47 protein-coding genes, 1 pseudogene and 1 riboswitch (1 of these 49 running past the window's edge) are annotated in these 57,671 nt (G+C 40.2%); of the genes and pseudogenes, 20 read left to right on the top strand and 28 right to left on the bottom strand.

The annotated features are described in order from the left end of the window. Together NT175_06720 and NT175_06715 are read right to left on the bottom strand one after the other, a co-directional pair. Positions 1 to 238: the 5' portion of a RelA/SpoT family protein gene (locus tag NT175_06720; protein ID MCX6234406.1), read on the bottom strand. Its footprint begins 1,949 nt before the window's first position; the window shows 238 of its 2,187 coding nt (coding positions 1-238); the start codon lies at positions 236 to 238; the stop codon falls past the left edge of the window. A 66-nt stretch (positions 239 to 304) separates the two neighbouring features. Next, positions 305 to 1,168: a M48 family metallopeptidase gene (locus NT175_06715; protein ID MCX6234405.1), complete on the bottom strand. Its 864-nt coding sequence runs from the start codon at positions 1,166 to 1,168 to the stop codon at positions 305 to 307. A gap of 287 nt (positions 1,169 to 1,455) precedes the next feature. On the opposite strand from NT175_06715, the gene NT175_06710 reads away from it, so the two are divergent. After that, the gene (locus tag NT175_06710) at positions 1,456 to 2,094 is read left to right on the top strand and encodes a CoA pyrophosphatase (GenBank protein ID MCX6234404.1); all 639 of its coding nucleotides are present in this window, start codon (positions 1,456 to 1,458) and stop codon (positions 2,092 to 2,094) included. 9 nt (positions 2,095 to 2,103) lie between these two features. On the opposite strand, the gene NT175_06705 is transcribed toward NT175_06710, so the two are convergent. The 4 genes from NT175_06705 to rimO all read right to left on the bottom strand — a co-directional run bounded on the left by NT175_06705 (position 2,104) and on the right by rimO (position 7,502). Next, the gene (locus NT175_06705) at positions 2,104 to 2,484 is read right to left on the bottom strand and encodes an OsmC family protein (protein MCX6234403.1); all 381 of its coding nucleotides are present in this window, start codon (positions 2,482 to 2,484) and stop codon (positions 2,104 to 2,106) included. A 144-nt stretch (positions 2,485 to 2,628) separates the two neighbouring features. Further along, positions 2,629 to 4,551, bottom strand: a complete 1,923-nt coding sequence (locus NT175_06700) for a TonB-dependent receptor plug domain-containing protein (protein MCX6234402.1) — start codon at positions 4,549 to 4,551, stop codon at positions 2,629 to 2,631. A 45-nt stretch (positions 4,552 to 4,596) separates the two neighbouring features. Continuing rightward, positions 4,597 to 4,801, bottom strand: a riboswitch (cobalamin riboswitch). Between the two features lie 534 nt (positions 4,802 to 5,335). After that, positions 5,336 to 6,112 (bottom strand): toxin-antitoxin system YwqK family antitoxin, encoded by a 777-nt coding sequence (locus tag NT175_06695; GenBank protein MCX6234401.1) that lies wholly within the window; start codon positions 6,110 to 6,112, stop codon positions 5,336 to 5,338. Between the two features lie 79 nt (positions 6,113 to 6,191). Beyond that, complete coding sequence (rimO, locus tag NT175_06690) at positions 6,192 to 7,502, bottom strand: 30S ribosomal protein S12 methylthiotransferase RimO (protein ID MCX6234400.1); 1,311 nt, start codon at positions 7,500 to 7,502, stop codon at positions 6,192 to 6,194. 121 nt (positions 7,503 to 7,623) lie between these two features. Here rimO and NT175_06685 point away from each other — a divergent pair, with 121 nt between their 5' ends. The 6 genes from NT175_06685 to NT175_06660 all read left to right on the top strand — a co-directional run bounded on the left by NT175_06685 (position 7,624) and on the right by NT175_06660 (position 15,581). Continuing rightward, positions 7,624 to 9,249: a PQQ-binding-like beta-propeller repeat protein gene (locus NT175_06685; protein ID MCX6234399.1), complete on the top strand. Its 1,626-nt coding sequence runs from the start codon at positions 7,624 to 7,626 to the stop codon at positions 9,247 to 9,249. A 59-nt stretch (positions 9,250 to 9,308) separates the two neighbouring features. Continuing rightward, positions 9,309 to 11,276 (top strand): glycosyltransferase, encoded by a 1,968-nt coding sequence (locus NT175_06680; GenBank protein MCX6234398.1) that lies wholly within the window; start codon positions 9,309 to 9,311, stop codon positions 11,274 to 11,276. Between the two features lie 15 nt (positions 11,277 to 11,291). After that, positions 11,292 to 12,569, top strand: a complete 1,278-nt coding sequence (locus NT175_06675; GenBank protein MCX6234397.1) for a dihydrolipoamide acetyltransferase family protein — start codon at positions 11,292 to 11,294, stop codon at positions 12,567 to 12,569. A 277-nt stretch (positions 12,570 to 12,846) separates the two neighbouring features. Next, positions 12,847 to 13,671 carry a 3'-5' exonuclease gene (locus tag NT175_06670; protein MCX6234396.1) on the top strand — a complete coding sequence of 275 codons (825 nt, stop codon included), beginning with the start codon at positions 12,847 to 12,849 and terminating at the stop codon, positions 13,669 to 13,671. A 45-nt stretch (positions 13,672 to 13,716) separates the two neighbouring features. Beyond that, complete coding sequence (locus NT175_06665) at positions 13,717 to 14,328, top strand: fumarylacetoacetate hydrolase family protein (GenBank protein MCX6234395.1); 612 nt, start codon at positions 13,717 to 13,719, stop codon at positions 14,326 to 14,328. An 80-nt stretch (positions 14,329 to 14,408) separates the two neighbouring features. Continuing rightward, entirely contained in the window at positions 14,409 to 15,581 is a 1,173-nt protein-coding gene (locus tag NT175_06660; protein ID MCX6234394.1) for a glycosyltransferase family 87 protein, read from the top strand. Between the two features lie 3 nt (positions 15,582 to 15,584). On the opposite strand, the gene NT175_06655 is transcribed toward NT175_06660, so the two are convergent. From NT175_06655 to NT175_06635, 5 genes and pseudogenes are all read right to left on the bottom strand, one after another. After that, positions 15,585 to 15,875, bottom strand: a complete 291-nt coding sequence (locus tag NT175_06655) for a DUF721 domain-containing protein (GenBank protein MCX6234393.1) — start codon at positions 15,873 to 15,875, stop codon at positions 15,585 to 15,587. Positions 15,876 to 15,955: 80 nt separating this feature from the next. Continuing rightward, a complete protein-coding gene (locus tag NT175_06650) occupies positions 15,956 to 17,074 on the bottom strand; it encodes a DNA replication/repair protein RecF (protein MCX6234392.1) in 1,119 nt (372 codons plus the stop codon). Positions 17,075 to 17,252: 178 nt separating this feature from the next. After that, positions 17,253 to 18,326, bottom strand: a complete 1,074-nt coding sequence (porQ, locus tag NT175_06645; protein ID MCX6234391.1) for a type IX secretion system protein PorQ — start codon at positions 18,324 to 18,326, stop codon at positions 17,253 to 17,255. Between the two features lie 71 nt (positions 18,327 to 18,397). After that, positions 18,398 to 20,669: pseudogene (locus NT175_06640) on the bottom strand (aconitate hydratase). Positions 20,670 to 20,808: 139 nt separating this feature from the next. Further along, positions 20,809 to 21,711, bottom strand: coding sequence for a polyphosphate kinase 2 family protein (locus tag NT175_06635; protein MCX6234390.1), 903 nt, complete (start codon positions 21,709 to 21,711; stop codon positions 20,809 to 20,811). Positions 21,712 to 21,785: 74 nt separating this feature from the next. Between NT175_06635 and NT175_06630 the strand changes: the two genes are divergently transcribed. Next, positions 21,786 to 22,343, top strand: a complete 558-nt coding sequence (locus NT175_06630) for a DedA family protein (GenBank protein ID MCX6234389.1) — start codon at positions 21,786 to 21,788, stop codon at positions 22,341 to 22,343. 9 nt (positions 22,344 to 22,352) lie between these two features. Here the strand turns inward: NT175_06630 and NT175_06625 are convergent, their stop codons facing one another. The 6 genes from NT175_06625 to NT175_06600 form a co-directional block, all read right to left on the bottom strand. Continuing rightward, entirely contained in the window at positions 22,353 to 24,743 is a 2,391-nt protein-coding gene (locus NT175_06625; protein ID MCX6234388.1) for a glycoside hydrolase family 127 protein, read from the bottom strand. A 68-nt stretch (positions 24,744 to 24,811) separates the two neighbouring features. Further along, the gene (locus tag NT175_06620; GenBank protein MCX6234387.1) at positions 24,812 to 25,345 is read right to left on the bottom strand and encodes a hypothetical protein; all 534 of its coding nucleotides are present in this window, start codon (positions 25,343 to 25,345) and stop codon (positions 24,812 to 24,814) included. Positions 25,346 to 25,446: 101 nt separating this feature from the next. Beyond that, positions 25,447 to 26,046 (bottom strand): dephospho-CoA kinase, encoded by a 600-nt coding sequence (coaE, locus tag NT175_06615; GenBank protein ID MCX6234386.1) that lies wholly within the window; start codon positions 26,044 to 26,046, stop codon positions 25,447 to 25,449. A gap of 81 nt (positions 26,047 to 26,127) precedes the next feature. Next, positions 26,128 to 26,457 carry a preprotein translocase subunit YajC gene (gene yajC / locus NT175_06610; GenBank protein MCX6234385.1) on the bottom strand — a complete coding sequence of 110 codons (330 nt, stop codon included), beginning with the start codon at positions 26,455 to 26,457 and terminating at the stop codon, positions 26,128 to 26,130. A gap of 37 nt (positions 26,458 to 26,494) precedes the next feature. Then, positions 26,495 to 26,971 carry a DUF1573 domain-containing protein gene (locus NT175_06605; protein ID MCX6234384.1) on the bottom strand — a complete coding sequence of 159 codons (477 nt, stop codon included), beginning with the start codon at positions 26,969 to 26,971 and terminating at the stop codon, positions 26,495 to 26,497. A gap of 37 nt (positions 26,972 to 27,008) precedes the next feature. Further along, positions 27,009 to 27,962 (bottom strand): transcription antitermination protein NusB, encoded by a 954-nt coding sequence (locus NT175_06600; protein MCX6234383.1) that lies wholly within the window; start codon positions 27,960 to 27,962, stop codon positions 27,009 to 27,011. A 172-nt stretch (positions 27,963 to 28,134) separates the two neighbouring features. On the opposite strand from NT175_06600, the gene NT175_06595 reads away from it, so the two are divergent. From NT175_06595 to NT175_06560, 8 genes are all read left to right on the top strand, one after another. Further along, positions 28,135 to 28,530 (top strand): DUF3276 family protein, encoded by a 396-nt coding sequence (locus tag NT175_06595; protein MCX6234382.1) that lies wholly within the window; start codon positions 28,135 to 28,137, stop codon positions 28,528 to 28,530. Positions 28,531 to 28,610: 80 nt separating this feature from the next. Further along, the gene (locus NT175_06590) at positions 28,611 to 29,390 is read left to right on the top strand and encodes an AAA family ATPase (protein MCX6234381.1); all 780 of its coding nucleotides are present in this window, start codon (positions 28,611 to 28,613) and stop codon (positions 29,388 to 29,390) included. A gap of 22 nt (positions 29,391 to 29,412) precedes the next feature. Then, positions 29,413 to 30,300: a ParB/RepB/Spo0J family partition protein gene (locus NT175_06585; GenBank protein MCX6234380.1), complete on the top strand. Its 888-nt coding sequence runs from the start codon at positions 29,413 to 29,415 to the stop codon at positions 30,298 to 30,300. Positions 30,301 to 30,306: 6 nt separating this feature from the next. Further along, entirely contained in the window at positions 30,307 to 30,921 is a 615-nt protein-coding gene (locus NT175_06580; GenBank protein ID MCX6234379.1) for a DUF5683 domain-containing protein, read from the top strand. Between the two features lie 139 nt (positions 30,922 to 31,060). Continuing rightward, on the top strand, positions 31,061 to 32,569 hold the full coding sequence (lepB, locus tag NT175_06575) for a signal peptidase I (protein ID MCX6234378.1): 1,509 nt from the start codon (positions 31,061 to 31,063) through the stop codon (positions 32,567 to 32,569). Positions 32,570 to 32,616: 47 nt separating this feature from the next. Beyond that, positions 32,617 to 33,309 carry a hypothetical protein gene (locus tag NT175_06570; GenBank protein ID MCX6234377.1) on the top strand — a complete coding sequence of 231 codons (693 nt, stop codon included), beginning with the start codon at positions 32,617 to 32,619 and terminating at the stop codon, positions 33,307 to 33,309. Positions 33,310 to 33,513: 204 nt separating this feature from the next. Further along, positions 33,514 to 35,796, top strand: a complete 2,283-nt coding sequence (locus tag NT175_06565; protein ID MCX6234376.1) for a DNA translocase FtsK 4TM domain-containing protein — start codon at positions 33,514 to 33,516, stop codon at positions 35,794 to 35,796. Continuing rightward, positions 35,793 to 36,437, top strand: coding sequence for an outer membrane lipoprotein carrier protein LolA (locus tag NT175_06560; GenBank protein ID MCX6234375.1), 645 nt, complete (start codon positions 35,793 to 35,795; stop codon positions 36,435 to 36,437). The genes NT175_06565 and NT175_06560 overlap by 4 nt, the downstream gene beginning before the upstream one ends. A gap of 12 nt (positions 36,438 to 36,449) precedes the next feature. On the opposite strand, the gene NT175_06555 is transcribed toward NT175_06560, so the two are convergent. The 4 genes from NT175_06555 to NT175_06540 form a co-directional block, all read right to left on the bottom strand. Beyond that, positions 36,450 to 38,555 carry a LysM peptidoglycan-binding domain-containing protein gene (locus NT175_06555; GenBank protein MCX6234374.1) on the bottom strand — a complete coding sequence of 702 codons (2,106 nt, stop codon included), beginning with the start codon at positions 38,553 to 38,555 and terminating at the stop codon, positions 36,450 to 36,452. Between the two features lie 58 nt (positions 38,556 to 38,613). Then, complete coding sequence (guaA, locus tag NT175_06550; protein ID MCX6234373.1) at positions 38,614 to 40,143, bottom strand: glutamine-hydrolyzing GMP synthase; 1,530 nt, start codon at positions 40,141 to 40,143, stop codon at positions 38,614 to 38,616. Positions 40,144 to 40,179: 36 nt separating this feature from the next. Next, a complete protein-coding gene (locus tag NT175_06545) occupies positions 40,180 to 41,046 on the bottom strand; it encodes a metallophosphoesterase (GenBank protein MCX6234372.1) in 867 nt (288 codons plus the stop codon). A gap of 150 nt (positions 41,047 to 41,196) precedes the next feature. Further along, on the bottom strand, positions 41,197 to 42,930 hold the full coding sequence (locus tag NT175_06540) for a M23 family metallopeptidase (protein ID MCX6234371.1): 1,734 nt from the start codon (positions 42,928 to 42,930) through the stop codon (positions 41,197 to 41,199). 108 nt (positions 42,931 to 43,038) lie between these two features. On the opposite strand from NT175_06540, the gene NT175_06535 reads away from it, so the two are divergent. Continuing rightward, the gene (locus NT175_06535; protein ID MCX6234370.1) at positions 43,039 to 43,560 is read left to right on the top strand and encodes a DUF6141 family protein; all 522 of its coding nucleotides are present in this window, start codon (positions 43,039 to 43,041) and stop codon (positions 43,558 to 43,560) included. Positions 43,561 to 43,584: 24 nt separating this feature from the next. Continuing rightward, a complete protein-coding gene (locus tag NT175_06530; protein ID MCX6234369.1) occupies positions 43,585 to 45,021 on the top strand; it encodes an alpha/beta fold hydrolase in 1,437 nt (478 codons plus the stop codon). A 59-nt stretch (positions 45,022 to 45,080) separates the two neighbouring features. Here NT175_06530 and NT175_06525 read toward each other — a convergent pair whose 3' ends face one another. Together NT175_06525 and NT175_06520 are read right to left on the bottom strand one after the other, a co-directional pair. After that, positions 45,081 to 47,126, bottom strand: coding sequence for a dihydrofolate reductase (locus tag NT175_06525; protein ID MCX6234368.1), 2,046 nt, complete (start codon positions 47,124 to 47,126; stop codon positions 45,081 to 45,083). 129 nt (positions 47,127 to 47,255) lie between these two features. Further along, entirely contained in the window at positions 47,256 to 47,996 is a 741-nt protein-coding gene (locus NT175_06520; protein MCX6234367.1) for a 2-phosphosulfolactate phosphatase, read from the bottom strand. 507 nt (positions 47,997 to 48,503) lie between these two features. Between NT175_06520 and NT175_06515 the strand changes: the two genes are divergently transcribed. Further along, positions 48,504 to 48,872, top strand: a complete 369-nt coding sequence (locus NT175_06515) for a transposase (protein ID MCX6234366.1) — start codon at positions 48,504 to 48,506, stop codon at positions 48,870 to 48,872. 38 nt (positions 48,873 to 48,910) lie between these two features. Here the strand turns inward: NT175_06515 and NT175_06510 are convergent, their stop codons facing one another. Beyond that, positions 48,911 to 49,351, bottom strand: coding sequence for a GNAT family N-acetyltransferase (locus NT175_06510; GenBank protein ID MCX6234365.1), 441 nt, complete (start codon positions 49,349 to 49,351; stop codon positions 48,911 to 48,913). 150 nt (positions 49,352 to 49,501) lie between these two features. Here NT175_06510 and NT175_06505 point away from each other — a divergent pair, with 150 nt between their 5' ends. Further along, entirely contained in the window at positions 49,502 to 49,657 is a 156-nt protein-coding gene (locus tag NT175_06505) for a hypothetical protein (GenBank protein MCX6234364.1), read from the top strand. Positions 49,658 to 49,779: 122 nt separating this feature from the next. Here the strand turns inward: NT175_06505 and NT175_06500 are convergent, their stop codons facing one another. The 4 genes from NT175_06500 to NT175_06485 all read right to left on the bottom strand — a co-directional run bounded on the left by NT175_06500 (position 49,780) and on the right by NT175_06485 (position 57,264). Further along, complete coding sequence (locus NT175_06500) at positions 49,780 to 52,038, bottom strand: glycoside hydrolase family 3 C-terminal domain-containing protein (protein MCX6234363.1); 2,259 nt, start codon at positions 52,036 to 52,038, stop codon at positions 49,780 to 49,782. 117 nt (positions 52,039 to 52,155) lie between these two features. Continuing rightward, complete coding sequence (locus NT175_06495; GenBank protein ID MCX6234362.1) at positions 52,156 to 54,579, bottom strand: glycosyl transferase; 2,424 nt, start codon at positions 54,577 to 54,579, stop codon at positions 52,156 to 52,158. A 16-nt stretch (positions 54,580 to 54,595) separates the two neighbouring features. Further along, positions 54,596 to 56,428 (bottom strand): Na+:solute symporter, encoded by a 1,833-nt coding sequence (locus NT175_06490; protein MCX6234361.1) that lies wholly within the window; start codon positions 56,426 to 56,428, stop codon positions 54,596 to 54,598. 101 nt (positions 56,429 to 56,529) lie between these two features. Further along, entirely contained in the window at positions 56,530 to 57,264 is a 735-nt protein-coding gene (locus NT175_06485; protein ID MCX6234360.1) for an NUDIX domain-containing protein, read from the bottom strand. Between the last annotated feature and the right edge of the window lie 407 nt (positions 57,265 to 57,671).

Genomic DNA, 57,671 nt, shown 5'->3' with positions numbered 1-57,671 from the left:
CACTGACGATTGATACGGTGCTTAATCCTATTTCTTCAGTAACAATCAATGCGACATCTAAAACATGTGAAATATAAGGAGCGCCTGACTCTTCCTGCTGGCCAGCATAAATTTTCACTGCCAGTTCGTACGCTTTTTGAATGGTCAGAAGATCGTCGTTACCAAGGAAGTTTTTACAGGAATGTAGAAGATTACCGTAATTTGCCTGAAATGTATTTTCGTCTTTGTCCAGTTGCATCTTTCATAACTGACCTCGGTTCAGTCATATTCAATTTAAAACCATAAATTAAAACTACGATACCAATTAATGTAATTTAACAGTTTTCACAGGTTTTTGTTGTTGTTTGTTATCACCGGGGGATAGCTGACCTGTTTTATAATATTTTTTTGCCTCAGGAAGAAAAGACTGGAGAGCTTTAATTCGGTTATCGTCATTCGGGTGGGTACTTAAGAACTCAGGAGGTTTTTGCCCACCGGCAGATTTCATTCTCTGCCAGAATTCAATAGCTTTAGCAGGGTCAAAGCCTGACATAGCCATAAATACCATTCCCAGCTTATCGGCTTCATATTCATGTTTCCGGGAGTATGCTAAAACACCTAGCTGAGAACCAACACCATATGCTGTAAGAAAGATATCCCTGGTCATTTGTGGTTCTTTCTGCAAAGCATAATCGAGAGTGACACCACCAAGATAAACTGCCAACTGTTCGGTCATACGTTCATTGCCATGTTCAGCGACAGCATGTGCCACTTCGTGCCCCATCACCGTTGCCACACCAAAGTCATCCAGTGTAATCGGCAAAATCCCTGTATAAAAGACTATTTTCCCGCCGGGCATGCACCATGCATTAACTGTTTTATCATCAACGACATTAAATTCCCAGCTATAATCTTTAATCTTATCACTCATATCATTCTGCTGAAGGAACTGAATAACACCTGCTGAGATTTTATTACCTACATTTCTGACTCCGGCAACGCGGTTATCAGAAGCCGGCAAAGGCGGATGTTCTTTAAGGAAGTCCTGGTAGCTTGCAATACTCATGGTGAGGATCATATCATTGGGTAATAAAGTAAGGTGCTTGCGCCCGGTGATCGGCACTTTTGAACAACCGGCAAATACCAGCATGCCTATTGTGAGGAAAAAAATCTGTCTAAGGTATTTCATGCTATAGGATTTTTTATTTGCCTTATAAATCAATTAGAAAGGTTTATTTTATCTCTACAGTCAGGTTATGGAGACCCATTTCTTTCGCCACTGGTCTTAGTTCAGCATAAGCTCTGCTTTTTATACTACATTGCCGTTCTTTCCCCATTGTTGACTAAATTAAAAATCAGAATCTTTCGTTTTCTTAAGACAAAATTACTCAAAATCATGTTATAGTGATAACATAATCCGTTAATCGCATTAAAGGTTTAAATACAGTATTTTTGTAACAAACGGATAATATCATCATGTTTAATATTTTCATTGATCGCCTTGAAGAAAAGTTAAAAGAACCCTTGCCAGGGCTTTTTGCCCATTTGAAGATGGCTTCAGAATCGAGATTAAAATGGATACGGGAAATGACAGATGCGTCACTGGCTATGGAAAGCAGCATTCTTATCCTTCTTTTTCCAGATGACCATCTTATAAAAACCGTCTTCATCCTCAGGCCTGATAACAGTGGAGTGCATAGCAGACAGGTCAGCTTTCCAGGTGGTCGCCATGAAAGCTGTGATATCACACTTTTTGATACCGCCCTGCGGGAAGCTAATGAAGAAATTGGCGTTAACATTAGTGAAATCAGAATACTTGGTCATCTTACAAATCTTTATATTCCTCCAAGCAATTTTAATGTTTTTCCTGTTGTTGGAGCCATTTCGGATAAACCAGCATTTAGGGCAGATGAAAATGAGGTCGACAGGATCATTGAAGTCAATCTGATGGACTTATTGGATGACCGGAACATGATTAGAAAAGAGATTGAAGTCCATAACGTTAAAATCACCGTTCCATGTTTTGAACTTAACGGTGTGACTATATGGGGAGCAACGGCTATGATACTCAGTGAGTTCCTTGAAGTTGTAAAAACAGTGATCAATGATCAATGATCAAAGTCATCATTCTTCAATTTTTATTTCGTATGAAATTTCAGCTGCCTTGCGGAGCATGGCAGAGACTCCACAATACTTTTCCTGTGAAAGGCTGACAGCTTTCATAACTTTATCCAGTGACAGGTTCTTCCCTTTTAATAAATAAATAATATGAATTTTTTTATAGATTTTGGGATAATCATCTGAAAGTTCGGCTGTGACTGACAGGGTGAAAGATTCGGGTTTGGCTTTCATTTTATCAAGAATGGAAACCACATCCATTCCTGTGCATCCTCCAAGCGATGCCAGTGATAGCGGCTTTGGACGTGGTCCCCGACCCTTCCCTCCTGCTTCATCTGACGCATCCATAATTACTTTATGACCATATATATCCGCTTCGAAACTCATATCCCCAGCCCACGAAATTTTTACATTATGTTCCATTGCTCCTTAAATTAATAATTAATAATTGGATCTAATTGTCAGATAATAAACGATAAATAATAGTTTTTGTTTAAAAGGTCATCGTGAACTTAGTTCACAGGTGATTTTTCAGAAAACATTATAAAGCAGTGAGAACTTAAAAGCAATTCCTGGCATGGGGTAATCCTGAATAGCCTGATAATTAGAATTCCAAACATTATCGACGTTAAGCTGAAAGCTAAATTTCTCTTTCAACAGAGAGAAATCCCTTGAAAAAGAAAAATATCCGATGTTATATGGCGGCAGGGATTGGCTGTTGTCGCTGCTGACGAACCTCTGACCAGTGTAGTGATGAGTATAGGAGAATGTTATTTTTTTTATGCATATCGTAAGTCCTGCTAAGCCTATATGTTCAGGCACATAAATGAGTTGTTTCTGATAAGAACCATCAATACTTTCTTCATTTGTTGACCGTGTATAAGTATAGCCTGCTTTCAGTAATATGGTTGCATTGAAGATTTTTTTTTCAAATTCCCCATTGAACTCCAGTCCCCTGGACCAAACTTTCTGGATATTCCGGGGTTGCCATATCATATAGGATTCATCTACCGGTAGCCAGATAATCCAATTACTGATCATGGAATTAAACACATCGAAATAGATAAAGTACCGCGAGGTCATATTTTGACTGACAGGTTTGAAAAGTACAGTAGCCTCTTCATTCCAGCTGACCTCAGGATGCAGGTCAAGATTTCCACCAGGTTGCCAATATCTTTCATTGAAAGTCGGAGCCCTGAAGTTTCGTGAAATGTTGATTTTTCCTGATACCATTTTAAATAAGGGGCCTTCGATGCCGACAGAAGGTGTGAATGGCTCATCATAGCCTTCTGTCCAGCCCTGGTGAATATGAACACTTGACTGCCAGTTTATCAACGGAATTAAATAACTCAATGAAGTATAACAGCCGATCTGATTTTGTTTAACATTTTCATTGTAAGAATCAGCTTTGCATGTCATAAAACGTATATCAACACCTCCATTGATCCGAATCCGCTCAGTCAGCTGCTTTTTGGCTTCCGTTTCCAGTATCCAAGAATTGCTGATAACCTTAGAATCGATTGAATAAAAGTCGTTTATATCAACGTAGTGAAGGTAGTCATTGAACCAGGCAATTTTAGAAGTAATAGAACCTGATGTAAAATCCTTTCGCCATGTAAGGGATGATCGCAGTGAATTATCTTTTTCATCAGCGTTACCGGATTGCAAGGTCATAGCGGAAGGTATTCTTCTATCGGCAGTTTGCCACCAGATATTGGCAGTGAGATAATTTCCCCTTTTAATAGCATGACTTATCTGTTGTAAAAAACCATAAAAGAGATTATCAGAATTCTGTTGCCGCTCCTCAGGATTTCCCGTTATTGAATTATTATGAAATGGAAAATCATTTTTTGCCTGATGATAATATACAGCTGTTGATGATATCCACTTATCATTCGAAAGCAATATTTTGGTAAATCCTGAATAGTCATGGAAACTACCGGCACCAATTCCCATGCTGATTTTTTTATCGTTTCGAAAGGTGTTAGAATTATTGATATGAATACTTCCGCCGATATTGCCACCGCCAAAAACCGAGCTGGCGCCACCGTACTGAACTTGGATATTTTCGAAAAAATAAACAGGAATAAGTCCGATATCTGTCATTCCGTTATTTGGAGGACTTATAGAAAGCCCATTCCAGAATACCCCAGTATGGTTTGATGACGTTCCCCTTAATGAAATTGTTGCCAGGCTACCTAAACCGTACGTTTTGATACAGACAGGTGTTTGGCTCACAAGGAGATCAGAGAGCGTCTTTGAACTGGCTAGTAATAGTGATAACGAATCAAACGAATGCACATTTAATCCGGTAGCGTTATCGGTCAGTTTGGTAGACATTATGGTCACCGTTGAAAGGATAATGGAACTGTCGGCAGAAATCTTTTGAGCAAGACATGGATTGCCAGCAATCAAACAACAGATGCCAATAAAAAAATAATTGAATTTATGCATGTGCAAGGATATTAAGTTGATTAATGCTTTTTACCCGAAAGCTAACTCCGTGGCTTATATACTGGCAGGTCTTCTGACTCTCTCCTTTTTTGAATGCCTTCCCATCCAAACTATTACGGACAGTGGCAGGGGTATTTCAAAAAGCTTTAGAGATTACAGCAGCGGGAACTGTTCAGGACTCTCACCTGATTCCCTCTTGGGTGATTAATTTACGGCTTAAAATAATCACGCCAGTACAATAACAAAAGTAATAATTCTTTTTCATCTCTGCATGCCGATTCCCCGGAATAGTGAACAAGTAATTAACAAATCCGATGAATGTTTCAAAATGAGCCTGAAATGGGCAGTCTAGCCTGCACGGATGGTGAAATCGGAACATAAAAAAAATAAATGAAAAAAAACATCAGATTGCGGTTTAAAAAAAATATTTATATTTACAAACCATAAATGAAGAATTTAAAAACTATTTTCATAAGGAATATGAAATACGCGAAACGTGCTTTTTCGATCATATTATTCATTCTTTCGTTCCTCATTTTAGCATCATGTGCATCATCATCAGGCAAATACACAAAGTATCCTTCCGCATATTCCAAAAATAAAAAGATTTCCCGTTCTCATTCGCTGAACGTGGCAAAGCAATACAAACCTGTCTCGAAAAAGTATATTATCAGTAACAGGAGGCAACCGACTATCCGGTAAGGGGTAATGACATTGAGGTTCTAATGAATGTTGATTTTGTGCACATCTTCTTGAATGAATAGCTTATCACATTTGTTGACAACTATTTAGCTTCAATTCCATTTTTATATTTGACTGCTTTGATAATGTTACCGATCGTATCACATTCATTCCAGATTCCATTTCTCTTTCCATTCAGATATTGTCCATGGTTTTTCATTTTGCCATTTTCAAAATATTCCTTATATTCTCCAACAGGCACGCCAGTGGCATATTGTTCCTCTGTCATAGGCTTACCGCTGGCATAGTAGGTTTTCTGAATCCCGTCGAGGAGGCTATTGGAATAATTGTATTCTGCCAGAAGATGACCATCCTGGTCATACCATTTGGAGAAGCCATCTTTATTCCCATTATCATACTCGGTTTCTTCCATAAGTTTTCCGGGGGAGTTTTCATAGAAAACCTGTTTTAGTCCATTATAAAGCCCATTATAATAATATATCACCGATTGTTTCACTCCCCCTCTGAAATAGCTGACCTGGCGGCCATGCAATTTCCCGTTCCTGTAATTTTCTTCGTTAAGAAAATAGCCTCTCTGGTCAATAGTTATGGATAATCCATCCTTTTCACCATGCTTGTAATTTTCAATTTTGTTCAGTGTTCCATCACTGAACCGTGTAATCCATTGCCCTTCTTTCAATCCATTCAGGTAGATGCCACTATATAACATCTTATTATTTTCTTCGTCCCAATATCCCTGCTTTACATTGTTTTTATCCATTCTGTTAATTGTATCGGAAAAAGCATTTGCAGTGGCCTGAGCCTGAAGACTAATGAAGGCCAACAAAGTAAAACCCAGAAGAAAAATATGTTTTTTCATCTCCGAAAGTTTTAGTTATTTGAAAAGTCGAAATTAATAGAAATTAATAAGCATTCAAAAAAATGGCAGTACTTTATGATTATCTAACCTCACCAAATAAATCAAAACTATCTGCATCAGTTATTCGAACGGGATAGAACTGCCCTGTTGTCAATTTAAACGAGTCAGCTTTGATGAGAACTTCATTATCTATCTCCGGTGAATCATATTCAGTTCTTCCGATGAAATAATCGCCTTCTTTTCTATCGATAACGATTTTAAAAGTTTTTCCAATTTTATTATTGTTTAATTCTAAAGATATGACTTCCTGGATTTGCATGATCTCATCAGCTCTCTTCTTTTTTACTTCAAGCGGAATATCATCAATCAGCTTGAATGCCGGAGTGTTTTCTTCATGCGAATAGGTGAATACGCCAAGACGGTCAAAACGAAAATCCTTGATAAAAGAGCTTAATTCATTAAATTCTTTTTCAGTTTCACCAGGATAGCCTAAAATGAGGGTTGTTCTGATGGCGGCATCGGGCAGTGTTTTCCGTATCAATGTCAGTAGATTCCAAGTTTCCCTGGCCGAAATTGTCCTTTTCATCGAAGTAAGAATGCGATTGCTTATGTGTTGCACAGGCATGTCAATATATTTACAGATCTGGTCATGTTTTTTCATGACATCTAATAGTTCTACAGGAAATCCAGCCGGATATGTATAATGCAGCCTGATCCATTGTATACCTGCAATTTGGGATAGTTTATCCACCAGTTCGGGCAGTGTTCGCTTTTTGAATAAATCAAGACCATAATAGGTAAGATCCTGGGCAATAAGGATCAGCTCTTTTACTCCAGATGAAGCTAACCATTCAGCTTCTCTTAGTATATCATCCAAAGGTTTTGATGCATGTCTCCCACGGATTGATGGTATGGCGCAAAACGAACACTGGCGGTCACAACCTTCAGATACTTTAAGGTAGGCATAGTGTGACGGAGTTGTCAGGACACGTTCTCCGATAAGTTCTTTTTTGTAATCAGCACCAAGTGATGCCAGAATATTTTCAAGCTGGTTAACGCCAAACAGTCCATCAATTTCAGGTAATTCTTTCTGCAACTCACTCTGATATCTTTGGGCGAGGCACCCCATGACAATGACCTTCCTGACGTATCCTTTTTCTTTGGCCTTTAAATATTGCAAAATGATATCGATCGATTCCTCTTTCGCATCATGTATAAACCCGCAGGTATTGATGAGGATAATATCTCCTGTCTCTTCAGAAAATTCATTGAGTACAGGAATCCTCCCGGCTTGAAGCTGTCGCATTAAAATTTCCGAATCCACCTTATTTTTCGGGCATCCCAGGGTAATAATCTTGATTCTGTCCGTCTGTCCTTGTTTAGTTTTCATGATGCTGCAAATTTCCCTATAATATACCAAAAAGCAAAATTCAGCTAATTCACATAAGTTGGGCGGAGATTTTCAACATTAAATTTCCTTATCTTTGAACTCACATTAAAATTTACGATAAATGAAATTTCAACACTTAGTACTTTATTCCATTGGTAGCATTATTATCCCTTTTGCATCCCTGGCCTACACGGGAGAGGTTGTCAGATCCATTAAAACTCCCGGAAATTTCGGAACAGGAGTTACTTATGACGGTAAAAACCTGTGGGTGGCAGATCGCAAGGATGACAAGTTGTATTGTATAGATCCTACTGATGGGAAAATTCTAGCCAGTATACCCACACCTGGTTACTGGCCGACCGGTCTTGCCTGGGATGGACAGGGCTTGTGGAATGCTGATATAAAAGGTGGGATTCCTCTTGCAGAGAATTATAACGGGAAAATCTACCGTCTTAATCCAGGAAATGGTAATATATTAACAACGATACAATCGCCTTCATCAACACCCCGGGGGCTTGCCTGGGATGGAAAATATCTTTGGTGCGTTGATAGTGATGCCGGCGAGATCATTCAATTCAGCCCGGAAGATGGAACAACCATACGATCCTTCAAAGCACCTTCAGGGGATCCACGGGGACTGGCGTTTGACGGGAAATATATCTGGGTATCTGACCGGATGGTAGATGAAATTTATATGGTAGATCCGGAAAAGGGTTGCGTACTTCTCATCACAGAAGCTCCTGGTGAGTTTATTACTGATCTATGCTTCGATGGAACATATCTCTGGGCATTAGATGACCAAAGCAATAATCTTTTCCAATTGATTGTTAACGATGACGAAAAGTTTGTTCGTATGAATGAGCGAAATGCACGGATAATCTACACCCACCTGACTACAAACTTCGGTCCCGGAACTGTATTGACTGAGGATGTTCATCTGGCAATTCCAATAAGCAGGGATAACCAGGAAATAATCGGGGAGCCCACCTGCCTGCCAAAATATTCAGATATCATAACAGATAAATGGGGGCAAAAAACCGCCCATTATCGCTTTGAAAACATTTCACCGGGTGAGAACAGAGAGGTTGTGATGACAACTGAAGCCAGGATATATCAGATACGGTATTTTCTTTTTCCGGATAAAATTGGCACAATTGATGAAATTCCCGCTGACATCAGTGCTCTCTACCTGGAGGACAATGAAAAATACCAGATACATCATCCGGTCATTCAGGACGCTGTAAAAAAGGTAGTTGGTGATGAGAAGAATGCCTATTGGATCGCGCGAAAGATTTTCAATTATTTAATTGAAAACATGTATTACGAGATGGTTGGAGGCTGGAATACTGCCCCGACCGTACTGGCACGTGGGAATGGATCCTGTTCGGAATATTCTTTTGTTTATATATCCATGTGCAGGGCAGCAGGTTTGCCTGCCCGATATGTGGGAGCGGTGGTTGTCAGAGGCGATGCAACAGCAATGGATGATGTCTTTCATCGTTGGGTAGAGGTTTACCTGCCTAATTATGGATGGATTCCCATTGATCCAAGTGGTGGCGACCAGGATACACCAAGAAACCAGGCAATGTATATCGGCAACCTGTCGAACCGCTATCTGGTCACAACACAGAGTGGTGGAGGATCCGAAACCATGGGATGGACATATAACTCGAATGAATCCTTTACAACACAACCCAAAACGAATGTAGTCATCGAAAATTTTGCAGACTGGGAGATAGGGGAATAACCAGGCACTCAGGTTGGAGATGATGATGAACACTTGAGCAACAGAACAATCGAATAAGGATGAAGCTATCGGTCGTTATTGTTAACTACAACGTTAAGCATTTTCTGGAGCAATGTCTTTTGTCTGTGCGTAAGGCTATTCAAGGCATTGAAGCAGAAATATTTGTTGTAGATAACAATTCGGTTGATCATTCTGTGATGATGATAAGGGATAAGTTCCAGGAAGTGATACTTATCGACAATAATGAGAATCTTGGTTTTGCCAGGGCTAACAACCAAGCCATCCGGCTGGCTAAGGGGGAATATGTATTATTATTAAATCCGGATACCATTGTTGAGGACGACACGTTCCATAAAGCCCTTGGATTTATGGATGAGCATCCTGAAGCCGGAGGACTTGGTGTTAAAATGATCGATGGAAAAGGCAAGTTTTTACCTGAGTCGAAACGAGGATTACCAACTCCGGCTGTTGCTTTTTATAAAATTTCCGGGCTTTCAGGGATTTTTCCGCGATCAAAAAAATTCGGACACTATCATTTGGGATACCTTGATAAAGATGAAATACACCAGGTTGATATCCTCTCGGGTGCTTTCATGCTTTTAAGAAAAGAAGCATTGGATAAATCAGGATTACTGGATGAAGCCTTTTTCATGTATGGCGAGGATATTGACCTCTCCTATCGGTTAATTCTTGCGGGCTATAAAAACTATTATTTTCCCAAAACACGTATCATTCATTATAAAGGGGAAAGCACAAAAAAGAGCTCCATCAACTATGTCAGGATGTTTTATAATGCTATGATCATTTTCGCAAAAAAACATTTTTCTGCCAAAAGCGCCAGAGCATTCTCGCTCCTTATAAATCTGGCCGTTTATTTCAGGGCTCTTCTGGCAGTCTTATCGCGATTCATAAAAAGAATATTCCTGCCGGTTTGTGATGCACTTATGGTTTTCGCCGGGATATTCCTGATTACCCAATATTGGGAACAAAAAATCGTATACCTCAATGGCGGTCATTATCCTGTTGAATTTATTGCTATTGCGCTTCCATCATATATTATCATTTGGCTATTCTCCGTTTATTTAAGTGGCGGTTATGACCGCCCTGTCAGACTGCTAAAAATATACCAGGGATTTTTTATTGGAACGGTAGTCATTCTAGTTATATATGCGTTACTGAGTGAAACTTACCGTTTTTCCAGGGCAATTATTGTATTGGGTGCTTTGTGGGGAATCATCAGTATAACAGGGCTTAGGTTCATCCTTCAGTTAATGAAATTAAAGGACTTCCAGTTTGGTCGCGAACAAAGCAGACGTTTCGTCATTATTGGTGAGCCGGAGGAAGCCCTGAGAGTGGCCGACATATTAAGGAAAACTTATGTAAATCCGGGTTTTATTGGACTGGCAAGTGTAACACAGAATACTGATAAACACGAGGGCTTCATCGGGCAATTCAACCAGATTAAAGAAATCATTACGATTTATAAAATCGATGAGGTGATTTTCTGTGCTAAGGATATTTCTGCCGAAAAAATTATCGACACGATGTCGGATCTTAGAAGCTGGCAAGTGGATTGTAAAATTGCACCGCCGGAAAGTCTCTCCATTATTGGAAGCAATTTCATCAGTACTTCCGGAGATCCTTATATCGTGGATATAAATTCTATCGATAAAATCAGCAACAGACGCAATAAGAGATTCTTTGATATTTTCTCATCCATATTGTTTATAATAACATTTCCGTTGTTCATGTTCGTTGTCAGAAATCCACTTGGACTGCTTAGAAACATCCTATTTGTTCTGATTGCAAAACGTTCGTGGACAGGGTACTATTCTGGTGACCATAATGATATCAGCGGCTTACCAAGGATCAGAAAAGGTGTGTTGAATCCGACTGATGCCTTCTACGACCTGAATTTCAGCGATGAAACAATTAACCGGTTGAATTTGTTATATGCCAGGGATTATAAAATTTTAAATGAATTCAATATCATTTATAGGGGATTCCGGCAACTTGGCAGATCATAAAATAACAAGAACAATATGTCACGTTTTGAAGTAGTGATGCCTAAACTGGGTGAAAGCATCATTGAAGCAACAATAACAAAATGGCTTAAAAAACCGGGCGATCCGATTCAAGAAGAAGATAACATTGTTGAGATTGCCACTGATAAAGTAGATTCGGAAATTCCTTCACCTGTAGATGGCACACTCCTCGAAATACTGTATAAGGAAGGTGATATTGTACCTGTCGGTAAAGTCATTGCCATCATTGAATTATCAGAAGGAACTAGCGTTTCCGGACCTGCGGCAATTAGCCAGCCGGATAACGGAATTCCTTCAGGACAAGAAGACCAGTCAGTGAAAACTGACACAAAAACAGCATCGGCAGCCTACACAAGGTTCTATTCACCTCTGGTGAGAAATATCGCAAAGGAGGAAAGTATTCCGTTGGATGAACTTGAAGCTGTGAAAGGAAGTGGTAAAGAGGGCAGGTTGACAAAAAAAGACATTTTAGACTATGTCTCTATCCGGTCTAACCTCAAAGTACCCAGCTCCCAAAGGCCGGTTGAAACTGCTTTGGGGACTGAACCCACGACTATCGCTGTCACTGGAGATCAGATCATCGAGATGGACCGTATGCGCAGGTTGATAGCAGACCACATGGTCCAGTCAAAGCATGTTTCACCTCATGTGACCTCATTTATTGAAGTTGATGTTACGAACATGGTAAAATGGAGGGCTAAAATCAAAGACCAGTTTTACAAAAAAGAGGGCGAGAAGCTTACTTTCACTCCAATTTTCATTGAGGCTGCTGCCAAAGCGTTGAAGGATTTCCCGGATGTGAATGCTTCAGTAGACGGTTATAATATCATTATACGAAAGAACATCCATATTGGAATGGCTACAGCTCTGCCATCAGGCAACCTTATTGTTCCGGTCATTAAAAATGCAGATCAGAAAAATTTGCTTGGATTGGCCAAGTCAGTTAATGACCTTGCAGGCAAAGCACGGAATAATATTCTCAATCCAGACGATATTCAGGGTGGCACGTTTACAATAACTAATTTTGGGACTTTTAACAGCCTTACCGGCACTCCAATAATCAATCAGCCCCAGGTAGCCATCCTTGGGATTGGTGTCGTGAAAAAGAGACCTGTAGTCATTGAGACAGAGGATGGCGATATGATTGCCATCCGGCATATTATGATCCTTTCACTTTCGTATGATCACAGGGCTGTTGATGGTGCGCTCGGCGGCATGTATCTGCGCAAGGTCGCTGATTATCTTGAGAATTTCGATACCAACCGTACCATTTAGTACCGGTTTATATAGAAACAAGCCATCCTGACGGGGAAATTTCACTTTCTCATTACTTGCACTAGTTATAGAAAATCCCGGTTAAGGATGGCTTTTTTATTTCAATTGATATGAATACATCAAGTAAAGATTTGAAAGACCTAATTACGCGTTTTGTTTTGAATTATAAAATGGTCTATATTTGCTGAAATTACAAGCCGGAACTTATTGTTCAGGTAAAGAATTGTGAGTATTGAAGTGATCTTATAGCCACTGATAACATTCCCAGACAACTTGTATGGAACTTCATCTGACCCGCCCCTTTGCTATTTTTGATCTGGAAACGACAGGAACGAATGTTTCCACTGACCGAATTGTTGAGATCAGCATACTTAAATTAATGGTAGATGGATCGGAGAAGATCAAGACACACAGGGTAAATCCCACGATCCCAATCCCGCCTTCATCGACCCAAATACACGGTATAACTGATGATGATGTCAGAGATGAACCACCATTTTCTGAATTAGCCGGGGAGCTGGCAAGCTTTTTAGCAAATTGCGATCTGGGGGGGTACAACCTGATAAAGTTTGACATTCCGTTACTGGCCGAAGAATTTCTCAGGGCAGGTGTAGACTTTGAAATCAGAAACCGGCGCATTGTTGATGTCCAGAACATCTTTCATAAAATGGAGCCCAGAACATTGCGGGCAGCGTATAAATTATACTGCGGCAAGGAGCATGTGCATGCTCATAATGCCGAAGCCGACACACAAGCGGCCTATGAAATACTAAAAGCTCAGCTGGATATCTATAAGGATGTTGGATATGTTGACTTTAAAGGTGTGGTCTCTTACCCGGTTATCAATGATATCGGGGCATTACACGAATTCTCATTCTATAACAGAAATGCTGACCTTGTTGGACATATTATCTTTGATGATCAAGGTATCGAAGTGTTCAACTTTGGTAAATATAAGGGTCGTGCTGTTGAAGATGTTTTCAAAAGGGAGCCCCAGTATTATGACTGGATGATGAAGAGTGAATTTCCTCTGTACACAAAAAAAGTGATCACATCGATCAAGCTTAGAGGATTCAATAAAGGGAATGCGATCAAGGATTAGACGATTAGTCGATTTGGCGATTAAAGATTGGGAGGTTAGAAGACTATGAAAATTATATGTATTGGAAGAAATTATATTGAACATGCGAAGGAGCTTCATCACACGGTCCCTAAAGAACCGGTATTTTTTTTGAAACCGGATACTTCATTATTATTACGCAACCGGCCATTTTATTATCCTGACTTTTCCCATGAAATTCATCACGAAGTTGAAATCGTTTATAAGATATGCAAAGTCGGTAAAAACATACCTGAAACATTTGCTCATACATATTATGAGGAAATCGGCATAGGTATCGATTTTACAGCTCGCGACCTACAAAATATCTGCAAGGAAAAAGGCCTGCCATGGGCTATAGCAAAAGGATTCGACAATGCTGCGCCACTGAGTTTCTTTACCGGCAAACATGAATATGACGATCCCTATGCTATTGATTTTCACTTAGAGATGAATGGCGAAGTCGTTCAGCGAGGGAATACGAAAGAGATGATCTTCAATATTGACACGTTGATCGCTTATCTTTCGAAATTCATGACTTTGAAGACCGGTGATCTCATTTACACCGGAACACCTGCAGGCGTGGGCCCTGTTAAAATTGGCGACAAGCTCGAAGCATATATCCAGAACAGGAAAATGCTCTCCTGCCTTATAAAATAGAAACCATTAAGTCTAAAAATTTTTGTGAATATCACTTTAAATACCTGACAGGTGAAATGCATTCTTTGAAGAATCCCGTAATGAACCTGAAACTAAAATCACTCCTGTTAAATTATAAGTTTATCTTTTTCATTTATATCCTGTTTGCTGCTATTGCCAGCATTCAATCACTGATTCTGGGCAATAAAATTTTCAACAACGGACAGGAGTATACTTTTTACAATAATTATATTATTTTCCAGCAATCTTTTTTTCACCTGGTCGAACATAAAGACCTTTATTGTATCTATTTTTCAGAACATTGGGATTTATTTAAATACAGTCCCACATTTCCTTTATTATTCGGAATTTTTGCAATATTCCCAGTTTGGATTGGTTTACCGCTTTGGAATCTGCTCAATGCAGCAATCCTGTTTGCTGCTATTGCCTCATTGCCACAAATTAAATCCAACAAAATCGGGTACATCCTCTGGTTTATCCTGATAGAATTATTTACCAACATGCAAAATCAGCAGAGTAACGGGCTGATTGCCGGACTGATTATTCTTGCATTTAGTCTACTTGAGAAAGATAAAAAACTCCTTGGAACATTCCTTATTGCGCTCTCCCTCTTTATAAAACCTTTTGGATTACTAGCATTTGTTTTATTGTTATTTTATCCGAAAAAGTTAAAACTTGCCGGATATTCGATTCTCTGGATCGTGATTTTATTTTTCCTTCCATTGCTCGTTGTCGATCTGGCACAACTTAAAATACTTTACAGCAGTTGGTTGACTTTATTATCATCTGACCATTCGGGATCAACCGGCTTGTCGGTTTTTGGATGGATACAAACATGGTTTGGAATTCATCCTTCCAAGCTATTCGTCTTACTGATTAGTGTTGTACTTTTCATTATTCCACTTTTTCGAGTAAAGCAATACCGGAATGTCCAATACAGATTATTTATTTTAGCTTCAATATTGTTATGGATTGTTATTTTTAATCACAAAGCGGAATCACCCACTTTTATCATTGCCATAAGTGGTGTGGCCATCTGGTGCTTTTCGCAGGCCATGAAAGTTGAAAATCTTATTTTGCTGATAGCAGCTTTCATTTTCACTTCTCTTTCCCCAACAGATTTGTTTCCACGAATAATCCGGAATGAATTTATCGAGCCGTATGTAATAAAGGCAGTACCTTGTATACTGATATGGCTCAAGGTAATTTATGATACGACATTCACAAAATTCAGGATAGATACAGAGTTGTAGTTATTATCTGAAAATAATATCTTCGACCACCTTTTCTCCCACTGCATTATTCAGCATATCTACAATTTTCTGCCTTGAGAAAAGAAGTTCATTTTTCAAGGCAGGAGAATCGAGTTTTATGTAGAGGATTTTATTCCTGATGTAAAGACTTTGAGTATGGCGACCAATGACTCTACCTGTCACATCTTCCCATGACTGTATAACGCGTGCCTCAGAAAGTTTTCCTGATAGGTCATAAGCTTTTATTAAATCCAGTATGGCCTCCTTCAGTGTATATTGGTTTGAACCTTTCATCTTTTATTTCTTACATTCACTGTGATTTCACTCTACAAAGTTACTTGCCCTGTCATTCTTTATTCTTCATTTTTCTTGCTTCATTCTTCCTGCTTTATAAGTGTCACCTGACCATCCAGTACCTGAAATATCCTGTAAGAGATATCCAATCCCTGAAAAATTTTACTGATGCGGTCACTGTCGGTATCGGTAAGAAAAACCTGTCCAAAGCTATTATTTCCCACCAACCTGACAATCTGTTTTACCCTGCTTTCATCCAGCTTATCAAAAATATCATCAAATAAAAGAATGGGCTTAAATCCTTTAACATCCTTTGTATAATCGAATTGCGCAAGTTTAAGGGCGATGACAAACGATTTCTGCTGCCCCTGCGAGCCGTATTTTTTTATCGGAAAATCATCCAGTATAAATATCATATCATCTTTATGAATTCCAGCACTTGTAAAGCACAACGCCATGTCCCTTTCAATTGATTGTTCGAGGAGTATTTTATAATCCTGTTTATCAAGTTGGGATTCATACAATATATTTACCTTCTCCTTTCCATTCGTGATGAATTCGAAATATTCCTGAAAAATGGCAATAAATTCAGTGACAAACTTTTTCCGCTTTTGAAAGATCTTGTCACCAAGTGTGATCATCTGTTCATCCCAGATTTCCAGTGAGGCCTTATCAAAAGTCCTGCTATCATAAAACAGCTTAAGAAGGGTATTCCGTTGAAGCAGTGCTTTATTGTAATTAATCAGATCATCAAGATAGATTTTATCAAACTGAGAAATGACACTGTCGATGTATTTTCTTCTGATCTCGCTGCCATCATTGATCAGATCACGGTCATACGGCGACACCATGACCAGTGGAAACAAACCAATATGATCAGCAAGACGTGTGTAAGGCTTTTTGTTGATTTTAAATACTTTCTTTTGTGCGCGCTGCTGGATACAGCTGATAGTTTCAGTGCGGTCATCATTTTTAATATAGTCGCCATGGACAGCAAAAAATGGTTCATCATGCCGGATATTCTGCGTGTCGATAAGGTTAAAGTAACTCTTACAGAAAGAAAGGTAATGAATGGCATCCAGGAGATTGGTCTTGCCTGTGCCATTATCTCCCACAAAACAGTTTATCTTCTCACAGAAATCCAATTCAAGCTGCCGGTAATTCTTGAAATTATTCAGTGACAGATGATGCAAATACATAAGCCCAATGGTCAGTTAATTAAACATTTAAATTCAGAAATCCTCCGGGTCCAGTTGTACAAGACTTTGTGAATCTTTGTGTTAAATATTTCAATAACACAAAGGTACATAAAGAAATTACTAAAAGGCATTAAGAAAATGGACAATGTCAGAAATAGCTAAAAGTGAAAAATTCAATTTATTGGTTGGATACAGGTTGTTTCTTTTTTAGTGAAGCGGATGGATTAAATGTAAACGTGAAGTAATTAGGAGATCCGGCAAGACTATAGACCGACCGGGCAAAGGAGAATTCATATTTATTGATTTTCAGTCCGATACCCCAGGAGAAACCGACCATGCCAACTTTGTCATTGACTTTAAGTTCCTGGCGCCGTTGATAATTATATCCGATTCTAAAGCTTAAGCTTTTTATGGGGGTGATCTCCCCTCCTATTACGATATGTCGCATCAGGTTATCGCCAAATCTGGCAATGCCGCTTTTTGATTGAGGCTCGCCGGTGAAGGGATCAATATTATCAGGGTTATTCGGATCATCATACGACAGATCCCACTTTTCAATGTGATTGTAATTTACAAAATACCTGAAGGGCAAATATTTCAGTCGTTTTGATATCCCGGCATCAATCTGGAAAGGCAAAGGCTCAGTATGACCAGAATAATAGGCTGTTAGTTGTGTGCCTATATTTCTGAACATCAAAGAAGCTGTGAAATCCGACTTCGCATTATAATAAGCGCCGGCAACATCAACAGCAATTCCGAGGGATGTATAAGCTTCCAGTGATGAGTAAATTGTCTTGAAGTTGGCTCCAATCGAAAAGGAGGAGTCTAGTTGCCTGCCCCAACCAATGTTAAGCGCATACTCCGACACACTGAAATTTCCGGATGTCTGACCCGTAGGATCCGCATACAAAAATTTGCCGTAATCGATGAACTGCATCGTGGCAGCGAAGCTTCCTATCTTATCAAAAGTTCGCGAATACATTGCAAAACCATAATTGATATCAGAGGGATAATCAACAAAACTCAGTGAAAAGCTGTTATGCATCTTTGGCGTGATAAGTGACGGATTGGCAAGAGTAAGTGTCATGTCATTATCTTTCGAAACCAGGTAGTTATCGCCGATTCCTGCTATCCTTGCTGAATTTGTTAGATTGAGAAAATCATACGTGTGCGAACCGCCGATCTGGGCAGAACAAATACCGGAAATTAAAAACAAAACCAGGATTAAGTAAACTCTCTTCAATATATCCACTCTGTACGATTTAAACTAAGTCGTGCAAATTTATCCAAATAAGTCATAATAACGAGGTTTTAGAAGGAATATTATTTATTCCCTTTAATCTCTTTTCGAAGGAGGTTCAATGCACTGCCAGCCTTAAACCATTCGATCTGCGTGTCATTATATGAATGGTTAACAGGAAACCGCTCTTCTGTTCCATCGGAATGGTGTAACACGACAATCAGCGATTTCGCTGCTGCAAATTCCTTCAATCCGATAATATCGAGCCGGTCATCTTCCCGTATCCTTTCATAATCATTCCTTTCAGAAAAAGTCAATGCAATCACACCCTGTTTCTTAAGATTTGTTTCATGGATGCGCGCAAATGACCGCACCAGAACAACATTGACACCAAGATGCCGTGGTTCCATGGCTGCATGTTCGCGTGATGAACCTTCTCCATAATTGTCATCGCCGACGACAACTGAGCTAATTCCATGATTTTTATAATACCGGGCCACAGAACTTACTTTTTCATATACACCAGACAGTTGATTTTTTATAAGGTTGCTTTCATTATTAAATATATTAACAGCTCCCATGAGCAGGTTATCGGATATTTTATCAAGATGGCCTCTAAAGCGCAGCCACGGCCCTGCCATTGAAATATGATCAGTGGTGCATTTACCTTTGACCTTGATGAGCAGCGGCAAGTCAATAAAGTCGTTACCACTCCAGGGATCGAATGGCTTAAGTATTTGCAGCCGATCAGAATCCGGATGAATGATAACTTCATTTACGGCATTATCAGATTCTGGCGAGATATATCCATTATCATTTACTTCGAATCCTTCAGGAGGTAGTTCCAACCCTTCCGGTGGGGTGAATCTGAACGACTCACCTCTATCATGACAAGAACATCCGTAAGCGGATTAAAAGTCAGATCACCTGCCAAGGTCATTGCTGTGACGATTTCGGGTGAGGCCACAAAACTATGGGTGTTGGGATTGCCGTCGTTCCGTTTGGCGAAATTCCGGTTATAAGACGTCAATATCGAATTCTTCCTGTCGGGATCGTCGGTAGGTCTTTTCCACTGGCCAATACAAGGTCCACAGGCATTCGACATCACAATGCCACCAATGTCTTCAAAGGCTTTTAGCAGTCCATCACGTCAGCAGTGTACCGGATTTGTTCCGATCCGGGTGTGATGATAAATTCTGTTTTTACTTTAAGTCCCTTATCACTTGCCTGCCGTGCAATTGAAGCAGCGCGGGTCAGATCTTCATAGGATGAGTTTGTGCAGGAACCTATAAGTCCAACTTCAATTTTCAGTGGATATTTCTTTTCTTTAACAATGTTGACAAATTCAGAAATGGGATAAGCCGCATCAGGAGTATAAGGACCATTGACATGGGGTTCGAGCTTCGACAGGTTGATCTCAATGATCTGGTCGAAATATTTGTCGGGATGCAAATAAACATCATCATCCGCTCTGAGATAGGTTTTAATTTTATCAGCCATTCTGGCAATGTCGGAGCGGCCTGTGCTGACAAGATAATCAGCCATTTTATTGTCATAACCAAAAATGGACGTAGTTGCGCCAATCTCTGCACCCATGTTGCATATGGTACCTTTACCGGTAGCTGAGATGGAGTCAGCTCCATCGCCAAAATATTCAAGGATATAACCGGTTCCACCTTTAACCGTAATAATACCTGCGACCTTTAATATGACATCTTTGGGCGCTGTCCATCCGGAGAGTGTTCCTGTTAGTTTGACGCCGATAAGCTCAGGCATTCGCAATTCCCATGGCATACCGGCCATAACATCGACAGCGTCAGCGCCACCGACGCCAATTGCTATCATGCCCAGACCGCCGGCATTCACCGTATGGGAATCCGTACCTGTCATCATTCCACCCGGGAAAGCATAATTCTCGAGGATGACCTGATGGATGATGCCGGCACCGGGTTTCCAGAAACCGATGCCATATTTTACTGAAACAGATTCCAGAAAATCATACACCTCTTTATTCTGTTCAAGTGCAAAACCGAGATCAGCCTTTGCACCCACATACGCCTGTATGAGGTGGTCGCAATGGACTGTTGTTGGTACTGCGGTTTTTTCCCTTCCAGCATTCATGAACTGAAGTAATGCCATCTGGGCTGTGGCATCCTGCATGGCTACCAGGTCAGGAGCAAAATTAACATAATCCGTCCCCTTCTGATAAGAAATGGTGGCATTACCATCCCATAAATGACTATACAGCACTTTTTCACTTAATGTCAAAGGTCGGCCCAGAATTTTACGGGCACTTTCAATTCTTCCGGTCATGAACCCGTACACTTTCTTAACAAGATCTATATCAAACAGTATATTGAATTTTAATTTTCTATTGAATAAAGCATAAAAATATCAATTGTTTAGACGCTATGCAAAAATAGGCCGGGAAATAAAGTTGAACGAGGCGAAACCGAGTGAAATCCCGAATGTCGGGAGATGAAAAATAAAATGATTATTGACCATTAAGAAGTTTTTGCCGTTCATCTTCCAGAGCTTTTAACTTTTCTTTGGATGGAACGGGATAGCTTAAATCAAGTGACTTGATCGTCGACACAATTATATCCGACACAAGTGTCCGTGATGCCCATTTAAAATCAGCAGGAATAACGTACCATGGAGCCCATTTTGTTGAGGTGTTACTGATGGCTTCTTCATACGCTTTCATATAATCATCCCAGAAGGCACGTTCTGTGATGTCGGCCGCTGAAAATTTCCACAGTTTGTTGGGGTCTTCAAGTCTTTGCAGAAAGCGTTGTTTCTGTTCCTTTTTTGAAACATGGAGAAAAAATTTAAGGACTATTGTTCCATTGCGGACAAGATGCCGTTCAAATGCATTGATGTCTTCATAGCGACGTTTCCAGAAAGATTCATCATAGCTTTTCTGCGGAAGTTGCTCCTTGCTGAGGATTTCGGGATGCACTTTCACAACCAGCACATCTTCGTAGTATGATCGGTTAAATATACCAATGCGGCCTCGTTCAGGCAGGGTTTTCATGCATCTCCACAGGAATGTGTGATCCAGTTCCTCTGCCGACGGCTGTTTGAAACTGTAAACCTGGCATCCCTGCGGATTGATGCCTTTCATCACGTGTTTAATAATGCCGTCTTTGCCTGCAGCGTCCATAGCCTGCAAAATGATAAGTAACCCGTAATTGTCACTTGCATAAAGCAATTCCTGCATACTGGCTAATTCCTCAATGTTCCTTTCAAGAATCTCCTTAGCCCTGTCCTTCAATTCGGATTTTTTAAATTCTTTGAGTTCATCTGTAAATCCGAGACCAGTATCAAAGTTTTTTAGGTTGATTTTTATACCATCGCTTATCTTTAAGGCACTGATAATTTTTGAAGATGTCATTCTGATAAATTTTAATTAATTTTATTTCCGGAAATGTTTAATAAAGTAAAAGTAATAAAATATCTCTAAGAGTTATGCAAGCATTTGCCCTGTATCTTAGCGTCATGATCGGCGTGCTCCTGGAGGGTGATACCGTTATAATCGCTTCTTCTTTTGCTGCACACCAGGATTACATGAATATTTTTCTCGTTGCCACCCTTGCAATTCTCATAACCCTCACTTCCGACTGGTTTTATTTTTTCCTCGGCAGGTACAAAGGCCGCACCGTGATTGAAAAACGTCCGTCACTGATGAAACATGCCGGAAAAGTTAAAGACTATATTGAAAAGCATCCCAGATTGCTCCTTGTCAGTTACCGCTTCCTCTATGGCTTCAGAATCCTGACGCCACTTATGATCGGTATGAGCAAGATCAGCACAATCCGGTTTTTGATTATAAGTTTCTTCATGACCATCATCTGGGCTTCACTTTTAATCCTTGCCGGTTACTTTTTTGGCCATGTACTGAAAGGACAGATAAAAGAATTTGAACGATATGAACTATTTGTCATTTTAGGGATACTCATGATCGGTATTTCACTTTCCGTCTTAACATGGGTCCGGGAACGAAATGCTGTCAAACAGGGATTCTAAACATTAAATTTACTCAACGGTCCACTCAAATATCCCTGCTGAATACTCTTTTGGGAACTGCACTTCCAGCCGTAATGCGCTCGTCTTTATTTTTTTAAAATTGACAACATTAAACCGGTCTTTATTAACTGAATATGGATTCAAATTTTCCACCGGAAGCCAGTCCTCGCCGGCTTTATACGACAACTTCCAGGAGGCAGGCACCCTGCATTCTCCATCGGTTTCATCGTCAAACCAGTAGACCTTTGAAGATGAAATCTTCTGTTCTTTATCGAAATCATATTGTACCCATTCAGTGGAGTTTTTTTCGGGCCACCAATGGTAGTAAATTATGGAATGATCATTTGAGTTAGCTGGTTCATACTGATCGTTTAAAGCCCTCAGATTTTTTACTACAGAAGATGCAGAGATTTTGCTCATTGATGCAATTGAAGGTAAAGGTGCAGGTAAGGTCATATCCTGGCTTTGAGGTATCCAAACCTCCATTTCACCAGGTCCGCGGTTTGCCCAGGTATAATATGGAATGGCCAGCAGACTTTGCGAAGCCATGCCTATTTGATCTCCGGGCAGTTTTGCCGTACTTTCAACAAACCCTTTAATGACAATAATGCCGCCTAACATTTCCGGATTATATTCAGATCGCAGAATGGCGTTCTCCCGGATAAATATGTTCATCACTCTTTGTCCGGGCTGATCAATGCCTTCGGCGCAGTATACAAGCGGACCACGTTCGATAGCGACATGGCCAATATCAGCAGTGACATTTTCACTTGCTTCAATCATACGAATGGGCATGGGCAATTTGAGTACGATGATATCACCTTTATTCCACAAACGGTGCAGACTGGCATAACCATTTTTCATTATAATATTTACCTCTTTGCCGTTTAAAGTCATTTTAATAAGCTGGTCATATTTATCAGTGAACCTGTATAGGTTGCCTGGAATGGGTTGTTCCCTGGCCCATCCGGGGATGCGAATCAGCATTTCAAATGACTGAGGCTTTTTGGGTTCAACGGTGATTTTAATTGTACCATCCCATGGATAAGTGGTTTCCTGTGAAATAGCCACCGTATCGTTTTCAGGGCATATTTCAGCCGAGTTCCGGATAAACAGATTAATATAAATGCTGCTGTCGGTGTATGCATAAATATAACCTGGCACAGATGGGAGAAACCTGGATATATTCACCGGGCAGCAGGCACAGCCGAACCATGGACTGCGTTCATGCTGCCCCATGGAAGCCAGGGGATTGGGATAAAAAAACCGGTCGCCGGAGAGTGACACTCCGGAGATGATCCCGTTGTACAAAACCCTCTCGAGCACATCATAGTATTTGGAATCACCTTTTAAAAGAAACATTCTCTGATTCCATAAGGCATTGGCAATGGCAGCGCAGGTTTCGCAATAGGCAGTCATATTGGGAAGGTCATAAGGATCGCCGAATCCTTCATTGCCGCCGACAGCGCCGAGTCCTCCGGTGATATAGGTTTTTTTAAATACGACATCATCCCAAAGCTTGTCAAGAGCCGTAACATATGATTGATCATCTGTGAGGGCCGCCACATCAGCCATTGCAGCATACATGTACTGTGCCCTGACGGCATGGCCGACAGCCACATCCTGATCCACCACACGTTTATGCATCTGAGCATATTCATCACCACCAGGGCCTCGCCTGTCGAGAAAGAATTTCGCAAGGCTAAGATATTTAGTCTCACCAGTCAATCGGTAAAGCTTGACTAAACCTATTTCTATTTCCTGATGTCCCGGAACCTTTTCAAGTCTTCCCCATCCAAAGGTCTTGTCGATCAGGTCAGCATTTTTCAAGGCGACATCCAGCAATGTTCGTTTTCCGGTGGCCTGATAAAAAGCGACGGCGGCTTCATACAGATGACCGGCATTATAAAGCTCATGACTGAACTGTTCCTCGTTCACCCATCGCTCATTGCCTGCCATTTCATGTGTGTGGATAGAATCAATTGTTCGGTTGGTATAGAGGTAGCCATCCTTCTCCTGGGCGGCAGCAATGTAAGAGATTAATGTATCAAGATAGGCCTCAAGAACAGGATCAGGGAATTCCTGCAGGGAGTAAGATGCTCCTTCGATATTTTTATATACATCCGAATCATCGAAGGGATAAAGTGAACAAAAACTGCCCTGTTCAATACCACCTGCGATCATAAAATTTTTTATGCGCCCTGTCTCTTCAGCCTTTTCGAAAGCAACCGGAATGGTGATCTCTTTATTTATCTTCATCCGTGGAGCCCAAAAACGGTCATTGACTTTGACTTTTGTAAAGGGAACCGGCTTGATTTGGTAATCCTTCTGTGCAAACATAATCCTTTGTCCAGCCAGAAACGATAACAGGACAATACATATGACCATTATATTTCTCATCTTTGATAATAGTTAAATCCTTTCGCCATTGAAAGTTCCAAAAGGCACAGTACTCTTGGATGCTATATTTATTTGCCCTTATCGCCAATAAAATAATCATCTTTTTCGGCGAAAAGGACATTAAAGGAAGTTAAACTGCCATAAATTCTCGTGATGTATTGCTGAATTTCGATTTTATCCACTTCGGGCAGGTTACTGCTGTTGACTTTTTGTTCCATGACCCTGAGGCGGTCGCGGATCATTACAATTTTATGAAACAGTATATCGATGGGCATGTCTTTTCCCTGCAGGTCTTTATCGCCAGGTTCCAGGATCAACCTTCCTCCTATCCATTTTTTTGCCATCGTAACCGTTTCCTGCAGATCGGAGAATCTCCGTATGATATTAAGAAAGCGTTTTTCCATCTTTTCATAGCTAAGCAAATCTGTCTCCTGGCTCACGAAATCCGTCACCTTCAATCCCTGAAAACTTTTCAATATTTGCTTGGTGCCATGGTCAATAAATGTAATTTCATAAGCATCAGAATAGACCTGAATAACCACACCGGCTCCAAATTCCGGATGCACTATCCGCGTGCCGATACCCAATGTTAAATTTTCCATGTTTCTAAAATTTTACTTTCAGACCGACAATTTTTTTATCTTACAAAAAGGTCATTACCTTATTGATCATTGCTCACTGATCATTGATCATTGTTCATTGATCATTGTTCACTTCCTGCCAATTTCATCAACATCTGGTGAATTTTGAGCACTTGAGGGATAAGCATATGTCTTTCATCATTAATGATGACGAAGTCAGCCCGTTGAACTTTTTCACGACCGCTCAACTGATTTTGCATCCTGTTGAGTATTTCCTTCCTGGTCATGCCATCTCGCTGCATCACACGCAATAGACGCAGTTCATCAGGAGCATCAACAGAGATGATTTTGTCAAACTCCTTATAAAAACCACTCTCGAACAGGATAGCTGCTTCGCAAATCGCGTAAGGCTCCTTTATTCGGGAATTAAGCCAATGGGTGAGATCACTTTTAACAAGAGGATGCAAAATGTCATTCAAAACTACAAGAGCCTGTGGATTTGTGAAAACGATACCGGCAAGTTTTCCAGGAATGATATTATTATTCTTATCATTAAAATCGCCATCAATTTGATCTGTCACCAGTTTTCTGACAGCATCCTGTAAAAGGAACTTTCTTGCCTCAATATCAGCGTGATAAATACTGACACCCATTATACGGAATATCCTGGTGACAAGGGTCTTTCCACTTCCTATGCTACCTGTTAATCCGACCTTAATCATGGCCTGGTGTTTTATCGTGGAAGACGAAATAGAGAGTTTCCGGATCTTTTACTAAGAAGAAGAAGATCAAATCCAGAAATACTATTTATTTTCTTCGGCCTGTCCAGGTTCACCGGAGGCTATAGCTGTCTTCTCAACTTTCAGGCGAGTGCCTTCAACTTCGATGATAAAAGTCGTATCACGCACTTCAACAATTTTCCCATGGAGACCACCAATAGTGATGACCTTATCGAATTTTTTTAACGCTTCCCTAAACTTTTTCTGGTCCTTGGTTTTCTTCATCTGTGGACGAATGAAGAAAAAATAAAAAACGACGATGATCAAAGCGAGGAAAATCAAAGAACTGTATCCACTCCCTTTCTGACCTGCAGCAGGTTGAGTCATTAGGATGATGTACATCAAATTATTCATGTTCAGTTAATTTAACAAAATTAATACTATAAAAGGATTATTTCGATTCTGGTGTCACGACTTGAGCTTTTATTCGTAAAGTCCTGTGATTAGGTTGTGTATTAGCCACCACAGTAATGGTTTTATTCTGGAATCCACCCCTTCCCTCACTATTGAAAGTTGCTTCAACATATCCTTCTTCTCCGGGCCTGATTGGATCTTTGGGAAATTTCGAAACAGTGCATCCACATGATGTACTGACTGATGATATCAATAAATCAACCTTACCAACATTTGTGAATTTGAATGCATAGGTCACGATTTCACCTTCAATGATCTTCCCAAAATCATGCTCTTCCATATTAAACTGAAATTCCGGTAACATTGTTTTATCTATTTTCCCTTCAGCAGTATTAGGATTCTGAACAATATGTGTAGAAATATTACTATTTTCATCCGGCGATTTACATCCGGATAAATCAAGACCTATCAGCGCTGCGGACAAAAGTATATAAATAATCAGATTCTGTCGCATACGGGAAAATATCTACTCACAAAAATAGGAATTATTATCATTCCACCAAGCCTCTGCCCGACTTGTGTATCATATTCTTTTCACGGAGTTCTGCGATCAGCTTATCGAGTATACCATTTATAAAAACTTTGCTCTTAGGAGTACTATATTCCTTGGAAATTTCGATGTATTCATTAAATGAGACCTTGATGGGTATCGAAGGAAAATCAATAATCTCCGAGATAGCCATTTTAAGTAATATCATATCCAGAAGGGCTATCCTTTCCGATTCCCAGTTCAATGCTTTTTCGGCAATCATTTTTTCATATTCATTCCCCTTTAAGATAGTCTTCAAAAAAAGTTGCCGTGCAAAATCCAACGCCTCATCTTCATTATCCTCATCGCGAGAGGAAGGTAAAAAGCTATGTTCATTCCATGTTTCATCAACATCTTTGATGCATTTTATGACATGGATATTGATCACAGGATAATCACTGGCCCAGTAAATACTTTTCTCTTCGTAATATCCTTCAAGGCTTTCGTAAGGGATAATATATTTCCTGAACAGCTCAAGCAGGATATCCTTGTCTTCCTGATAACTGTGCTGTTCACTCTCCATATATTCTTTGTATTCCTGGCTTTGGCGAATGCTTTGAAAAACTCTTCTTACCATTTCCTCCTCGTCCTTCCAGGAAATTTTTAACTGGTCAGTCTTTTTGTTATAATCGCGGTTGATGATGAACTGACTGATGACCTTGTTATCAATAAATTTTGTGTTAGGATTAATATCCTCATCCGCAGGCAGCATCTTAAGTTTGCCCTGTTCAATCATTTTCCGCGCAAAATCAAAGATCTCAATAATAAAAGAAAGCTGATAAATAAACAATTCCTGGAGTTTATTAATGCTCCGCATCAATTCCTTTTCACCGAGTGCCAGGTCATTATTCTCCAACTGAATATAGGCATAAATGGCCTGCAATACTTTAATACGGAGTTGCCGACGGCTAAGCATATCTACCTAATGAACAATGGTTAAATGGACAGGCTGCAAATTTAACATTTTTTTTAAAATGTATTACTTTCTTCTGTCGAGCCTTTGCCCAATAAATTAAATGAGAAGTGTTGCAATTAATTAAAACATTATTATGTATTTTTGTGTTGAAATAACCAAAAAGGAAAAGATCATGGAAGAGTTAGAAAACAAGGATAGACAGGACGAAATTTTTTCGAAGGCTGTCAGAGCGGGAAAGCGGACGTATTTTTTTGATGTCAAAGCAACGCGTTCAAATGAATACTATATCACGATCACTGAGAGTAAGAGAAAATTTAACAATGATCAGGGAAAGTTCTTTTACGAAAAGCATAAACTTTTTCTCTATAAAGAGGACTTTGAAAAATTCCAGAATGGATTGAAAGATGTAATTGAATTTATTGAAACCGGTAAAATCCCCGAAATACCTGTTGATGAGCTGGTGGAAACTAATGAAAGCGCCCTTCCGGAAGAATCTATTGAAGATCTGAGCAAAAAACATACTCAGGTTGAATTCGAAGATCTTGATTCGGATGTTCAGGATAAGTAATGGTTAGTAAAATATTACAAAAAGCTGTCCCCAAGGACAGCTTTTTTCGTTATTTTTGCAACCTCTTTGAATAAACATTTATGGGAAAGGTTATTGCCATTGCCAATCAGAAAGGTGGTGTTGGAAAAACGACAACGGCTATAAATATTTGTGCCAGCCTGGCTGTTCTTGAATACAAAACACTCCTCATTGATGCAGATCCTCAGTCCAATGCAACCTCCGGTGTCGGTTTTAATCCTAAAAACATTAAAACCAGCATATATGAATGTATTATTGATGACGTTGATCCTGCAAACATTATTCTGAATACGTCTACTCCTAACATGGATATTCTTCCTGCCCACATTGATCTTGTCGGAGCTGAAATAGAAATGATCAACCTGCCAAACCGCGAGAAAATGATGCGCCGCGTGATCAGCAAGATACGGAATAATTATAATTTTATATTTATCGATTGTTCTCCATCACTGGGATTGATCACAGTGAATGCCCTGACGGCATCCGACTCGGTGATTATACCTATTCAGTGTGAATATTTTGCTTTGGAAGGATTGGGGAAGTTGCTTAACACTATTAAAATAGTTCAGACACGGCTAAATCCTGAACTGGATATTGAAGGGATACTTTTAACGATGTACGACAGCCGATTACGTTTAGCCAACCAAGTGGTGGAAGAGGTTAAAACGCATTTCCAGCAAATGGTTTTTGAAACGATCATCAACAGGAATACCCGTTTGGGTGAAGCACCAAGTTTTGGTGAGACCATTATCATGCATGATGCAAGCAGCACAGGCGCAATAAATTACCTCAATCTGGCCCGTGAGATCCTTCAGAAAAACAACATGACCAGAGTAAATTGATTCTGACTTTAATCCATATGGAATGAAAGGTAAAAAGAAAGCACTAGGCAGAGGTTTGAGTGCCTTATTGGAAAGCCCTGACACCGATATCACATTTAAAGACATGTCGGGGAATTATGTGGTCGGTGCCATTGCTACCATTTCCATCAGCAGCATCGAATCTAATCCCTTTCAGCCGCGCAGCCAGTTTGAAGAGGAAGCCCTTGATGAACTGATGAATTCCATTAAACAGCAAGGTCTCATACAACCTGTTACAGTACGAAAACTTGGGTATGACAAATACCAGCTCATATCCGGGGAAAGAAGACTTAAAGCAGCAAAGATGGCCGGAATGACAGAGATACCCACATATATCCGTGTGGCCAATGATCATCAGATGCTTGAAATGATCCTTGTTGAAAACTTACAGCGTGAAGACCTCAATCCGATTGAAATTGCTATCGGTTTCCAGCGCCTGATAGAAGAATGCAACATCACCCAGGAACAGCTCAGCGAAAAAGTTGGGAAAAACCGATCAACGATTGCCAATTATATCAGGCTTTTACGTTTACCTCCGGATATTCAGGTGGCTATCAGAGATAATCATATCACCATGGGGCATGCCAGAGCTTTGATCAATCTTGAGGATCCCGAAAGTCAGTCATACCTTGTACGAATCATTATTGATAAAGACCTCTCAGTTAGGGAAGTTGAAAAAATAGTCCGGGACTTGCACATCCAACCCATGCAGAAGATCAGAAAATCATCGGCGCCATTGCCACTCAAATATCAAAAGATCAGAGAGGAATTATCTGAAAAGCTATCAGCTGTTGTTGAAATAAAAAGGAATAATAAAGGCAAGGGATCTATCGTTATTCCCTTCAGCAATGATGAAGATCTGCACAGAATCACATCCATCTTTGAAAAATAGAAGACTGTGACATACTGCCCCTATACTATCCTATCGGGAACTTATCATTCCGTTACCGTGCATTCGCTTGTGACCATAATGCTGTTTTGCTTTGTATTTCAGGTTTCATTTGCACAAAATGACACTATCCACCCTCCTGATACACTGGAGCAAAAATCGCATTCGCCCCGCAAAGCCACCATATTTTCATCTGTTTTACCTGGATTGGGACAGGCCTATAATAAAAAGTATTGGAAAATACCTATCATTTATGCTGGTTTTGGGGCATTTGCCTATTTTATCAGTCAGAATTCGTTCGAATATAAAAAATTCAAGGAAGCATATATCTGGAAGGTTAGTAATGACACAACTCCTATTGATAATGATTATATTTATAAATATCTGACGTCAGAACAATTAAAGGCCGGAAAGGATTATTATCTTCGGAATCTCGAGTTATCATGGATATTCTGCGGGATTTGGTATATACTAAATATACTGGATGCAGCCGTAGATGCACAGCTTATGGATTTCGATATCAGTGAAGATATCTCCCTGCATGTGGAACCGGGATTGAAAAATAATTTCTTCCCAGGTTATCAACCTGTTGCCGGTATGACGCTGACTTTGAATTTCAGGTGATCCCGAAAATCACATTCCGGATATGCTCATAAAAATATTGTAAATTGTCTGTCAATGAAAACTTTAACATAATTTAACAGAAAGAATAAAATAATTTCATTTATTAGGCTTTACTTTATAAATCAAATATTACCTTTTTATGGACCTGACCCTGTTACTCATTGTGATTTTTCTATTCTTCCCAATTTTTGCCTGGAATATCTTTGAACGAGCTGGTTTTCATGGATGGAGCTCGGTTATTCCATTTTATAATTATTATATATGGCTCCGGATAATTAAAAAACCATGGTGGTGGTATATCTTTCTTCTCATTCCATTTATCAATGCCTTCATGGTCATGCTGATGATTGTTGAACTGGCAAAATGTTACAAGAAGTTCGATATAGGTCATCAGGCTCTTGCAGTCCTTTTTCCTTTTCTGTATCTGCCCTATTTGGGCGTCTCAAGCAAAGAACAGTTTCTGGATCCTGATAAGCGACCGAAGATAAAGAAGACTGCCACGAGAGAGTGGGTAGATGCAATCATCTTTGCTGTTGTCGCCGCTACGATAATCAGGACATTCCTTATTGAAGCCTATACTATCCCAACCTCTTCGATGGAAAAAACTCTTCTTGTCGGAGATTTTCTATTTGTGAGCAAGATCAATTACGGTCCAAAAATTCCCAACACACCCCTATCCTTCCCTTTTGTCCATAATACCATGCCTCTTTCCAAAACCAGCAAATCATACCTGGAATGGATTAAATTTAAGTATTACCGCTTTCCCGGACTTGAAAAAATACACAACAATGATGTTGTGGTGTTTAATTATCCTAATGGTGATACAGTGGCATTAAAAGTCCAGAATCCCGATTACTATGCCCTTGTCCGTCAATTTGGAAGAGACAGGATATGGAGCGATTCGTATAACTTTGGAAACGTCATTTATCGACCTGTTGACAAGCGGGAAAACTATATCAAACGCTGTATCGGGATTCCGGGTGACACCTTGGAAATAAAAGACCAGGTTATCTTCATTAACGGTAAGGAGCTTGTAACGCCTGGTAAAAAGGAGTACAAATATATTGTTGAAACAAACGGTACTCCTGTTAATCCGAGAAATCTTGCCAAACTCGATGTTACCGAAGAAATTAAGCCGCTGAGCAAGAATCAGTTCCTAATAACTTTGACTGACATGGCAGTGGAAGAAATAAAAACCTACCCGAACGTAATCAATTTCAAAAAAGTCAACTATCCTAAAGGTGATTGGGCTCCACATATTTTCCCCTATGATTCAAACTTCAAGTGGAATGAGGATAATTTTGGCCCACTCCTTATACCGAAAGCAGGGATGACTGTTCCCCTTACCATTACAAATCTTCCTTTGTATGAGCGCATCATCCGTGTCTTCGAAGATAATCAGATGGAAATAAGAAATGACAAAATATTTATCAATGGGAAACAGAGTGATAGATACACCTTTAAAATGAATTATTACTGGATGATGGGTGATAATCGGCATAACTCTGCTGACTCAAGGTTCTGGGGATATGTCCCCGAAGATCATGTTGTCGGGAAAGCTGTTTTTGTCTGGTTATCACTCGCTAAGAACAAATCTTTATTCTCCGGAAAGGTAAGATGGAATAAATTATTGCGCAGTATACAATAATTTTGAACAATGATCAACGATCAATGATCAATTATTATTTATTAATTATGAAGACATTACGATTTCTTTTAGTTACAGTTTTACTGGTTGTTTGTGCATGGTCTTTATCGAATGGACAGGTATCAAAAAAACCATTCAGTGGTGTTATTAAGTACGGGATTTCGTATCCTGACAGTGCAAAATTTGATGCATCTATCCGTGCTGCCCTGCCAAAAGAGATGACCACTTACATCATGGGTAGCATGAAAAAATCAGAGATTTCCGGAGGCATGGCAAACCAGACTGAAATGACGGATGCCCAAGCCGGAACGCGCTCAACGCTTCTTGATGTGATGGGGCAGAAATTTATAATTATTTCTTCGAAAGAGGAGATAGAGAAAAAGAATGCCGAGGAGCCTGCCCCGGTAGTCAATTATCTGGATCAAACCAAAGAAATAGCGGGTTATATTTGCAAACAGGCTGAAATAATCACCAAAAATAAAAATGGAAAAGAAAATAAAGTGATCGTATTCTATACGGATAAACTTCCCGGTAAGGAATTGAATTTTGACGGTGATTACAGAACATTAGATGGTTTCCCTCTCGCATTTACTGTAAATGAAGACAGGATTTCAATGGTTTTTACAGCAACTTCTGTTACCAAATGCAAACTAAAGAAGAAGGAATTTGTAGTCCCTGAGGGTTATAAACAGGTTACTGAAGAAGAGCTGAAAAATATGTTTGGTGGTGGGGATATGTGATACAAGGTGCCGTCAATCGTCAGTCATTTTTTATTAATTTTGCAGTCTCAGGATTCACTATAAGAGAATTTTTTTGGAATGCCCCCAAATCAGAATACTTTAAAAAAGAATATATTACAGAAAGAAAAAAATAATAACAGCAAAAAGCGATCTTCAAAACAATCAGAAAGCGGAAAATCCGGGCGGAGTGATAGGATAAAAAAAATGATCGGTGCTTTCTGCTTTCTTTTAGCTTTTTTCCTGTTTTTTGGTTTTACATCTTATTTACTAGGATGGTTCAGTAATAATCCAGATGACACCTTTTCAGATATCTCTCTTGGTCGTATTTTATTTGATGACTCCATAGAGGTTCAAAACTGGACTGGAAGACTGGGAGCTGCTCTGTCGCATCTTTTCATAAAAGGTTGGTTTGGCATCTCCTCTTATCTGTTCATTCTTATCTTGATTTTTTTAGGTATTAAACTTTTATTAAAACCTAACCTGAGGGCCGGCACACCAATCGCATATTCTATTTTTGGCATGTTATGGATATCGATTACCCTTGGTTTTATTTTTCAGAAATCGGATTCCTTACTGATACTGGGAGGTACTTTTGGATATCAAGCCAACGGATGGTTTCGGGGCATTTTGGGGAATATAGGAACAGGATTCCTTCAGGCGTTTGTTTTTATTTGTTTTCTGATTGTTGCCTTTAATTTTCCTTTCCATTTGAGGAAGAAAAAATCACTATCAGAAAACAATGAGGAGTCTCCCGAAGAAAACAGACCTATAAATATTCCGTTTGATAGCGCTGAAGCACGGGTAACTGGTGTCCAGGATCTTAGCGCCGGATCAAGTGTTCCGGTAATAACAGACCATAATGACTCACCGGGCGGCATTGATCTTGAACTGGAGAGTTCTGAGATCGAGAAGAACTTCACAGACTCTGATTTCCCAAAAGAAGGCGAATATGGATCATTGGATTCGGAATATGATCCACTTTTAGATCTTCGTGATTATAAATATCCTCCGTTGGATTTATTGAATGACTATGGTGAGAGCAATATAGGTGTCCGTAAAGAGGAACTCGAAGCCAATAAAAACCGTATCGTTGAGACGCTGAATAATTATGACATAAGTATTGACAAGATCAAGGCCACGATAGGCCCTGCTGTGACACTCTATGAGATTATTCCTCCTCCCGGTGTACGCATTTCCAAGATAAAAAATCTTGAAGATGACATTGCTCTCAGCCTGGCTGCTCTTGGTATCAGGATAATAGCGCCTTTGCCGGGAAAAGGAACTATTGGCATTGAAGTACCCAATCAGAATCCGGAGGTTGTATCCATCAAATCGATTCTGTCATCCGAACGTTTCCAGACTTCAAAATATGCCCTGCCATTTGGGCTTGGGAAGACGATATCGAATGAAAGTTATATTGCCGATCTGACCAAGATGCCGCATATCCTGATGGCTGGTGCCACTGGCCAGGGTAAATCCGTCGGATTAAATACGATCATCACATCACTTCTTTATAAAAAGCATCCTTCGCAGTTAAAATTTATCCTCGTCGATCCTAAAAAGGTTGAGCTTTCGCTTTTTGCTAAAATTGAGCGGCATTTTCTCGCCAAACTGCCTGACCTTGAAGATGCGATCATTACCGACATCAGGCAGGTCGTCAGAACATTGCATAGTCTGAGCATCGAGATGGACAGTCGTTATGATCTCCTTCGGGATGCAGGGGTCAGGAACATACAAGAGTATAATGCAAAATTCCTGACCAGAAAGCTCAATCCAAATGAGGGGCATAGATTCCTCCCATATATTGTCGTTGTCGTCGATGAATTTGCCGACCTTATCATCACGGCCGGCAAAGAAATAGAGACACCCCTCACGCGCCTGGCGCAATTATCAAGGGCTATTGGCATTCATCTCATCATTGCCACACAGCGTCCATCGGTAAATATCATCACCGGATTAATAAAAGCGAATTTTCCAACGCGCATTGCATTCCGTGTTATCTCAAAAATCGATTCCCGCACCATTCTCGATTCAAATGGGGCCGAACAACTTATCGGCCGTGGCGACATGTTGATAGGTACAGGCAGTGACCTGGTGCGTCTCCAATGTGCCTATGTTGATATTGAAGAAGTGGAAAGGGTATCAGAATATATCGGATCACAAAGAGGTTACCCGACCGCTTTTGACCTGCCCGAATATTTCGATGAAAAAGATGAACCCAATAAGGATTTCGATCCCACTGAACGCGATGAACTCTTCGAAGATGGCGCCAGGCTGGTCGTTCAATATCAGCATGGTTCCACTTCCCTGCTTCAGAGAAAACTTAAACTCGGTTATAACCGTGCCGGACGTATCATAGACCAGCTTGAAGCTGCCGGCATCGTTGGACCTTTTGAAGGCAGCAAAGCGCGCGAAGTTAAAGTTAAAACCGAAATGGAATTGGAACACTATTTGAGAGATTTCGGCCAAACTAAGGATTCCAAATGAAAACACAACCAATTATAGCGTCATTCCTCATTTTTTTCTGTTTTAATACTCTCCTTAAAGCTCAGGATAAAACAGCATCCGACATCCTCGACCAAATCCAGACCAAAACACAATCGTACACCTCGATGAAATTTGAGTTTACTTACACCATGGAAAATAAATCCCAGGGTATATACGAAAGCATGGATGGCGTGCTATCTATCAAAGGTAATAGCTACAGGTTGACTATTGCCGGACAGGAGGTGATTTGCGATGGCGAAACTGTATGGACATACATCAAAGACGCCAACGAAGTGCAGATCAATTACGTCGAAGAAGGTAATGACGCCATCACGCCTTCCAAGTTGTTTACATCCTATAATAAAAATTATAAATCGAAGTATATCAAAGAAATAAATGAGAATGGCAAGGCTGTTCAGATAATTGACCTCACACCTATTGAAGGTAAGTCTTTCTCCAAAATCGAACTCAAAGTTGAAAAAGGGATAAATGAAATCCTGAGTTTTACAGTTTTTGACAAGAATGGCAGTACCTATTCATATAAAGTCATTCGATTCCTGCACGATGTACCAATGGAGGCTGATAAATTCATCTTTAAACAAGAGAATTATCCTGGAGCTGAAATCATTGATATGAGATAATAAAAAGTATCCTCAGTTTACTTTTATGCGCTGATAATTCTCGTACTTATAAATATTTACACCATTATTTTCAAAGCCGCCTGAATCCTGTCGAATAAAATGATAATTGCAGTTTAATCCGCTTAATTTCAGATACTGAAGACATTTTTCGAAGTCTTTACCATATGTTTTGATGGCTGTCAAAAAAAAGTAAGTGATGTCAAAACCTTCGAATGCAAATTTATCTTCAGAAGGTTCTCCTTTGAATTTCTCACGGTATTTTTTAATAAAAAGTTCGACTTTTTGATTGCTGTATTCCACAAATCCTGAAGAAAAGAGATGGAGGTCCAACTTGAGCAGGTAGGGAATTTCCAGGTCGAAATTTTCCCATTCTGATATACCAAACAAAGTGATATCGTAATACTCCCGCAGGGAAATAAGGCTGGAGATCAGCTTTATTACGAACAATCTGTCATCAGATAAACTGATAACAATATTTTTCCTGGTCGGAGCGATATTATTACGAAGACTGTTTATACTATCAAATCCATAATTTAAATCCTTCAGATAATTCCTCACTCTTAAAGTGTCACCGAAATATTTCACTGTAAGCTGGCTGTTTAACTGTGACTTCAGGTAATCGAGATCTTGCTGATGAGAATAAGTATTTTGCCGGGCAATAATGAAGGTCGCACCAGGATATTCTGATATCAGATAATCAGACAGTAATTTCAACTGTCCCTGCCAGGATGGCTGGACTTTGAAGACCTGTGGATTATCCTTCAATATTTCATCGCTTGATGAAAATGGATTTACTATTTTAATGTGATTGACCTTGGCGAATTGAGAAACTATACTGAAACTCTTTCTGAACAAAGGTCCGATGATAATATCCATTTTTTTTAGTTGCGGTTCAGAAAGGACTTCCCTGGTCTTAGATGTATTTTCGTCGACGTCGTAGACAAAAATTTTGCTTTTAAATCCCATTTCCGCAAGTGAATCGATGGCTATCAAAGCGCCTTCATAAAACTGGATATACCTGAAAGATGGATAATCGGAAGGGTAATCCGCAACAGTAGTGTCATTGTTTAAAATGCTGTCATATTCTTCAAGATAGAATGGAATCATGAGAGCAATATTGTATGTTTCGCCTTTGTACATGATGGGTTGACAAGAGGATTCCACGGCTGTTGCGGACGGTTTTTCCACGGGTGGTGGTTTATAGGTCACACGATAGAGAGTTCCTGCCTGCGCTTGCGGATTATCATTTAAATCTTTTACCGGGATTTTCACTTCCTCCCTATTTTCAATGAGCTCTTCCAGGTTAGGATTCAACAAGTACAGGTCATCGGGACGGACTCCATATTTATCGGCAATGCTCACCGGCGTGTCATTCTTTTTTGTTTTATGATATATATAATAGACCAATGTGTCTTTTCCACTTTCAGTAAACTGAACATTTGATGAGCGATTATCGGGTATCCTGATGATCTGGCCGATTTTGGGACCATTGGCTAATGTGGGATTTATTTTTATCAGCTCATCAATAGAGATGTGGAACACTTTTGATAAGCCATAAAGGGTTTCCTTGGGCTTAATGGTATATTGAATATACCCTTTCAAGGAATCCTGACCAGGTGTCTGCCATGGTGTCTGATGTTCTGTAGTCATTTCTTTTAAGCCGACATCCTGACCTGAAGGTATTTTAATAACCTGTCCTGACAGCAGGCCTTTTTCCATGATCACCGGATTACAGTTACGTATTTCTTCGATACTGACACCATATTCTCTGGACAGGCTGAATAATGTTTCCTTTTCTTTAACGGTGTGGTAAATAAAATTTTGAGATTCACCGGGTTGTGTTTTAGCAGAAATGCTGCCGGATGGGCTCTTTCCGACAGGAATTTTGATAATCTGGTTTGGTTTGACCTCATCGCCCAGCTGAATATTCTCTGCCTTAATGACATCAACGCTGACTGTATATGCTTTAGAAATTGCAGATAATGTTTGCCCTGGTTTTACAAAATGAATATAGTAAGACTTGCCGTTATAGACCTCGATGATGTCAGATCGCGTTATGCCGGGGATGTCCTGGCTGTTAGCAACAGGCATAAAGAAAAGCAAAAGGGATATGATCAAAAACAAACCTTTATTCACAGGCAGAAGAATATATTTAAAAGTTAAACATGATGATGTTTTATTCCCACTCAATGGTTGCCGGGGGCTTTGAACTTATGTCATAAACCACGCGGTTAACGCCTTTAACATTGTTAATGATCTTATTGGAAATGCGGGCCAGAAAATCATAAGGCAACTGCGACCAGTCGGCAGTCATACCATCTGTAGATCCCACAGATCTAAGAACCACTACGTTTTCGTAAGTCCGTTCATCTCCCATAACACCGACAGAACTTACAGGCAACAATAATACAAAGGCCTGCCAGACTTTATCATAGAGTCCTTCTTCCTTTAAACCTGAGATAAATATATCGTCAGCTTCCTGCAGGATTCTGACCTTGGATGTTGTTATTTCACCGACTATTCTGATTCCAAGGCCAGGTCCCGGAAAAGGATGCCTTGAAATCAGATCATTACTGATACCTAGGTTGCGCCCTACCTTGCGGACCTCATCCTTAAAAAGACTTTTTAATGGTTCGATAACCTTCAGCTTCATTATGTCGGGTAATCCACCCACATTGTGATGCGATTTAATGGTCGCCGATGGTCCTTTAACTGACATAGATTCAATGACATCAGGGTAAATAGTACCCTGGGCAAGCCAGAATACATTTTTTATTTTATGAGCTTGCTCATCGAAAATTTCAATGAAAATCTTTCCGATAATTTTCCGTTTTGCTTCAGGTTCCGCAACATGCCTGAGAGCATCGAGAAAACGTTTACCGGCCTTAATACCTTTTACATTAAGTCCCATATGTTTATAAGAAACGAGCACATTTTCAAATTCATTTTTACGAAGTAAACCATTATCAATAAAAATGCAATGAAGTGCCCGTCCTATTGCTTTATGGAGTAATACTCCCGCTACAGTGGAATCGACCCCTCCTGACAAGCCGAGCACGACCTGGTCGTTCCCAAGTTTCTCTTTCAGTTCCTTCACCGTCGTCTCGATGAATGAATCGGGTGTCCAAGACTGGGAACAACCGCATATATTCACTACAAAATTTCTAAGTAAAACTGTGCCTTCTGTTGAATGGTAAACCTCCGGATGAAACTGAATGCCATAAGTAGGTTCGTTCTTTATTTTAAATCCGGCAATAGTGACGTCTTTGGTGCTGGAAATGATCTTAAAACCAGCGGGTACAGAGAGGATAGTATCACCATGTGACATCCATACCTGACTTCCCCGATGCATACCTTTCATCAGGTTGTCAAGGGCGTCGATAAAAGACAGGTTGGCACGGCCATATTCCCTGATCTGGGATGGCAAAACTTCTCCCCCATTATCTAATGCAAGATACTGTGCTCCATAGCAGATCCCCAGGATAGGAATCCTTTTTCTGAATTGGGACAAAACAGGCACAGGAGAATTGGTGTCTCTGACTGAAAACGGGCTGCCGGAAAGGATGATTCCTTTAAGGGTATTATTTGGCTGAATTGAAGCGTTAAAGGGATGTATTTCACAATAGACATTTAATTCCCGAATGCGCCTGGCAATTAATTGGGTATACTGTGAGCCGAAATCCAGGATAAGAATCATCTCTTCCATGCGACAAATATAAATAAAAATGGATTGAGAGGGAAATCATATATCCAGTACAATTCTTTCAGATGAAGAGGGATCATTGAAATCAAATTTTATCAGCGAAAGGTGAGGCGTATCAATAGCCGCATTAAATGCGAATGTCTGTCCTATACGTTCCCGCCACTGTCCGGTAAGTCTTGATGACTCATGAATATGCCCATGCATGGTGACGAGTGGCTGGTATTTTTCAATAAAGCGTTTAATGGCAATACTTCCCACATGGACATCGAGAGGGACATGCTCGAACATCACACCATCGAGGGCAGCACGGTCTAAAAGTGTACGATACGGTGGAGAATGAAACAGAAAAACTGTTCGGGATGTATCCTTTTCTTTTACCAGCAGTTCTAAGTCTTTGGCAATAGTTCCATGCTCAATATCCTCAGGTGGGTCAACAGTGCGGAAACCCTCATTTGGCGAAATACATCCCGGGTCGACATAACGCGACACATCATACTTCTCCCAGTCCTTTATTTGAAAAGGTGATGGCGGAATATAGGCATATCCTGAAACAATAAAATCCTTATAAGGTATCGACTTCTGATGAATATACTGCCAATGACCATGATGAGCGCCATCAATAAAATATTGTTCTTCCGACCGTGCATCATCGTTTCCCATGATGAGAAATACTTCAGGATAATTGTTTCTCATCTTTTCTTTTAATTTCAAAAACCTTTTACTGAGATAATCCTCCACAAAATTTTCGATCATCTCGTCTCCCCATTGAACCGGCCGTAACCTGTGAGGCAGCAAATCTCCTCCCAGGAACAGAACTTGAGGCGGATCATTGAGCATCTCAGCAAATAATCTTTCATAGCGGCCGATCTTCCCATGCAGGTCGGTGACAAAAAATGCCTTTATCATAGAGAATATTATTGAATAATTATTTTTACCGGTCTGGCTGAATTATATGATGAACCGATCATGACCGCGTAACTTGTTTTGTTCCGGATGTCCTCATCTGTAATAAGATGCAGGTCGATGATCCCCTCCTTAACGGAAGATAATTGACAATTAATAATTTAAAAGAGCTTGGTAAATATTTCTATTATTCATATTATCCGTAACAATGAGTTTAAATTTATTTTGACCTTTTTTCAATCGATCATCAAACTCATATTTCAGAAAATTATTTTTGGCATCATAATCCATTAGTATCCACTCACCATTCAATGTTCCCTTATAGGATTTAATTCCTGAGCTTTCATCAGATATCTGAAACATAAATGAATCAAGATCATTCAGATTCATATTATCGGTCATATTAATGGCTTTAATGACGGGTGGGACAGTATCAACGGCCACTGCATAATCGCCAAAACTCCTGACCTTTGCTTTGATAAAGTCATCGTCATAATTTCCTCCTGCATAAACAGGCAGCCCATTTTCAAGCTTAACCAGAAAGGCTTTTTCGAGATATTTTGCCGGAACCGAATCCGGTTTTATCCACAAATCAAAATAATCATGAACTGGGGTATAGATATCATTTACATGATGTATCCCCGAATGACCGTTGATTTTTTTAGCTGAGTAACTGTATGTGAAATTAATGTCATTATACAGACAATTTTCATTAAGATGCAGGCAAATGCCGGCTGCTGTAAAATCATTCGGACGGTCAAAGTGAAATATTACAGATGAATCGCTCACAGGGGCGGATAATTTTATATCAAAGGGTCCGGGTTTATGGCTACGGATATAGAACTTCAGAGTGGCTGAATTGCCTTTTACATCTTTTACGACATATTCGATCTTATGTAATTTCTCATCCTGAAAAGTCAAAATTCCATTGTTATTAACTGATTTATAGAGGCTAAGCCTATTGTTTGGAAGGATGTCAGTCCGGATAAAACGTCTTTTCGATTTCATGAACTCCGCATAATCAATCAGCGCATTGATATAACGGGTTTCATCAAATGAGAATTTCCCTGTTACAATGGAAAACTCAGACCTGCCATCCTGGAAAAGTTCAATAGAATAGATGCCGTTTGGATTATCATCATCGCTTTGCTGATCAAAAGTCTGTATGCCAAAAGCGACTGACCCTGTCACAATAAGCGTATCATGGTGCGACAGATGGTAGGTGTTTCCCCTGCTTTCAACTGCAATGATAACCGTATCGGTTGAACCGTTTATCCGGGTGCTGGCATCGAGTGCGTAGATTTTTACAGCCTGGATTTTAGGTTTGACGGCATCTTTAACATTGATTCCGAAAAGCAATGGGTTTATCGTTTGCTGGGTCAGCCCATCCCTGAATTCAAAATGAAGGTGAGGACCGCCTGAGCTGCCTGAACTGCCTGATAAAGCGATAATCTCTCCTTTTTTTACGGGCAATTCATCTTTGTCCAGGGTGATATCAATGGTAAAGGATTCCTTTTTGTACTGTTGCCGGCGGGCATACTCACTGATAGTTGGACTGAATGATTTAAGGTGGCCGTAAACGGAAACATATCCATTAGGGTGGGTGATGTAGAGAGCTTTGCCATAACCAAAGGGAGAGATATTTATGCGGGAAATATAGCCATCAGCTACAGCAGATATTTTCTTACCTTCGGCACCACCTGTCTTTATGTCGATACCGGAATGAAAGTGATCAGCACGCAACTCGCCGAAGGTGCCTGACAGGAATATCCTGTAATCGACAGGCGGGATAAAATCATTGACGGGATAAGTACTTTGCGAAGATAATACACCCGAATAAGCCAGAAATAGCATGAAAAGGAGATATCTTTGCAGAATCGGATACATTTCGTGTTGAGTTTCACGCAGAGCTAACGTCGGTTTAGCAAATATATGTATTTTCAGTTCCATTTTTTGCCGGAATTTTCCTAATTTGGCATCATAAAAAATTATTATATGAGCAGGTTATATTTCAAAGAGGTTCAGAAGTTCACACAGATATGGCTTTGGGTGCTTCTGTCAGCAATGGTAGGATTATTCCTTTTCTTTATAATTAAGCAGATCGTCTTCGATCAGCCCGTGGGTGATCATCCGACAACAGATTTAGGATTACTGCTGACAAGTTTAATTCCACTTGCAACTATTGGTTTATTTTTCTCACTCCGGCTTATAACCGAGGTGAGAAAAGAGGGTATTTTTTACCGCTTTGCACCATTTCAACGAAAATTAAAGTTAATACCATGGGCCGATATTGAAAAGTGTTATGTTAGAAAATATAAGCCAATCAGCGAATATGGCGGCTGGGGCATGCGCATGGGATCATTAAAACATGGTAAAGCGTTCAATGTTAGGGGCAATATGGGATTGCAAATAGAATTCAAGAATGGCAAACGTTTTCTCATTGGCACTCAGAATCCTCAGGAACTGGAAGGAGCGCTGAATAAGATAAAAAATGAAACGGAACGATATCAGTTTTAATAACTTCAAACAATACAATAAAGGATGAAAAATGTCAAATCTGCGTTATTTATTATTGGTTCATTAATCCTTTCTATATTATCTGCTTCTGAAGCATTTTCACAGCAAAAAAATCCTGGAATTTTGCAATTATCCGGTAAATGGTCGGGAAAGGTACAAACGCTCGAGGTCGTCTTTTGTATTACCCCGCAGGAGGATAGTGTCGTGGTTACCCTTGACAGTCCTGATCAAGGAGTAATGGGTATTCCGGTAAATGGTTATACTTTTCAGAACGACAGTGTGATCTTTGACGTGGAATCAATAGGCGGAAAATTCACTGGTAAATTTAATCCGGCTGGTCCGGTTATCGAAGGAATGTGGTATCAGGGAGGTATTGGATACCCGCTGAATCTCACACCCAATGATCAATATACAGGCCTGTTGCGTCCGCAGGAGCCCAAACCTCCATACCCCTATATTGTAGAAGATGTCACATTTCCAAATAAATCTGCTGGCATAACTTTGGCAGGAACGCTCACTCTCCCTGATGGAGGAGACCCTTTCGCGGCAGCCATTATGGTGACAGGCAGCGGGGCACAAAACAGGGATGAAGAGCTCCTGGGTCATAAACCATTTCTGGTCATAGCCGATTATCTGACACTGCAAGGTACTGCAGTTCTGCGTTACGATGACAGGGGCTTTGGGAAATCCACAGGCGACATGCTGAATTCGACAACAGGGGATTTTGCCACCGATGCCTATGCAGCTTTTGAGTTTCTGAAACAGGATACGCGTATTAATCCGGCTAAAATCGGGATCATCGGGCATAGTGAAGGTGCGATGATTGCTTCGATGGTTGCTGCTGAACACCCCGATATTGCATTTATCGTGATGATGGCCGGCTCAGGCCTGTCAGGTGAAGAAATTCTATTTGTCCAGTCGGGAGTCTTACTTAGGGCATCCGGAGAGAGTGAAAAAAATATAAAGAAAGTTGAGGATTTCAACAGGAAAGTCTATAAAATAGCCATCAGCGATGCCGACAGGGAACAAGCTAAGAAGAAACTTAGAAAAGCTTTTGCCGGCTTTACCAAAGACATGACTGAAATGGAGAAAAACCGCATGGGATTCAGTGACTATGTGATTGAAGCAACGATACGTGATCTGCTTAATCCCTGGATGCGATACTTCCTCAGGCTGGATATTAAACCCTATCTCAGCAGGGTAAAGTGTCCCGTATTAATTCTGAATGGGGATAAGGATCTCCAGGTGCCGCCAAAAGAGAATATCCCTCCTATTGAAGATGCATTACGGAAAGGCGGAAATACTGATTATAAAGTAGTTATCCTGCCAGAGTTAAACCATCTCTTCCAGTCATGCGAATCAGGTTCCCCTGCAGAATATGCCCGTATACAGGAAACATTTTCACCGAAAGCTCTTGAAGTTATTAGCGAATGGGTAAATCATAAAGTATCCCAGGACTAAAGTCCTGGGCCAATTAAATTGCGAGTTTGAATCCCACTATGCCCTAATAATACGATGCGCTAGTTATAAACCGGCAAAAAGGAATAATTGTCGGAATAATACAGCATCTGCTGTGAGTAGTCCTCAGGATATTCGATCTGGATATCAATGATTTCATCCCCTTTCATTACAGGTTTGAGAACCGGATTGACAAAACCGCCATAGGGAGCCAGGTTCAGCTTATCATAGCGCTCTTTAACCTCTTTATGAAGAATGGGATCGACCTGTACACCATAGTTTTCGACAAGCGCCTTACCGGCTTCATAGTCTCCTTCCGATTTAATGCGCTGCACTTCTTTGAGGAGCTCACCAAAAAGGTTTCTGAGCTTGTCATAGTCATTGATCTTATAGTAGCTTTTTTCATCTTTTGTGACTTTTTCTATCACCTTTTCGTTAGCTCCCTTTTCATAACACCACCTGGCTATAAGCTGACGTGAGCGCATGTGTGCCTGCTCAATGGTTTTACCGAATTCAATCCTGACAAGCTGAGTCATGAGGCCATTCCGCATAAATGCATCATATTCAGCCTTGGCCGCTTCCTGAGAAGGTAAAATACCGAGTTCGACAAGCTTAGGATCTATGAGGTAATACAGGGCAAACAATTCAGCACGGGCTTCTTCAAGAGGCGAATGATAATTTTTCAATGCTTCGGTGCCCGTTCCCGGCAGGAGTTGTCCGGAAGCATGCCCCAGGCATTCATGCAAGTCGGTGTTGATATTTCCTGCCAGCGGACCATATTTCTTTTCACGGTCAATTTCCTCCTGCGAAAAGCCAAATTCTTCAAGGAAACCGCTTATCAAAGAGACCTGATCATAAGCATAGGTGATATTTTCCATTGTCACTGATTTTGAGCCATGCTTTTTCCTGATCCAGTCGGCATTAGGCAGGTTGATGCCAATCGGGGTAGATGGATAACAGTCGCCGCCAAGCTGAGCCACAGTAATGACCTTAGCAGATACACCCTTGACTTCTTTCTTTTTAAACCGTGGGTCGACAGGCGAATTGTCTTCGAACCACTGGGCATTGGCACTGATGATTTCAGTCCGTTTGGTGGCTTCCTTATCTTTGAAATCCACGACAGACTCCCATGTGGCTTTCATTCCCATAGGATCGCCATAGTTTTCAACAAATCCATTCACATAATCCACCTGTGAATTAAGGTCCTGTACCCATGAAATATTATATTCATCCCACGTTTTAAGGTCCCCGGTGGTATAGTACTCGATGAGCTTTTGCAGAGCCTCACGCTGATTTTCGTTTTCTGTCACCGTCAAAGCTTCCTGCAACCAGAATACGATTTTTTCGATGGCAGCACCGTACAATCCTGCAGTACAATAGGTTTCCTCGATGACCTTATCGTCCCTTTTAATGACTTTTGAATTCAGCCCGTAGGATATGGGTGTTGTATCATTGGGTTTCTTCAAGGATTCATAATATGCCACGACTTCTTTCTCGGTGACGCCTTCATAGAAGTTACATGCTGAATTGACAACAAGGTCCTTAGAGGCATCCTGGCTGACACGCTTCGGAGCAACTGTTGGATCAAAGATGAGTGTGGTCATCCTCTGTATGAAGACCTCTTTCTTTTCACCTTCCAGTAATGGAAATAAGGCTCCTTCAGAGTTTGTGACAAGTGATGCAAAATACTCTTTGGATATCTCCGGGAAGAATTTATCGGTGGAATAGTGGTGATGAATGCCATTGGAGAACCACACCCGTTTGGCGTAGATCATAAGATTTTTGAAATCAGCGCTTTCCCTGGCACCCGTATAATGCCGTATGATTTCTTCCAGTGTGGTACGGATGGCGATGTTATATTTATAGTTCTGATCATAGATGATATCCCTGCCGGCCAATGCTGCCTGGCTCAGATAATAGATAAGTTTTTTCTGGTCCAGTGTCAGGCTGTCAAAGCCCGGCACGCGATAGCGCATGACTCGCAAATCGGCAAATTTCTCGAGGAAAAACTTGAAATCCTCAGAAGGTGGAGGCTGCTGTGTTTTTTGTTTACAAGAAAAAACTGAAACAATCATAAATGCTGCGATTAGGATTTTAATGGTTTTCATGTGTCAATAGTTTGATTTTAAATGGCTACATGGAATATCCGAAAAGGACAAGGTAGCTTTATTGATTCAAAGTTTTTTTAAATGCAAATATAGCATTTAGAATGGCATCGAAGAAGAACAGCAACATTTCTATAAAGTACCGGCTTCGACTAATTTGATGCCTTCCATAACCGGAATAACTTGTGTGATATCCATCGAAAATGAGTACTCCAGGACGTCATCGAGTCCCAGCCGTTTTAACCTGTGGCGGTGTGCCGCTTTTTCAATATACCCTAAAATATTACCTTTTGCTACATTCCATAAATCCATAGCCGCATGAGCCGAATCACAGTGAGTGAGGAATCTGTCGGTTTTCAGCAGGGCATCGGTGAGAGCGCCGGCGAAAAGAGTATCTTCAAGATTGAAGAGGTTTTTCCACCCTGCACAGAGGATTACCACATTCTTATTCTGGAGCGTAAGCCAATCGGCGAGAGCCTTGCGGTTGATAAAGGCTCCTATCACGATTTTACCCGACATTTTCACACTGTCAATAGCCTGGGTGCCATTTGTTGTGCTGTAAACGATAGTTTTCCCTTTGACATCAGGAGTCATAAAATGAAAGGCCGAGTTGCCCATGTCGGCGAAATCCAGCTTACAGCCTTCCCGTTCAGCAGCCACCAGATACCCTTTCTTCTTATATTCCCTGGCTTCCTCAATGGTGGCAATAGGAATCATTTCACTGACACCATTAGCGAAAGCTGTGCAAATCGACGTGGAAGCTCGCAGGATGTCGACCAAAACAATAATAAAGTCCTCTCTGGTAATAATATGTGGAAATAATAATGGCGAGAAGCAAACTTCGATGGTTCTGGGTGAAGAAGATCCAGGCATATTGAACTAATTAACGAAAGACACCTGTGCTGTAAGTTTGCTTTGCGAACTAAACTTTATAACATGTGTAAAGATACAGAAATAAAAATCATCATACAGGTGAATCTTTGAGTTAACTTTCAACGCCCATGTGCTTGCGCTTTTGCAAACGTATCGACTTGCTGAGATGTTCGCAAAACGTCAAAATTTAATTTACTTGCATTATTCTCCATCAGTATCTTGTGGGAATTGCGCAAGCACGATTTTGCACTAAATCCCATCCCGGGCAAGACCCGGGAACGGGATAGCCTTTTCCGATAAATGTAGTATAAATGATTTTTACCACAAAATTTTTATACTACGGAAAAAGCTACGTCTAAATTAAGAAAAAAATCGTTCACTATTGTTGAACAGGCATGCCATGAAATACATGGCTTCGGAAAATTATTCCGGGAACTTCAGGTCAAGATCGTCTTATCGGGGCAATCGAAAAGTACGCTGAATATCTATGCTTGTAAACTGGCTCAGGTGAGTTTACACTTCGGCAAGCTACCCCAGCATATCAGCGAGAAAGAGATGAATCACTACCTGGATTACCGCGACAACCTGCAGAAACAAATGAAGCTATCGGGAATCGAGTTCCTGATGCGATTTTGTCAGCACATACTGGCCAAAGGTTTTGTCAGGATCCGGTATTACGGATTACTGTCAGCCACAAAACGCAAACAACTGCGGTTATTGCAAAAGGAGTTTGGCATCCACACTCCGGAAAAAAGAGAAAAGAAAAATAGAAAAACTTATATGAAGCGCGGACAGGACAGGATTCCCCCCCCCCTGCTGCGGGGCAAGCTGTGCAACACAGCTTCATCGGCTAATCTAAAGGTAAGGCGGGATTAGGCTACGCCACACGACACCTTACTTATTGGATGCAGGGTTTATTTTTTCATTCTCACACCAGTTGGATTGAACCCTTCTTTTAAATAAAAATTCAATGTCCTCTTCCACTTTGATTCCTCGGGTGGGGATAGTTCTAATCTAGACCATTCTTTTATTTCTTTTAATTGATTAGCATACAACATTAATTTTTCACCAATTCCTTTAGACCTAAAATGTGGTTTTACATATAATTCATTTATAACTCCATATTTTCCACTTGCATAAATTGCATATGACTCTATTAAACTAATAAATCCTATTATTTCATTATTATATATTGCGACCTTAATTATTCCTTTGTTAATAAAATCCGTAATTAATCGTAGCAACTCATTATCAGTTATTTTATCATGTTCAATCTCATCATAAAACTCAGTCAAAACATCCTTAAATTTATGAATATCATCCTGATTTTTTAAATCTTTTAGAATTATTTCCATATCATTACTTTTTATAAAATCTAACTAATTTTCCCTAATGATTATTACATTTGTTCTTCTACTGTCTTTGAAATTAAAAGTTCTTCAACTTCATATTAAAAGTCAAATTTTTATGGTACCGTATTCCCTGTATTGCTCTTTCCTCTGATTATGTTTTTCTATTTCCTGCAAAACAGCCTCCTTGTCATCCCCATCCTGCTCAGCCAAAGCCCGGGTGTATTCTTCCAGTTTATGATCAATATAGGCCAGGTGCCTTTCAATTTTAGCCTGGCTGAAATTATTCTTCTTGCTGTTCTGTGCCCGTAACTTAGTGCTGTCGCCGGCGATAAGCTTGCCACCAATCAGGTGGATATATAATTTGAAAAGTAAAAGAATTACAGTATGCGATTGCTTAAATACTCAATGCCTTATGCAATCCCTCGAGGTGATCACAACATGATATTGCTTGGTTCTCTGAAAGTAACCGTTTCAGTCAAAGTGATGATTTGTTCCAGATCACCGATCCTGATTACAAAATCCCCTTTTTCGGCGATCAATCGGTTTTCCTTATTGTAGAATGCGAGATCTTCGGCTCTAATGGTAAATTCAATAGTCCTTGATTGAGCCGGATCCAGGTCAATTTTCATGAACCGCCTTAATCTCTTGTTGTCAGGGTTTATTGAAGCGTACAGATCTGAAGTGAACAGCATCACCACTTCTTTCCCTGCACGGTTACCGGTGTTCTCAATGGTAACAGCAACATTCACAGAACCTTTCGATGTCAATTCAGAACTGCTTACTTTCAGGTTGCTATACTTAAAAACTGTATAGCTCAAGCCATGACCGAATCCATACTGGATAGCGACGTCTGATTCATTATCATATAAGCCTTCCAGTCTTTCCTGTTTTTCTGATGGTTTGTAATCATAATTGATCAGAGAGTTTGGAAACATGGGATAAGTATAAGGAAGCTTCCCGCTGGGGTTGACATCACCGAATAATATTTCTGCCAGGGCAGTCCCACCATAATTACCAGGAAGGTACGTTTGCACAACGGCAGCCATTGTGTGCTCGAATTTGCTGATGATGCGTGGACGGCCTTCGTTTAACACCAGTATTACGGGTTTCCCTGTATTGGCAAGTGCTATGGCCAGTTGGGTCTGGTTCTCGGAAATGTAAAGATCATACAGATCGCCGGGCTTTTCGCAATAGCTATTTTCACCAAGAAAGAGAATGATGCAATCTACCCCTTTTGCAACCCGGACTGCATCAGAGATGTCCAGATCTTTTTCTTGGTAGTATGGCCCCTGCATATCATACGAAACACCTTCCACGAATGTGACCTTATCTTTACCTATCTTGTTTTCAATTGCTTCAAGAAAGGTAAAGTACTCTTGTGCAAATTCATCTGTTTTTTCACCCTGCCATGAATAGGACCATCCACCATTCATTGGCCTCATCCAATTGGCATTTGGCCCGGACACCAATACCTTGATATTCTTTTTTAAGGGGAGTGTCTGGTCATCATTTTTCAACAATGTGATGGACTCCAATGCCGCATCCAACGCCAGATTCTCATGCTGTTCACTCCCAAAATCCGGATAATTTTCGTAGTCAGTAGTGGGAGATTCAAATAATCCGAGTTCCATTTTTAATTTCAAAATTCGTGTAACTGCTTCATCGATCCGGCTCATGGGTACCTCACCTTCATTGACCAACTCAACAAGGTAATCGCAGAAATCGAAATCATAAGGGACCATTGACATGTCAATGCCAGCGTTGATGGCCAACTTAACGGCTTCTTTTGGAGAGGAGGCGAATTTATCGCGGTCATAAAGGTTGTCAATATCTGCCCAGTCAGTGACGACCAACCCTTCAAACCCCATTTCGTTCCGGAGTAATGTTGTCAGAATGTCGTAACTGGCATGGACCGGAATGCCATTCAAAATACCTGAATTGACCATAATGGATTTTGCCCCTGCATTTATCGGGAACTGGAAAGCTGGTACATGTTTCTCGTTAAGTTCGCGTGGATGGATATGAAGTGGATTGCGGTCCTTTCCTGAATTTGAATTATAACCCAGGTAATGCTTCAGGCAGGCAGCACCGTGTTTTTGATCGATGGTTACCACATCTTTTCCTTGAATGCCTTCAACAGCTGCAGAACCCAATATGCCATTCAGATACACATCCTCACCAAAGGTCTCCCACATGCGCGAATCCCTGGGATCGCGGCCCATATCCTGCACCGGGGAAAAGTTCCATGGTATGTTGGAAGCGCGCATTTCATAAGCACACATTTCGTTAAGTTGCCTGACGAGTTCCGGATTAAAGGTAGCACCCAGGCCGATCTGTTGGGGAAACAAGGTGCCCCCGGCAGTATAAGTAGTGCCATGGATAGCGTCAATACCATATAATATCGGGATGCCAGTTTCATGAATGGCTACCTCCTGGATCTGGTTGATAATTTCATGCCACCATTCCAACGACCTTGCCCGGTTGTTCACCGTATTCAGGATAGAACCAATCTTGTATTTGCCTAAAGCTTTCTGAAGCTTTTCAGAATCCAGTTCAACCGGTTCAGGCTGTGCATCCAGGGAATTACCTTTAACAAGTACTGACAAAGTAACCTGTGTCATCTGACCCACCTTTTCCTGTAGGGTCATGCCTGCTAATATTTCGTTGACTTTTTTGTCAATGTCTCCCATCGGTTTTAGATTATTTTTCTGCTCACAGCTCTGCATAATAAATACATTGATAACAAGGATCAAGATGAAGGAACACTTTTTTAACATATGCCTGGACATTTTTGAATTTGGAATTGATTATTGCATTAAAACAGTCACTTCATAAGTGAAATCTTTTTTAGGAGAGGGCAGCAGATTACCTTCCAACTCTTCATTATTAATAAATACCTTGCACCGGTTCCCACCATTATTGATCAACTTAATTTTATATGTGGCACCCCTGAACTTTCTGGTGATTTCACATTCTTCAATGTATCCGGGTAATTTTGGGTCAATGATCAGGCCTTGGTAATCGGGCCGGATGCCTAATATGTATTGGCTAATGGCGTATAAATTCCAGGCAGCGGTTCCTGTTAGCCAGGAATTTTTTGTTTCGCCCGGTTTGGCTGAATCCTTGCCCGCGATCATTTGTCCATATACGTAAGGTTCAGTTTTGTGCAATTCGCTGATCTCTTCCAAATATGCGGGTGCAATTCGCTTATAATAATCGAATGCCTTGTCATTATTGTTTAGCATTGTTTCAGCAATGATGATCCATGGATTATTATGACAGAAAATACCGGCATTCTCTTTATAACCTGGAGGATAACTGGATATCTCTCCAAGGTTTAAGTAATACTTAGTGTAGGCGGGATTTAATAGTACAATTCCATAAGGTGTGGCCAACCTTTTTTCAACCTGGTCCATCGCCTTTTGCGCTCTGCCATCCTGAAGGCCAATTCCGGCCATAACACAGAAGCCCTGGGGCTCAATGAAGATCTGTCCTTCTTCGTTCTCTTTACTGCCAACCTTTTTGCCAAAATAATCATATGCCCTAATAAACCAATCACCGTCCCATCCGTATTCATCAATGGTAATTTTCATGGCATCAATATGTCCGCGAGCCTCTTCAGCCTGATCCTTATATCCCGTGAGTTCACAAATGCGGACAAATTCATGACCATAGAGGACAAACATACCGGCTATCATCATCGATTCGGCTTGTCCACCAGTTTTGTTCTCTGTTGTCTGGAATGGCTCACCGGGTTCTACAGAAAAACAATTAAGATTCAGGCAATCATTCCAGTCGGCCCGGCCAATGAGAGGAAGCCCATGTGGTCCGAGATTATTGACGACATGATAAAAGGAGCGTTTGATGTGTTCAAAAATAGAATACTCAACATGATCGTCATCAAACGGTACCTTAACTTCGAGTAATGACCAGTCGCCTGTCTCTTTGATGTAGGCCGAAACTGCCAGGATCAACCACAAGGGATCATCGTTAAAATTACTACCTATTTCAAGGTTTCCTTTTTTGGTCAGGGGTTGGTATTGATGATAGGCACTGCCGTCTTTCATCTGCGACCTCGCAAGGTCGATGATACGTTGTTTTGCAAGCTCAGGTACTATGTGAACTATGCCGATTATATCCTGGTTCGAATCTCGAAAACCCATTCCCCGGCCAATCCCCGATTCAAAATAAGAAGCACTGCGCGAGAAATAAAAAGTGACCATACATTGATATTGGTTCCAGATATTCACCATGCGGTTCAATTTTTCATCCTGACTTGCAAGCTGTAAGTTTCCCAGCAGTTTATTCCAGAATTGCTTTAATTCAGCAAGTGACCGGTCAACTTGTTCAGCAGTTTCAAATCGCCCAATCATTTCTCTTGCCTTTGTTTTGTTGATCTCGTTTGGTGTTGTGAACTTTTCATTCTTTTCATTTTCAACATAACCGAGAATAAACACAAGATCACGTGCCTCTCCAGGACCTAAAATAATTTTCAAAAAATGTGAGGCTATAGGTGACCAGCCAAGGGCTATTGAGTTACCGGAAGATCCCGTTAAAACTTTTTCAGGCTGATCAAATCCATTATATAGTCCAAGGAAGGTATCCCGGTCGGTGTCGAATCCTGCAATCGGATGATTTACCGAATAAAATGAAAAATGATCACGGCGTTCGCGATATTCGGTTTTGTGGAAAATTTCGGAACCTGCTACTTCTACTTCACCTATTGAAAAGTTGCGTTGGAAATTGGTCATATCATCATGGGCATTCCAGAATGCCCATTCAACAAACGAGTGTATTTTGATCTCTTTAATTTGATCACTAAGGTTTTTAAGCGTAAGTTTTTGTATCTCTCCATCAAATCCCAGCGGTACAAAGAAGAGGACTTCGGCACTAAGGTTATTCAATCTTCCTGTTATCCTTGAATAACCTAGTCCATGACGGCATTCATAGTGATCTAATTCATTTTTTACAGGCTTCCATCCCGGCGACCAAATGTGGCCGTCATCTTGAATATAGAAATATTTTCCTCCGTCATCTACAGGCACATTATTATATCTGTAACGGGTAATTCTTCTTAACCTGGCATCTTTATAGAAACTGTACCCTCCGCACGTATTAGACAGGATGCTGAAAAAATTCTCATTTCCAAGGTAGTTTATCCATGGATATGGGGTCGCGGGATTGGTAATAACATACTCTTTGTTTATATCGTCGAAATATCCGTATTTCATTCTTACTAGTTTTCAATTAATCATTTGGTAATTTATCCCACCAATTGTATTTTAGTATTATTGATGTTGTAATGACAATAAATAAAGCAATCCCCATATCTTTCCAATGACATAATACAAGAAAGATAGGTACAGCTATCATGGCTGTCTGCCAGATAATACCGATAAAAATATTAAACATATCGGTTTTAAAGTTCGTGTTTGGTTGAAACGAAGGATCTCTGTTTATTACCCTTTCTTTCACCGGTTTCCAGAATCCCCATGGGCGAACCGATTTGTAAAAAGAATCTAAAACTGCTTCATCGGTGGCAGGCCTTAAAAAAGTTCCGGCATAGCACCCTGTTAATGAAAAAAGCAACAGTATCGGAAAATAATACAATTCAAGAGTTGTTTTAAATATTAGCGGGAAGATCAATGCCGGGATCAATCCTGCCACCATGCCCCAAAAATAGCCGTGACCGTTGAATCGCCACCAGTACCACTTTAATACATTGGAGGCCACATAACTTCCCCATAAAGCTGATACAATCCATTGCAGCAAGCTATTTACATTTTTGGCATAAATGCCAAGAATGATACTCATCACCATGATCAGAACACCCGATATATAATTTGTGTTCCGAACCTGTTTATTGGTGGCGTCTTTTCTTACTTTCAGGAATATGTCATTTACGATGTAGGCTTGTGCCGCATTAAGAGTTCCGGCAAAAGTCGACATAAATGCAGCAAGCATACCGGCAAATAAGAGCCCCATCAGGCCCACAGGAGCAAATTCACTAATGGCCGATGGTAAAATCTGTTCAAAGTCAATACGTCCTGCTACAATCAGATTGAGTTTGTCATAATACAATAAGGCAAGTACTACAAAACCGGTTATCATAAAATACCTGATAGGATTGAGTATCACTGATACAAACCCACTCATTTTAGCGCCTTCCTTAGGTGACTTTGTGGACAGGATCTTCTGCATATCATAGTTTGGAGCCGGTCCGGCAGCACTAACCAGGAATCCTTTAAACAGCATCATCATCATGAAAATGGAAAATAGCGAGAATCCGTCATCCTGTATCTTTTGATTTACTTCTGGAATGATATTACTCCAATCGAGGTGGAGATTCCATCCAAACCAGATTGAATACCAGTTTTCCGGTACAAGCAAGGTATGATCGGCCAGTGCATTCATTGCAATAATCCCAATAACGAGGGAGGCCAAGGTCATAATGATGTATTGCAGTAAATCTGTCCAGACGATGCTCATCATACCACCCAATACAGCATATAATGTGGCAAACAGGGTAAATACAAATCCATAGACATGGGGAATATATTCCGGGGAGATAATTCCAGGATTCAGGCCAAAAACATTGCAAACAAAATCCCAGGGTATAAATATCATGATGAACTTACCCAGGCCAATAAATCCATAGGCAAGAAAACCCAGGCAACTGATCAGTGCATAAACTACAACGATATTATGTGAAAACTGAGCTCCTCTACCAGTTCCAAAACGGGTTTGAATCCACTCTGCGCCAGTTGTCACATTTGACCTCCTGAGCCAAATTGAAAGGTAAACCATCAGGAAGATCTGATTAAAAATTGGCCAGAGCCATGGGATCCAGATGCTTTTGAGGCCATAAACAAAGCCAAGTGTGACCAGCCACATGGTGCCTGAAATATCGAACATGCCGGAGGCATTAGATAATCCAAGCATATACCAGGGTAGTCGGTTGCCACCCAGCAGGTAAGACTTTTTACTTTTTTGGGCTTTTTTCTTAAGGATAAACCCGATTGCAATAGTTGCCAGCAGATAAATCCCTATGATAATGAGATCAAGTAAGTGTAAGACCATAGGTATAACATCATTTCAAAATTAATACTCCTTGCCAAGAATCATGGGAGTGTTAAACCCATGTAAACGAAATAATTACACTTAACTTTTATCCGAATATGTCAAATGGTAAAGCCTAGCTTCTCCTTTTTTGTTCTTTCGTAGACGTCCCTGCTGAATATAAATACCTGGGCAGACTTATGAGTCCCACCCTTCTGTTTTTCATCCAGGGGGATCACATATTTCATTTGAGTAACCTTTTTTCTGAAATTGCGACGGTCAAATTTGGTCCCCAACACAACCTCATAAAGTGTTTGCATTTGTGTTAATGTAAATTTCTCCGGCAACAGTTCGAAACCTATCGGTTCCCTGCTTAGTTTGATGCGAAGACAACTTAAAGCTTTTTGAATGATCTTCTCATGATCAAATCCCAACTCAGGCAGTTCGTCTACAGGAAACCATTGGGTTTCCTGATGCTGCGTGTCAGGATTCACCTTTGAGCTATCAACCAGAGAGTAATAGCCAATTGAAATCACATGATCCGAGACCATGGGATAAGCTTTTTTCGTCCATAACTGGTCTCGTTCTTTGAGCATCCGATCGGTTTCTCCAAATGCATAAAATTGTTCCAGGTATATGTTATTAAGTCCGGTTTTATCTTTAAGCACTCTGATGGCAGCCTCATCGATATTCTCTTTTTCAAGCATATGGTGTCCCTGGACTGTATAATCAGTAAATAGGATTTGGCCAGTTTCCGGATCTTTCAATTCACGCTTTGTTAATAATACATTCAGTCTCTTGTAATCGAACCCAAATACCACGCAATCCACCGATAAGTTAGGAATAATAGCTCTCATTTTGAGATGTGTTTAAACTACACAAATGCAAATATAAAATAACTCTGTGGGAAAATACCACTATCAATGAGAATAATTTTATAAATAAATCTTGAAAAGTACTGTAAAACAGTTATTTAAAGATATATAATATAGAATGAGTATAAATAGTAATAAAAAATTGAAAAGGTTAAACGAATTTTATAAAATTGTTATACATTTGTATGTGTAAAAAATACATAGAATTTAAATGACTGATAATCAAAAATATAACAGATTATTCAATATTATGGGTACTTCTAAATACTAAAATGTTAATAACTATTTGAATATCAATATTTTGATATATTAATAATGCGTATTTTTGTATAAAACATAGAAAAATGCGTAAAAATAAATCCTACGGACTATTTGATGAGCAATTTCGC

This window comes from Bacteroidota bacterium (assembly GCA_026391695.1).
In the GTDB taxonomy this organism is placed as follows: domain Bacteria; phylum Bacteroidota; class Bacteroidia; order Bacteroidales; family JAGONC01; genus JAPLDP01.
The sequence above is the reverse complement of the archived record's forward strand: the minus strand, read 5'-3'. Positions and strand labels throughout refer to the sequence as shown.

Excerpts from the sequence above, each read along its gene's own strand:
- NT175_06545 (MCX6234372.1), bottom strand. The coding sequence starts at position 41,046 with ATGATAAAGGCATTTTTTGTCACCGACCTGCATGGGAAGATCGGCCGC.
- NT175_06520 (MCX6234367.1), bottom strand. The coding sequence starts at position 47,996 with ATGCCTGGATCTTCTTCACCCAGAACCATCGAAGTTTGCTTCTCGCCA.
- NT175_06680 (MCX6234398.1), top strand. The coding sequence starts at position 9,309 with ATGAAGCTATCGGTCGTTATTGTTAACTACAACGTTAAGCATTTTCTG.
- NT175_06670 (MCX6234396.1), top strand. The coding sequence starts at position 12,847 with ATGGAACTTCATCTGACCCGCCCCTTTGCTATTTTTGATCTGGAAACG.
- coaE (MCX6234386.1), bottom strand. The coding sequence starts at position 26,046 with ATGATTAAGGTCGGATTAACAGGTAGCATAGGAAGTGGAAAGACCCTT.
- NT175_06500 (MCX6234363.1), bottom strand. The coding sequence starts at position 52,038 with ATGGGAGACATTGACAAAAAAGTCAACGAAATATTAGCAGGCATGACC.
- NT175_06620 (MCX6234387.1), bottom strand. The coding sequence starts at position 25,345 with ATGGAAAATTTAACATTGGGTATCGGCACGCGGATAGTGCATCCGGAA.
- NT175_06535 (MCX6234370.1), top strand. The coding sequence starts at position 43,039 with ATGAGCAGGTTATATTTCAAAGAGGTTCAGAAGTTCACACAGATATGG.
- NT175_06710 (MCX6234404.1), top strand. The coding sequence starts at position 1,456 with ATGTTTAATATTTTCATTGATCGCCTTGAAGAAAAGTTAAAAGAACCC.
- NT175_06510 (MCX6234365.1), bottom strand. The coding sequence starts at position 49,351 with ATGGAAATAATTCTAAAAGATTTAAAAAATCAGGATGATATTCATAAA.
- lepB (MCX6234378.1), top strand. The coding sequence starts at position 31,061 with ATGGACCTGACCCTGTTACTCATTGTGATTTTTCTATTCTTCCCAATT.
- NT175_06505 (MCX6234364.1), top strand. The coding sequence starts at position 49,502 with ATGTTTTTCTATTTCCTGCAAAACAGCCTCCTTGTCATCCCCATCCTG.
- NT175_06695 (MCX6234401.1), bottom strand. The coding sequence starts at position 6,112 with ATGAAAAAACATATTTTTCTTCTGGGTTTTACTTTGTTGGCCTTCATT.
- guaA (MCX6234373.1), bottom strand. The coding sequence starts at position 40,143 with ATGGAAGAGATGATTCTTATCCTGGATTTCGGCTCACAGTATACCCAA.
- NT175_06570 (MCX6234377.1), top strand. The coding sequence starts at position 32,617 with ATGAAGACATTACGATTTCTTTTAGTTACAGTTTTACTGGTTGTTTGT.
- NT175_06565 (MCX6234376.1), top strand. The coding sequence starts at position 33,514 with ATGATCGGTGCTTTCTGCTTTCTTTTAGCTTTTTTCCTGTTTTTTGGT.
- NT175_06675 (MCX6234397.1), top strand. The coding sequence starts at position 11,292 with ATGTCACGTTTTGAAGTAGTGATGCCTAAACTGGGTGAAAGCATCATT.
- NT175_06540 (MCX6234371.1), bottom strand. The coding sequence starts at position 42,930 with ATGTATCCGATTCTGCAAAGATATCTCCTTTTCATGCTATTTCTGGCT.
- NT175_06485 (MCX6234360.1), bottom strand. The coding sequence starts at position 57,264 with ATGAGAGCTATTATTCCTAACTTATCGGTGGATTGCGTGGTATTTGGG.
- NT175_06495 (MCX6234362.1), bottom strand. The coding sequence starts at position 54,579 with ATGAAATACGGATATTTCGACGATATAAACAAAGAGTATGTTATTACC.
- NT175_06655 (MCX6234393.1), bottom strand. The coding sequence starts at position 15,875 with ATGAAAGGTTCAAACCAATATACACTGAAGGAGGCCATACTGGATTTA.
- NT175_06590 (MCX6234381.1), top strand. The coding sequence starts at position 28,611 with ATGGGAAAGGTTATTGCCATTGCCAATCAGAAAGGTGGTGTTGGAAAA.
- NT175_06525 (MCX6234368.1), bottom strand. The coding sequence starts at position 47,126 with ATGAAAACCATTAAAATCCTAATCGCAGCATTTATGATTGTTTCAGTT.
- NT175_06625 (MCX6234388.1), bottom strand. The coding sequence starts at position 24,743 with ATGAGAAATATAATGGTCATATGTATTGTCCTGTTATCGTTTCTGGCT.
- NT175_06650 (MCX6234392.1), bottom strand. The coding sequence starts at position 17,074 with ATGTATTTGCATCATCTGTCACTGAATAATTTCAAGAATTACCGGCAG.
- NT175_06660 (MCX6234394.1), top strand. The coding sequence starts at position 14,409 with ATGAACCTGAAACTAAAATCACTCCTGTTAAATTATAAGTTTATCTTT.
- NT175_06530 (MCX6234369.1), top strand. The coding sequence starts at position 43,585 with ATGAAAAATGTCAAATCTGCGTTATTTATTATTGGTTCATTAATCCTT.
- NT175_06705 (MCX6234403.1), bottom strand. The coding sequence starts at position 2,484 with ATGAGTTTCGAAGCGGATATATATGGTCATAAAGTAATTATGGATGCG.
- NT175_06685 (MCX6234399.1), top strand. The coding sequence starts at position 7,624 with ATGAAATTTCAACACTTAGTACTTTATTCCATTGGTAGCATTATTATC.
- NT175_06715 (MCX6234405.1), bottom strand. The coding sequence starts at position 1,168 with ATGAAATACCTTAGACAGATTTTTTTCCTCACAATAGGCATGCTGGTA.
- NT175_06665 (MCX6234395.1), top strand. The coding sequence starts at position 13,717 with ATGAAAATTATATGTATTGGAAGAAATTATATTGAACATGCGAAGGAG.
- NT175_06490 (MCX6234361.1), bottom strand. The coding sequence starts at position 56,428 with ATGGTCTTACACTTACTTGATCTCATTATCATAGGGATTTATCTGCTG.
- NT175_06630 (MCX6234389.1), top strand. The coding sequence starts at position 21,786 with ATGCAAGCATTTGCCCTGTATCTTAGCGTCATGATCGGCGTGCTCCTG.
- NT175_06700 (MCX6234402.1), bottom strand. The coding sequence starts at position 4,551 with ATGCATAAATTCAATTATTTTTTTATTGGCATCTGTTGTTTGATTGCT.
- NT175_06635 (MCX6234390.1), bottom strand. The coding sequence starts at position 21,711 with ATGACATCTTCAAAAATTATCAGTGCCTTAAAGATAAGCGATGGTATA.
- NT175_06600 (MCX6234383.1), bottom strand. The coding sequence starts at position 27,962 with ATGCTTAGCCGTCGGCAACTCCGTATTAAAGTATTGCAGGCCATTTAT.
- NT175_06560 (MCX6234375.1), top strand. The coding sequence starts at position 35,793 with ATGAAAACACAACCAATTATAGCGTCATTCCTCATTTTTTTCTGTTTT.
- NT175_06585 (MCX6234380.1), top strand. The coding sequence starts at position 29,413 with ATGAAAGGTAAAAAGAAAGCACTAGGCAGAGGTTTGAGTGCCTTATTG.
- rimO (MCX6234400.1), bottom strand. The coding sequence starts at position 7,502 with ATGAAAACTAAACAAGGACAGACGGACAGAATCAAGATTATTACCCTG.
- NT175_06595 (MCX6234382.1), top strand. The coding sequence starts at position 28,135 with ATGGAAGAGTTAGAAAACAAGGATAGACAGGACGAAATTTTTTCGAAG.
- yajC (MCX6234385.1), bottom strand. The coding sequence starts at position 26,457 with ATGAATAATTTGATGTACATCATCCTAATGACTCAACCTGCTGCAGGT.
- NT175_06605 (MCX6234384.1), bottom strand. The coding sequence starts at position 26,971 with ATGCGACAGAATCTGATTATTTATATACTTTTGTCCGCAGCGCTGATA.